This is a genomic window from Desulfonatronum sp. SC1 (assembly GCF_003046795.1).
Classification (GTDB): Bacteria; Desulfobacterota; Desulfovibrionia; order Desulfovibrionales; family Desulfonatronaceae; genus Desulfonatronum.
In genome coordinates, this window is the sequence record NZ_PZKN01000032.1 from 1 (window position 1) to 45,491 (window position 45,491).

Consider the following 45,491-nt stretch of genomic DNA (forward strand, 5'->3'; position numbering starts at 1 on the left):
GCCCAGAGCAGGCGGGGGCGGTGTTCGGTCAGACCGGGAAAGATTTCCAGGGGGGCGAATGTGAACTCGATATTCAGATGTTCGGAAAAGCCTAGTTCCCTCAAGTCCCGCCCCAAGCGTCCTCCGACGTCCGTGGCGGTACGTCGTCGATCCTCGTCCAGCGCGGCCAGGGTTTCGGCCAGATCGCTTCGCGCCTGCTCGATGTCCCGCTCCAGTTGCTTAAGGTCCAATCCCGAAGCTTCCAGATAGGACAGGTTGGCGTCCACTTCCTCCTTGAGTCGGACGATTTCCTCCAGCGGACGTTTCATTTTGCGTTTAAGTTGGGAAAGTTCCCAAAGCCTGGCCTCGATGGACTCCAGTTCTCCCTGGGCGGTCTGGGTCCTGGCCAAGCCGCGCAGGCGGCGTTCCAGATCGTGAAGATGCTCGCCGAACTGGAGCAGCGCTTCGGCGTCGGAAACCGGCTTTGGAGCCGTTTCGCTCGCCTCCACCTCCGCAACCTCTGAGACCGTCTCCGCAATTCGCGGGGAAACCGTGCTCTCCAGATTCAGTACGGCCTTGCGCAATTTGCCCAGGGCGTCGTGCAGGCCAGTATCTGGTGTGCAAAGCAGTTCTATGGCTGAATCGACGTGTTGCTGAGCCTGCGCCAGGTCGCGCAGGACTTGCTTGCGCACCTCCAGTTCCTCTTCCTCGCCGGGCTTTGGGTTGACTTTGGCAATCTCCGAGCGTTGGTATTCCAGAAGATCCTTGCGTTCCCGTAAGTCCCGCAATCGCTCTTCCAACTCACATTGGCGATCCACCAGGGCGGACAACTTGGTCAAACGGCGATCCTTTTCCCGGACTAGTTCCGGCTGTTCCAAGAACCGGTCCAGGAGACGGGCATGGAAGGACGGCAGACGGAGTTGCTGCTGGGAATGCTGGCTAGCGTGCAGGATCAACCTGGAACGCAGCCGCTTCAAACTGTCCTGAGAAGCCAGTTCATCGTTGACCCAGACCCGAGAGCGGCCAGACTGCGCTGACAGTTCGCGACGGATTACCGTTTCGGAGGAGGAGCCGTTCTCTCCGCCCACGAAGACCGCCTCCACCCGGGCCTTGTCATGGCCCGGACGCACGAGATTCACGGCCAGTTTTTCTCCCAGAAGAAAATCCAGGGCGCGGAGAATGAACGACTTCCCGGCCCCGGTTTCTCCGGTGATCACGTTCAGGCCGGGGCCGAATTCCAGTTCCAGATCGTCGATCAGGGCGAGGTTGCGGATGCGCAGCAGTTCAAGCATGGGACAAAGTTATGGATTAATCGCTATGCACCGGGCTGAATACCCAGAACCGTGCGGATCGAGTCATCCGGGTCGGCCGCGGCCAGGGCGTTGTTAAATTTTCGCGTTTCATCGTGCTGTTCGGCCTTCAATGCGGCCAAAAGCAGCTCTTCCAAGCCCTCTTCTAGCCTGAACCCCTGAAGGTTGACCAGACCCAGTTTCAACCCCGCCAGCCAGTTATCGGGTTGGTAAAGGGTTAGGTGTGACAGCAGGGCTAGGCGAGTCGGCTCAAATCCCGGCTCCTTATCCAGGAGAGCGTCCATGCCCTTGCAGATATCCATATCATGAGGATCGATTCGGTGGCCCAAAATCAGACACTCCAAGGCGGACTCCGGCAGCTGTCGCTCATGGTCGTACACAAAACCGCGACGCACACGGAGTCCTTCCCGTAGCATCTCCCGCGACCACAGCAGGTAGAGTTGTTGGGGCGTCAGCGGTGCATTGGCCGTTCGCCCGGAAATCTTTTGATGGCGCAGCCAGAAGGCCTTGGCCAGCGCCACCTCGCCAATGTGCAGGGCAGCCAGGGAGGCGGTTCGCGTGAGCGCCGGGTCATTCCCGAAGGGCAGCTCGGACTGGAGCAACGCCCTGAGGTCGTGGAGAACCAAGTCCTGGCGATTAGTCCCCAGCCAGAACCCCAACAAAGCCTCTCGCTTGCGTGGAGATTCGGGAAGCGCCAGGAGCAGATTTTGCAAATCCCCGACGTCTATGGGCGCTCTGCGGGCCTGCCATAGACGATACAGCGTCAAAGTCCATGACAGTGCTGAAAGCTCCGGTTGGCTCGACGATCGGCCCAGGGCTTGCGTCACTGCCTCAAGCAGTCTCTCAGCGCGATGGATCGCCAGATGCTCTTCCTGGACCCTGGCCCAGGCCGCCTTGCCCATTTGTTCGGCCAGGCGTTGATTGCGAGAGTAGTGGTTGATCTTGGACTTGAGTTCGAGGGCGTGACTGAATACACCGATCTCCCTGTCCGGAAGAAAGGTCTCTCCCAAGCCTGGAATCCCGGAAGGGTTGAGTACGAGGCAACCGCAGGACGCGGCCTCGAACAATCGGAAATTGATTTCCCCGAAAATTGCCTCGTTGGGCGCCAATCGTGTTTCCCGGTAGACATCCAGCATTTGCTGAAAAGAGACGTCCTCTACCAGTTCCATTTGGAACTCGCGACGTAAAAAATTGACGAACCGTTTTCGGGAAGGGCGATGTTCTGTCACCCGGCCCACGAAGCAAACCGTCCGAGGCCTCCGGTCCCATCCTTTCCAAGGCAGGCGACGTCCGAACCAAGGCAGCCAGAATGCCGGGACGTTGGTCAGTTTTTGCAGGGCATCGCTCCAGTTCCGCTGCGTGGAGCAGACCAAGTCGAACAGACGGACGTACTCCATCTGCCAGAAGGCGTTCAAATGGGTGTCGATGGACCAGAAGACCTTGAGCCCGGAAACCTTCTCCAGGTCCTTCAGAAGTACCCGCGGACCAAGGCTTTCCTGTTGAATCACCACGTCCGGCTGAAAGCTATGCTCTTCCAGCAGGCGAGGCAGATCGTGAATCCCAGGCTTAGGATGCAGCCCCAGAACCGTGTTCCCCAGTGATTGCAATTCATTTTGCAGTGCACAATTAATGACACAAAGACGCATGCCAAGACCTCGTCAACGCTGGATCATCCTCTGGGCGTTATTCCATTTCTGTTTCAGCTGATTCTCTATCGGCGTCGGTATCGGAATCGGTATCGGAGTCGTCAGGCTATGCGCTTTCAAACATCATTGATCCCGATTCAGATTCCGAGCCCGATAACTGCATTACTCTGTGCTGAGTAGTTACAGCGAGTAACGCATTATCGTTGGAATTGGTATTAGTTGAAACATCCGATCCCGCCGAGTATACAAACTGGAACGAGGCGCACCACCTCCGCGGCGCAGCATCAGTCACAATCACAAGGAGTACGCCATGCCAATTTTCGAATATGCCTGCCCCCAATGCAACCATGTCTTCGAGGATTTGGCCCGGCTTTCGGACCAGGATACCAAGCTCTGCCCGAAATGCGGCAAGGGCCGGGCTGAGAAGATCCTGTCCGTCTGCCGCGCATCGACGTCCGGACGCTCATCTGAAGCCTCGTCCAACAGTTTTGCCCCGAGCTCCGGATGCGCTCCGGGGAAGGGGTTTTCCTGAAGCGTGTAGTTCGGCTTCAGGTCTGAAGCCATTTTTGCAGTCCGCACCGGCGGCACTTCAGGCACCCTGCCTGAAGTCCGTCCGGGGCGAAATCCATGGGGCAGGGCGGGGAGGTGCGTCGCGTCCCGGCCTTTTCCCATTCTCGCCACAGATATTCCCGGTCCAGCCCCGGATCGATCACTTCCCAGGGAAAAATCTCGTCCCTCGACCGTTCCCGGTCCAGATACCAGGCCGGATCGCCTGGCCACTGCGCCAAGGCCGCGGTCCACACTTCCATTTCCCGACCTTTCAGGCCTGCGGCAAGCCGGATCAACTCGTGAACCCGCTCATCTCCTCGGGCCAACAGTCCTTGAATCCTTGCCAACCCCGGCGCGTCAGAGCGGACCTGAACCCCGGCCATGCTTTTGGTCGCCTTACGGATTTGGGAAATTCGATCCTTGAAGGCCTGTTCATCGGCCATGGCCGCCCATTGCAAGGGCGTCCAGGGTTTGGGCACCAGACAGCCCAGCCCCAGGGTGATTAGCTTCAGGTTGGTTTTGCCTTGACCGCCGCCACTGATTCGGGCCCGGTCCACTTCCCGCAAAAACAGGCCGAATTCCTCCCAGTCCGCGTCGATTTCTCCAGGCCAGCCTAGCAGCAAATAAATTTTCAGATGATTGAATCCTTTGCGGGAGAGGCGTTCCACGGTCCGCAGAAAGGCCTCTTCGCGAACATGCTTGTTCATCGAGTCCCGCAACGTCCGGCTGGCCCCCTCCAGGGCCAGGGTGATCGTTCGTGTGCCCAGTCCGCGGAGCGTATCCAGCAACTCTTCGGTCAGCCCTTCGGCCCGCAAGGAGGACAGGGAAACGTCCACCTTCCGCTCGCCAAGCCAAGCGAGAAAACGGCCCAGATCCGGCCAGTCCGTCAGGGCCGTGCCCACCAGACCCACTTTACGCGGCCGTTTGCGCAGCACGATTTCCTGGAGGTCGTCCAGGGAAGCCAGTCTGGGCGGACGATACACGTATCCCGCGGCGCAGAATCGACAACCGTGTGGGCAGCCCCGGTTGACCTCCAGCAGCAGGGTGTCCCGGAACACGGCGTCCGGGGTAATGAAGCAGGAGCTGACCGGGGCTTCCAGTCCACCCAGGTGTGAGGAATGCAGATGCACGGCTCGATGCACGGGTAACGTGCTTTTTCTGGGAACGTAGACCCCGGGGATAGCCCTGACCAAGTCCAGAGCGTCGTCACGGGAACCGTTTCGGACATACGCTTCAGCCAAGACCTCCAAACAACCGGCTAGCCCGGCCTCGGCCTCCCCCACCCAGAACAGATCCACGCTGGGGGCGATGGGGGCAGGGTTCATAAACGCGAGCGCCCCTCCGGCCATGACCAGTGGCCAGGAGGGGCGTCGCACGGCGTCGGGGGCGATCCCGGACGCCGTCAGGATACGGAACAGATGGAGGTAATCGAACTCGTAGGTCAGGCTGAAGGCCACGACGCCAAAGGCGTCCAGTCCACGTTTACCAAAGGGCCGGACCAACTCGTGCCGGTCCGGATCCCAGAACACCGGCTCCACGGCCAACGTCGGACGAGACCTCAGCAGCTCCAGCACCGCCTGCCATCCAAGGCTGGAATAGGCCAGTGCGGGCTTCTGGGGAAAGACCAAGGCGATGGGCAGGCGACCGCCCCATTCCTGCTCTGGGGTGGCCCGTGAGCCAGGGAGACGGCGACCGCGCTTCACCCGTTACTCCGGCGTTGTTGTAGCGGCACGTGCACCGGCAACGCGCCAGCCATGGTCCACTTGATTGCCGAGGTCAGGCTTCGAAACTCCGAGGCCTGAATCAATCCGCCTGCTTGCGCAGGAAGGACGGAATCTCGAACTCCTCCTCGTCAAAAACGAAATCCTCTCCCCCTCCGCCGGAGGCCACGCGGAGCATCCGGTTCGGCGCTTGCATCGGAGTTTGCACCTTGCTTTGGGAGTGGCCCTGGTTGAGTTGTCCGTGTTCGCTACGAGCCCCCTTGCGAAGATAGGCCGGGATGCTGCGATCCTCATTGCTGGAAGGAATGTGCGGACGCCGGACGATATTGCCGGAGTTGCCCGTGTTGTTGCGCACCCCGCCCAGATCGATCACACGGGACGATTCCTCGCCCCGTCCGGCAGTGGCCGCATTCGTGCCGATACCCGTGGCGATCACAGTGATCCGCATCTCATCGCCGGCGTCCTCGTCAAACACGGTGCCGAAGAAAATCTTGGCGTCGTCGTGGGCCGCCTCGTGGATGATACTGGCTGCCTCGCTGACTTCATCGATGGTCATGTCCGGGGCGCAGGTGATGTTCAGCAGCACACCCTTGGCTCCATCGATGCTCACGTCCTCCAGGAGCGGGCTATTGATGGCCTTCAGCGCGGCTTCTCGAGCCCGACCTTCGCCCTTGGCGATGCCCGTGCCCATCATGGCCAGCCCCATCTCGGACATCACCGCCTTGACGTCGGCGAAGTCCAGGTTGATCAACCCGGGGACCATGATCAGGTCAGAAATGCCCTTGACCGCGTAGAACAGGACCTCGTCGGCCTTCTTGAGCATATCCAGGAAGGCTGCCTTCTGGGCGGCCAGAGAGAGTAGCCGGTCGTTGGGAATGGTGATGATCGTGTCCACGGCGTCGGCCAGGGCGGCGGCCCCTTTCTCGGCCTGAAGCAACCGTTTCTTGCCTTCGAAATAGAACGGTTTGGACACTACGGCCACGGTCAACGCTCCCATTTCCCGGGCCACCTGGGCGATGACCGGTGCCGCTCCGGTGCCGGTGCCGCCGCCCATGCCCGCGGTGACGAAGACCATGTCCGCCGGCTCCAGTATCTTTCGAATTTCGTCCACGCTTTCCAGAGCCGCCTCGCGACCGATGTCCGGATTCGCCCCGGCCCCCAGCCCCTTGGTCAGCTTCTCGCCCAATTGAATCTTGAACTCGGCCCGAGATCTGTTCAAGGCCTGTAAGTCCGTGTTGGCCGCGATGAACGTGACGCCCTTCAAAGAAGAACAAATCATGTTGTTCACGGCGTTGCTGCCCCCGCCGCCGACCCCGACGACCTTGATCATTGCGTTGACGTCGTTTTCAAGTTCCATGAACTGCATACGCTTCTCCTCCCTGTTCGCTTACCTGATGGTCAAAAATGTTGTTCCGTATCCTTCGGTGATTTTTCCGTCCGCTCCGTTGTCGCCTCTCTCGCTCATCTCCGTCGCTCAGCATTCCGGCGACGCACCATCGCGCACTCCCGGTGAATTTCAAATCTCAAATTTTCTCACCCCGCGTTCCGCTCAGGAAACATCCGAAAACCACTTGCGCATCCGATTCAGGATGCGGTTAAAAATGTGGGTGTCCCGAATCCGGAACCGCTGATCCAGCCCTTCCTTGCGCGCTCCGTACATCAGCAGCCCAACGGCGGTGGAATACATCGGGTTCATCACCACGTCCTTCAGCCCGCCCACTTCCCGTGGATAGCCGATGCGGGTGGGCAGGTTGAAAATTTGCTCGCCTAGTTCGGCCATCCCGTCCAGCAAGGCTGATCCGCCGGTGAGAACGATTCCGGCCCCGATCAGATTCTTGCATCCGGACTGATTCAGGTCCTGTTCCACCAGGGCCAGGATCTCCTCCATCCGCGGTTCGCAAATTTCCGCCAGCACCCTCCGGGATACCCGCCGCGCTTCCCGACCGCCCACACTGGGAACGTCGATGATTTCGTCCTTCTGGACGATATCCGTCAGAGCGCAGCCGTACTTGATCTTGATCTTTTCCGCGGCCATCATCGGCGTACGCAGGCCGAAGGCGATGTCGTTGGTCAGGTTGCTGCCGCCAAGAGCCAGGACCGAAGTGTACTTGATGGAGTTGTTGGAAAAGATCGCCACGTCCGTGGTCCCGCCGCCGATATCCACCAGGGCAACGCCGATTTCGCGCTCCTCCGGAGTCAACACGGCCTCAGTGGAGGCCAGGGACTGCAGGACGATGTCCGCCACGTCCAGCCCGGCCCGATGGCAGGAGCGGATGATGTTCTGGGCGCTACTCACGGCTCCGGTCACGATATGCACCTTGACCTCCAGCCGCACACCAGCCATCCCGATAGGATCGGCGATGCCGTTTTGCTCGTCGACGATGAACTCCTGGGGCAGGATATGGATCACCTCGCGATCCAGGGGGATGGCCACGGCTTTGGCCGCGTCGATGACCCGCTCCACGTCCTTGGGCGTCACCTCTCCGCCTTTGACCGCGATTACGCCGTGGCTGTTGAAACCCTTGATGTGGCTGCCGGCAATGCCGGAGTACACGGAGCGGATTTCGCAGCCGGCCATCAGTTCCGCCTCTTCCAGGGCCTTTTTGATGCACTGCACGGTCTGCTCGATATTCACCACCACGCCCTTGCGCAGTCCCGAGGACGGGGCCGTGCCGATTCCCACCACGTCTACGCCGTTTGGCGTGGCCTCTCCCACCACGGTGCAGATTTTGGTGGTTCCGATGTCCAGCCCGACGATCAGATCGGATTTGGATGATGATTTTTTCGCCATTTTCCGCTCCTCGATTTCACTGTCAGGACTGTTTCGACTGGACCCAGGCCTTGCCCGACATGACGGTCAACCGTTCAATATTGTTTAGCTCTCCACGCGAGCGCAGATCTTCCCAAACCTGATTCATGATGGCGCGATGGCCGCGCCAGTCGCTCAGATCTAAGTGGACCACCATGCCTCGATCTTCCAGGTGGATGCGCAGAATGTTCGCGTCTTCCACTTTCAGCCAAGCGACTTCCGAAAACCCGAACGGGAATTCCAAACGCTCCATGGCCCGCACCCACTCTTCCATCAATCGCCAGTTCGGCTCCACGCCGTCCTCCAGGATCAGGACCGGCAAGGACACGAAGCGGCCCAATTCCAGCGCGGCGATGGGGCCTCCGTTGCGATCCGCGTAATACAGTGATCCGCCCTGCTGAACCCAAAAAAACGGCTCGCGCTCCACGATGTCGATGGCCACGCCGTCCGGGAGTACCCGCCGGACCGTGGCGCTCTCGATCCAAGGGTTGTGTTGCAGTTTGCGGCTGACCTCGCCCAGGCTGACTTCCAGGATGTTCATGCCCACGGCCACGCCGCTCAGATTCAGCACCTCCGGGGTGCTGAGCTGCCTGTTGCCGACGATCTCCACGTTTGAAACGGCGAAATGGGTGGACGTGGTCAACGCCCGGTAACCGTAGACAAGCCCGAGGCTGATGCTTCCCAGAAGCGTCGCCACCAGCAGCAACCCCAAGGTCCAGCCGAAAAACCGCAAAAAAAACAGAACCAGCGCTGCCAACAGGGCACTGATACGCAACGGCTTCCTGGCGACCTTGTTCCGGGTCGGCTTTGTCGATGGCTTTGCCGATGGTTTTGCCGTCCGCTTCGGCACGGACGCAGCGTTTTTTCCGCCCGTCCATTTGTTGCTTTTGCGCACCCCTGGGCTGAACCAGCCGCCGGGTCGGAGTCTCACCGTGGCCACGCTCATTCCAGCACCTTGACCTCGGTTTCCAGTTCCAGGCCGAAACGAAACGCGACCCTTTCCCGGGCCAGATCCAACAGGGCAAAGGCGTCGTCAGCCGAGCCGCCGCCGAAGTTGATCAAAAAATTCGCATGCCGTTCCGAAAAGCCCATGTCGCCTCGTCGAAAACCTCGAAGCCCCACTTGTTCCAGAAGCCTGCCCGCCGGGTTCTCTGGAGCGGGGTTCTTGAAAACGCAGCCGGCCGAGGCCATGGAAATCGGCTGGCTCTGCTTCTTGCGGCCATACCAGTCGCGCATCCTCGATCGCACCTCGTCCGGTTCGCATCGCTCAACCCGCAACTCCGCCGCCAGCACCAACTGGACGACATCGCCAAGCCCCGAGTCGAACCGCCGGTATCCGAATTGGAGAGCAGCGGCATCAAGCCACCGCCCCCCCCGGTCCGGAGTCCAGATCAAAACTCGCTCCAGAACCTGGGCCACCTCCAGCCCATACGAACCGGCGTTCATGGCCACAGCTCCGCCCACGGAGCCGGGAATTCCGGCCCAGGGCTCTAAACCGCTCAGGCCGCGAGCCGTGCACCAACCTAATAGCTTTGGAAGCCGCAAGGCCCCTGGGACGCGAATCCGGACAGCTTCTCGATCCGTCCTTGAAATACGGTTTCCATCGTCACCCCGTTCCATGATCTCGGGATCGCCGCCGCCTTCCAGCCGGACCAGCACCAAATCCATATCCCGTTCCGCGGCGAGGATGTTGCTCCCTTCCCCCAAGACCAGTGGCCGTCCGCCGTGCTTGGCCGTTTGCTCGACCAACACGCCAGCTAGATCGTCCAGGTCCGGCGTTTCACGGACCACGATCTCGGCAATGGCCTTGCCGCCGAGTTTCAAAGTCGTCCGGTCCGCTAGAAGCGGGCCTCTAACCACCTTCACGGGATCATCCTCACGCGGCCTCCAGGAACGCTTGTCCGGCTTGCCATACATTGCCGGCTCCCAAAGTCAACAGCACGTCGCCCGGTCGCAGGATGTCCGGCAGAGCCCCGCTAGCCGCGAGCATGTCCGGAAAAAAGGCCACCGGGGTCTGGCTGACTTGCCGCACGCCCTGAGCCAGGCTGCTTCCGCTGATGCCCGGCAAGGGCGCTTCGGAGGCAGGATATATTTCCAGCAACAACAGCCGGTCGGCTTGGTCGAAAGCCCGACAAAAATCACCGAACAACGCCTTGGTCCGGGAAAAGCGGTGAGGCTGGAACAACACCACCAGCCGCCTCCCAGGGAAAAACTCCCGCGCGGTGTGCAATGTCGCGACAATTTCCTTGGGGTGATGCCCATAGTCGTCCACCACGGTCACGCCGCCGCGTTCGCCCTTGATCTCGAAGCGCCGGCCCACGCCGCCAAAGTTGGTCAGACCGCGCAGCACGGCTTCCTTGGGTATGCCGATTTCAATGGCCACGCCGACCGCGCCCAAGGCGTTCAAAACATTATGGCGACCCGGCTGAGCCAAGTTCACTTCGGCCCAGTATTCTCCAAGCCAAGTGATCCGGAAAGGATTGCCCGGACGACCTTCCAGCAGTTCGCCGCGCACGTCGTTGTCCGCCCCAAACCCATATGTCACCACGGGACGACGAACCTGGGGCAAAACGGCCTGGACTCCTGGATCGTCGCCGCAGACCACGTTCAGGCCATAGAACGGCGCCTTGTTCATGAACTGGATAAAGGCTTCCTTGATGCTCGCCAAGTCAGGATAAAAATCCAGATGATCCGCGTCGATGTTGGTCACCACGCTGATGATCGGAAACAGGCACAAAAAGGAGCCGTCGGATTCGTCCGCCTCGGCGATCAGATATTCTCCCTGGCCGAGCAGGGCGTTGCTGCCATAGCTGCGTAGCCGTCCGCCGATGATCACCGTCGGGTCCAGTTCTGCTTCCTTGAAAATGGTCGCCAGGATCGAAGTGGTCGTGGTCTTGCCGTGGGTTCCGGCCACGGCAATCCCGGTCCGTAGGCGCATCAGTTCGGCCAGCATTTCCGCCCTGGGGATGATCGGAATTCCCAGGTCACGGGCTTCCTGAACCTCCGGGTTGTCGTCCCGCACCGCCGTGGACTTGACCAGCACCTGGGCCTGCTCCAAACGCCCTCTGCAATGCCCGACATACGTGATTGCGCCGAGGGTCCGCAGATGATCCAGCACTGGGCCAGGTGCCACGTCCGAACCGGAGACGCTGTAGCCCAAGTTGAGCAGCACTTCCGCGATTCCACTCATGCCGGAACCGCCCAAACCGACCATATGGATGGACGTGACTTTCGACTTCATCCGCGTTGCACCAATCCTTCAAGTTCTCGAACCACGTCAGCCCCGGCTTCCGGTCGCCCCAATTCCCAGGCTGCCTTGCGCATGTCCCGTAATTTGCCCGGAATATCCAACAAATCCTTGATCACGGTCCATAATTGGACCTGGGCCAAATAGCTTTCCACCAACACCATGGCCGCCCCAGCCTGCTCCAACTTCCGGGCATTGAGCATCTGGTGGTCATGGGTGGCATAGGGGAAGGGGACCAGGACGCTGGGCTTCCCCATGACCGTCAATTCTGCAAGCGTGGTCGCGCCGGCCCGGCATATCACCAGGTCCGCCCAGGCATAGGCCTCGGCCACGTCTTCGATGAACGGCTCCACGCGGACCTGGTCCCAGCCGGTCCGGGCATACTTCCCGGAAACCCTCTCCCAATCCGCCTGTCCAGTCTGGTGCCACAGGGAAATCCGCTCTTCGCGAAACCCGTCAATGGAATCCAGCACGGCCTGATTCAGGGCTTTGGCTCCCTGGCTTCCACCAAGGATCAACACGTTGCGTCGCGGGCTGTCCCCTTCGGGCTGGGCGGAGCGTAGCAGGCGAACCGCCTTGCGCAACGGATTCCCGGTGACCACCACCTTTTTGGCGTCGAACTGGTGATGATCGTCCGGCAAGGAAAGCAGCACCCGATGGACCAGTCTGCCCAGGAGCCTGTTGGTCATTCCAGGCAGACGGTTCTGCTCGTGAATCGCCGTAGGCACGCGTAACATCCAGGCCGCCAGAACCAGGGGAAAACCGGCGTAGCCGCCCAAACCCAGTACCACGTCGGGCTTGAACCCATGAACTATGGCCATGGCCCGCGACACGCTGAGCGGCAACCACCACAATATGCCCAGAGCCCGCCAACCCCGCCCCAGTACGCCGGAAACCGGAAGGGCCTGAAAGTCCAGACCTGCGCTTGCCGCCCATCTTCTTTCCGGCCCGCGCCCGCTGCCCACGAAGAGCAATCGGATGCCGGGATGCCGCTCGCGCAGCTCTTCGGCCACGGCCAGGGCTGGGAAAATATGGCCTCCGGTTCCCCCGGTGGTCAGGATCACCCGGTTCATGCCATTGCTCCGTTTCGTCCGCTTCCCAACGGGGTGGCGCTTCGAGAGAGATTCAGCAACACGCCCACGCAGAAGAGGGAGATGACCAGGCTGGAACCTCCGTAGCTCAGAAATGGCATGGGCACGCCTTTAGGGGGGACCACGCCCAGCACCACGGCTATGTTCAGCATGGCTCCCAGAGCCAGAATCAGCAGCATCCCGAAGGCGACGAACCGCTCCTGCAAGCCGTCCTGCAATTTGGCGATCCGGAGTCCTCGCCAGAGCAACACGCCCACCAGAACGAAAATCACGGAGACGCCGACAAAGCCCAACTCCTCGCCAATCACGGCCAGAATAAAGTCCGTATGCGCCGCGGGCAGAAAGAACAGTTTCTGCTTCCCGGCGCCCAATCCTTCACCAAGCCACCCTCCACCGCCCAGGGCGTACAGGGATTGAACTAGTTGATAGCCCACGTCCTGGGCGTCCTGGAACGGATCTAAGAACGCGAACCAGCGTCGGAAGCGGTAGGGCGAACTCATCACCAGAAAAATACCGCCCATCAAGGCCATGAACGAAGTCGCCCCCAAATAGACCAACCGGGTCCCCCCCACGAAACTCATACAAAAGAGGATCAGCATCAACGAGGCCGCTCCCCCGAAATCCGGCTGGGCCAGGAGTAAGACGCACAGCGCTCCGGTGATGCACACCGGAGGCAGAAAGCCCACTCCGAAGGTGCGGATCATTTCCTGCTTGCGGCTAAAAAACGAGGCCAGATAAAGGACCAAGGCCACTTTGGAGATTTCCAGGGGCTGGACCATGATGGGACCTACGGAAAGCCAACGTGTCGCCCCTCCGGCCTGCACTCCCAAGGGCGAAACCAGGGTCAGGAGCAACAGACCTCCGGCCAGGGCCAGCCAAGCATAGGCGAACCGAAGATACAACAGCCGGGGAAGAGCCGCGGCCGCGCTCATCACGCCCAGCCCGATGATCAGAAAGACCAGGTGCCGCTTGAAAAAATAGTATTTGTCCGCGTAAAAGCGCTCGGCCATGATTCCGGTGGAGCTGAGCACCATTACCAGGCCCAAACCGGAAAGCAGCAGAGCCACGGACAGCAACCAGAAATCAACTCCTTCGCCGCGCCCTGCTCCGGACCCGCGGGCTGACACAGCGGCAAGTCTACTCATGGCCCCGCTCCCCGAGAGTCTGTAGGTGCCCCTGAAAGGTCATGCCGCGATGCTTGTAGTCCCGGAAAAGATCGAAGCTGGCCGTGGCCGGCGAGAGCAGCATCACGTCGCCAGGTTGGGCTTGGTGCCAGAGCCGATCCATAGCCAGTTCCAGGGTCGGCTCCCAGAACAGCGATGTTCCGGCATCGGCCCATGCCGCTTCAAAAATTTCCCGACTGGCCCCGAACAGCCCCACTGCTTTGGTCTTGCTTCGCACGAGGGGATTGAGGCCAGCCAGATCGCCGCCTTTGAAAACTCCCCCGGCCAGTAGCAGCACCGGGCGATCGAAGGCCTCCAAGGCGGCCCGCAAGGCCTGGACCGTGGTGCCCTTGGAGTCGTCCACGAAAACCACGCCGTCCCGTTCGGCCACGATTTGCAGCCGATGGGGCAGGCCGATGAATCCGTCCAAGACCGTCTGGGCCGCGGCGTGGGTCAGTCCGAAGGGCAGGCAGGCCTGAAACGCGGCGGCGATGTTGGCCCGGTTGTGCCGTCCGGGCAACGCCGGACAGATCAAATCGGATTGGGTACCAAAATACACGGTCCGGGCACGGGTCACGCAACGCGTCCGGACCAGTTCCCGCATCTCCTCGGCGAATACGGCCGTATCCTCCGGTTCCTGCTGGGCGAACAATGAAAGCTTGGCCTGAAGATACTCTTCCATGTCCTGGTGATAATCCAGATGGTTCGGACTGACGTTGAGCAGCACGCCGACATTGGGACGCAGCGAACTCGTGTTCAGGAGCTGAAAACTGCTCACTTCCAAAACAAGGTTGTCGGCTTGCTTGAAATTCGAGGATGAACCGGCTTCCGCTGCCAGCATGCGTTCCAAAACATACCGGGACAACGGTGTCCCGATGTTTCCGCCCACGAACACCCGGCGGCCCGCGGCCTCCAGAAAGCGGCCGATCAGGGTGGCGGTCGTGGTTTTGCCGCTGGTTCCGGTCACCGCGGTAATCGGCGCGTCCACGAATCCTAAGGCCAGTTCAAGTTCCGCGATCACCTGAGCCGCCCTGAGGCCAGTCAGCCAGGGGGCCAGTTTGCGTCGGTTCACGCCCGGACTGAGAACCACCAGAGCGGCGCGCTCGAACTGCTCCGTGCAATGTTCGCCCTCCCGCACGTCCCAGCCCCGCTTTTCAGCCAGGTCACGGACCTCTTGACTCACCGTCCCGGAATCCACCAATCGAACCGCGCCGCCCAGATGGTCCAACAAGGCGGCCGCGGCCAGACCGGACCGGCCCGTGCCCACCACCACGGTCGTTGTTCCGGGGTGAATCCGAAGCGGCCTTGAGTCGGGCAATGGTCGATGCAGGCTGGACATGTACCGTACTCGTTTTTAGCGAAGCTTCAGGGCGCTCAGGGAAATCAAGGCCATGATGATGGAAAAAATCCAGCATCGGACAATGATCTTGGACTCCGGCACGCCTTGGAGTTCAAAATGGTGGTGCAGGGGGGCCATCCGAAAGATGCGCTTGCCCCCGGTCATTTTGAAATACCCCACCTGGAGGATCACGGAGAGGGTCTCCACCACGAACAGCCCGCCGACGATCAGCAACAATAGTTCCTGTTTGGCCAACACGGCGATGAACCCCAGAACCCCGCCCAGGCTCAGGCTGCCCACATCGCCCATGAACACCTGAGCCGGGTAGGCGTTGAACCACAAAAAGCCCAGCCCCGCGCCCACCAGAGCGGCGCAGAACACCGTCACCTCGCCGACTCCGGGCACGTAGGCCACCTGGAGGTACTTGGCGATCTGCACGTGACCGGCTACGTAAACGAAGATGCCGAAGCACGCCGCGGCCACGATCAACGGCACAATTGCCAGGCCATCCAGCCCGTCGGTCAGGTTGACCCCGTTGGACGAGCCGACCATCACCAGCACGGCGAAGGGGATGTACATCCAGAGCATGTCCGGCTGGAGCATTTTCAAAAACGGAAAATAAAGAATTGTGGAATAGGCCGGTTGCAGCAGCAACAAAGATATCGCCCCCAGGGCCACCACGATCTGTCCCAGCAGTTTGCCTCCGGCGCTCAAGCCATGGTTGCGTTTTTTGACCACCTTCAAGAAGTCGTCCCAAAAGCCCACCAGACCGAAACCCACGAAGACGAAAATGGTCAGCCAGAGGTAGACGTTGGTCAGATCCCCCCAGAGCAATACGCTGGTCAGCAGGGAAAAGGCGATCAGCAGGCCGCCCATGGTCGGGGTTCCGGCCTTGCCGTTGTGCTTGGGGACGTCCTCGCGAATGTGCTGCCCGCACTTCAACCGTTGCAGCCAGGCGATGAAAAGTGGCCCCAGCAGGATGGATATCAGCAACGCGGTGAGCAGGGCGTACACGGAGCGAAAGGTGATGTAGCGAAACACGTTGAAAACGATGTATTCGCTCCCTAGCGGGTAGAGTAAGTGATAGATCATGCGCTCGGCTCCGTTCGCAGGGCTTCAAGATAGGTTTCCATTTTTCCGGCCCGGGACCCCTTGAACAGGATCACGCCCCCACTTTCGCCCCGGTCGGCTTCGTCGATGCTTTTCCCGGCCAGAGCGGACTTGCGCCATGCTTCCAGAAAATGTTGCGGCGACTCACATTCCGTGAACCGGGTCGACGCCTGTTCCGCCGCCAATCCGGCCCGCACGTCCGCACCGTGCGCGCCGTGGTAGTACACCTCGGAGCAGACTCCGGCCAAGGTCCGGCCAAGGTCGTGGTGCTCGGCTTTGGCCGAGGCTCCCAGTTCCAACATGTCTCCCAGAACGCAGACAAGACGGTGTCCTTCGGTCAGGGCGCGGGCTCTGGACAGGGCCAAGCGCATGGATAGAGGATTGGCGTTATACGTGTCGTCCACCAGGAACCAGTCACCGCGGCGTTCAACATTGAAACGCCCCGGCAGGGCCAAATCAACGCTCAACCCTTCCTGAATCGCGGCCGGGTCGATGCCCAGCAAGGTGGCAGCGGCGGCCGTGGCCAGCACGTTCTGCGCCACGGGAGTCCGCTCCGTCGGCCAGGACAGGCTCAGCCCTCGGCCTTGCAGCCGCAACTCCAGCCCCATCCGGTCCGAATCGATCCGGAACGGATCTCCGCACCAAAACTCCGCGTCGGGGTCCCGTGTGGAAAATCCATGAATTCGGTCCGTGACGGCCTCGCTTTCCCGCCATAAATCCGGACAATCCCGGTTGACCAAGGCCCTGCCCTCCGGACTGAGATACGCGGCCAGCCGAGCCTTGGCCGCGGCCACTCCGGGCACGCCGCCTAGTTCGGCCAAGTGCGCGGGGCCGACATTGAGCAGGACCGCCAAGTCCGGCCGCAGGATCGCTCCCAGGTCGTCCATGTCCCCAGGCCGGCTGATTCCGGCCTCCATGATCCAAAAGTCCTCTTCTCCGGAGCAGGACAACAAGGACAGAGGCAATCCGATCTGGTTGTTCCAGTTCAACCGATTCCGGCACGTCGTACCACCCCGTGAACAAACCCGGGCCACCATCTCCTTGACCGTGGTCTTGCCGGCCGAGCCGGTCACGCCGACCACCCGCCCCGTGAACTCTTCGCGCCAGGCCGAGGCCACCTCGCCCAGGGCGGCCTGGGCGGTCATCCCTTCACGGAGCATCAACACCGGAACCCGTCCATTCAACTCGGGCACGTCCCTCGTGGCCATCACGGCCACGGCTCCGTTGTCCACGGCTTGGGCCGCGTGCTGGTGTCCGTCGCTACGCTCGCCTGGAAGACAGAAAAAAAGGTCGCCGGGCCGGATGTCCCGGCTGTCGATGCCAACACCGGTAATCGATAGGCCATCGGCACCGATCGACTCTGTAAGTCCCAGGACTCCGGCGATATGCCTCAGACTCATGCGCATGAGACCGCCTCCCCGCCACTTTGAGCAGACTCGGTATCAATCTCACCAATAATCCGACGAATGACCGTGGGATCGTGAAAAGGCTGTTTTTCGTCGCCGATCTGCTGCGTCGACTCGTGTCCCTTGCCCGCCACCAGCAACGCGTCGCCGGGACGCAGCATGTCCAGGGCGAGTTGAATGGCCAGCCTTCGGTCCACTTCCGTAACCACACGCGGGCAGGCCGCGAGTCCGGGCAGGACGTCGCCCAAGATTGCTTTCGGGTCTTCATGCCGGGGGTTGTCCGAAGTCAGGACAGCCACGTCTGCATGTCGGCCTACGGCTTGCCCCATCAAGGGACGCTTGGTTTTGTCCCGATTTCCGCCGCACCCAAACACGATGATCAAACGGCTGAATCCCGCTTTTCGTAACGCATCGGCAACGTTCTCCAAGGCGTCGGGGGTGTGGGCGTAATCCACGAAAATATTCAGGCCTTGTTGGTTGGTAACCCGCTCCAGTCGCCCGGGGACGCCGGAAAAGCTCTCCAGCGCCGCCATCCGCTCCGGCTCCACTCCCAGCCGCAATCCGGCCCCCTGGGCCGCCAGCAGGTTGAAGGCGTTATGCCGCCCAACCAGGGAGGAACGCAGCGACCACGCGGCCGATTTCCAGCTCATGCCCAGGTACAACCCGGACCGGTCGCAGGCCAGGATTTCGCCATGAAGATGCTCCGCGAGTTCGCCGTCCACGTCCGGTCGTGTTCTGTTCGGAACATGGTCCAAGCCCTGCACCAGGCCGTATCCCAAGCCGCCCCAGCGGCTGAACAGTCGGCGGCCATGGTCGTCGTCCATGTTCACCACGCGATGTTTGGACCCTAAGGCTCCTGGCGCTCCTGAAGCGAACAACAAAGCCTTGGTCTGAAAATAACTTTCCATGTCCTGGTGATAATCCAAGTGGTCCTGGGTGACGTTGGTCAATACCGCGACCTCGAAATGCAACCCGGCGGTTCGCTGTTGGTCCAAGGCATGGGAGGAGACTTCCATGCAGACATGAGTCACCCCGGCGCCCCGCATCCGGGCCAAAATTCCGTGCAGCCGCCAGCAGTCCGGCGTGGTCATCCCGAGATCGCATTCTCCGCCGGGCCACTGAGCTCCGATGGTCCCGATGGTTCCAACACGCAACCCAGCTGACCGCAACAGGTGAGCCGTCAGGTAAACCACTGTGGTCTTTCCGTTGGTCCCGGTCACCCCCACCAATACCGGACAGGCCCGGTCCGTGCCGTGATGGGCCGCGGCCAACTCGCCCAAGGCCCGCCGAGGGTCGGGGTGTTCCAGAATCGTCGTCCCTTTCAGCGTTTCACTGGCTGCCCCGTGAAGGTATCCCTCCGGGGCGATCACGTATCCGGCCTTGCGAGTCATCGCCTCCGCGATGAACGCCGTCCCGTCCGTTCGCGACCCAGGCAGCGCGATAAAAGCTTCGCCGGGTTGGATTGCTTTGGAGTAGGTCCGGATCATCAATCCGTCGCGGACCTTTTGGAGAAGGGTGTCCCAGAGTTCAACCCGCTGCATGACCATCTCCCTCATGACACCTCCAGCCACAGGGTCAGCCGTCGTTCATGAGCGGGCCAAGGCTGGCCCGGCTCTGGAACCTGCCGGGAAACGATCCCGCCGCCGCCTTCGACTTCGGGCAGCACCCCGTAGCCGCGCAGTCGCTCCACGGCCCGACGAACGCTTATTCCCGTCACGTTGGGAACCATGTCTTGGCCAACTATCAGCGTATCCGCTAAGACGAATTCGTTTGTTACGGCCTCTTCAAGGGAAAGGTCGGGATTCCGTTCCAGGCCGGCTCGGTCAATCCGTGTTCCCTGGACGCTCAGGCCTTGATTTTGATCACGGGTGTCTTCTTGAGCGCTGAAAACGTTTCCTTCCGGGAGTTTCCCGGCGTAGGCCAGGGACCGAAGACCAATGTCCCTTACCGCGGGCGCGGCCACCACTCCGCCATAGTGCTGGGGATGGGGTTCATCAACCACCACGTAGATGAAATACTCCGGCTGATCGCCGGGATAGAATCCCGCGAAGGAGGCCACGTATCGGTCGCCATAGCTACCGGAGGCAGTGGCTTTCTGAGCCGTGCCAGTCTTGCCGGCACCGATCACGCCGGAAATCCGGGCCTGCGTGCCCGTGCCGTCATCTTCCACCACTTCCTGGAGCATCCGCATCACGGTCCGAGCCACTTCTTCCCGAAAAACCACGGTAATGGGCGCGACGTCCTGTTCCGGATCGCGCACCAGGCGCAACGGATGCATCACGCCGCGGTTGGCCAAAATGAGATACGCCCTGGCCATCTGTAGGGCGTTGGCGGACATGCCTTGTCCGAAAGAGACGGCGGCCAAGTCCACCGGGTACCATGATTTGGGTGGTCTGAGCAGGCCGGGGTTCTCACCGAGCAACGGCAACCCCGATCGTTCAGCAAAACCCATCTTTCGCAGGTAGTCGTGGTATCGGACGGCTCCCAGGTCCAACCCGATTTTGGCCGAGCAGATGTTGCTGGAATACCGCAGGATCTTATTCGCCGGGAGCCATCCCCGGCCCTTCACGTCGCGGATGTTCACCCCGGTCAGCCGCCACCGTCCCTCTTCGCAGTAGTAGACCGTGTCGTTGGTGATCACTCGCTCTTCCAGGGCCGCGGCCATCAACATGGCCTTGAGCGTGGATCCCGGTTCCAAGGCGTCCGAAAGGATTCGGTTGCGCCACTGTTCCGCATTCTGACGCGGCATGTTCGGATTGAAGAACGGATAGTTGGCCATGGCCAGCATCTCTCCGGTGGGCACATGGACCACCAAAGCCATCCCGGTTTTGCCATTGAATTTTTTGACGGTCGCGGCCAGGGCCTCCTCGGCAAAAAACTGAATCTGCGCGTCCAGAGTCAGGGTGACGTTGCGCCCCCGCAGGTCCTCTTCACGGCCCTGGGCGTCCAGATACATCCTCCGTCCGGAGGCGTCCCGCTGCGCCACGAAGGTGGCCTTGCGCCCGACCAGAACCTCGTCGTAGGCCTTTTCAACGCCCTCCAGGCCCTCCCCGTCCAGGCCCACGAACCCGAGCACCTGTCCGGCCAAATGCCCATGAGGATAGAACCTGGCCGACTCCTCGGTCAGATACACCCCCCGTAGCCCCGCGTTGAGGATATTCCGAGCGTTGCGGTCGGTGATCTGGCGGGACAGCCAGATAAAGTTCTGAGGTCTTCCGAGCAAGGTCCGAACCTGACCGACGGGCATCTCCAGGGCGGCGGCCAAAACTGGAGCTGCCGCTTCCGGATCCTCTAACTCCAAGGGGCGGACATACACGGACTGGATCAACGTGCTTTTGGCCAGCAGTCGCCCTTGGCGGTCGAATATTTCGCCGCGCATTCCACGCTCGAATTCAGCGGCCTTGTGCTGTCTGGCGGCCATGGCCGTCAACTCCGGCCCGCGCACGACCTGAACCTGAAAGGCCCGATACCACAGCCCGCCCCAGATCAGGAGGATGCACGCTCCCAGCAGGGTCATGCGGATCCGGACCCAGTCTCGGGGCGAGGATTTATTCAGTCGGTCGGTTTTCATGCGTCTAACATCATGAACGGCCCGCCAAACTCAGGGACTCAGTATCCTGATCTGCCCGGGTTCGGCTTGGTGGAGTTCGTTTTCTTCAGCCAACGCCCGTAGTCGAGACGAAGACAACAGGTTCATTCGTTCCACTTCCAGCTTGGCCTGGAGATTGTTTTTTTGCTCCAGTTCGGTCTGGAGCTGCTTCAGTTCATAGGCCAAGTCCAGACGTTCAATATTGACCCAGACCACCGCCAACCCCAGAACCAACCCACAGACTCCCAACAACGCCGTGGCCCAATACCATCCGGTTGATCGATTCTTTCTGGAGGCGTTGGCGTTTGCATTCATGGCGCGACCCCGAAAGTTCGGAGCAATAAGGGAATCATGGCTCGACGATCCGTTCGGCCGCCCGCAACTTGGCGCTGCGACTGCGGGGATTGTCGGTCAGTTCGGCGCTGGATGCGATCAACGGTTTCTTGGTCAGTATTTTCAATGTTGGCCGATGGCCGCACAAGCAAAAGGGCTGCCTGGGGGGACACAGACAGAACTTGGCCTGTTCCACGAAATATCGTTTGACGATACGATCCTCGATGGAATGAAACGAGATGATCACGATTCGTGCATTGTCAGCGAGTCGCGGCACGATTTGGCTCAAAAACCTGCTGAGTTCGCCGGTTTCGTCGTTGACGAACATGCGCAGAGCCTGGAAGGTGCGAGTCGCCGGATGGTTGCGGGCCCGGGCCCTCCTTGCCGGAGGATAGGCCTGCTCCACGATGCGCGCCAGCTCCAGGGTGGTTTCGATGGGGCCGTCGCGGCGCGCTGTTTCGATGGCCCTGGCGATTCTTCCTCCTAAAGGCTCTTCGCCGAATTCGTAAATGATCTTCGCGAGTTGTCGCGCTGGATACGCGTTGACTACTTCCCGAGCCGTCACCCCCGCGCCTTGAGGATTCATCCGCATGTCCAAGGGACCGTTCGCGAGAAAACTGAACCCGCGCTCCGGAGTGTCCACCTGAAAGGAGGAGAAGCCAAGATCCAGCAATGCGCCGTCCAACTGTTCCCATCCGAGTTCGTCCATGACGTTCGAAAATCGGCTGAAACACTCGTGGCACAATGTCAATTCGGCCTTCGGCCATGCCTCGCGAAGCCTCTTCGCGGCCGCCTCCAGCGCCAATGGATCACGATCCAGCCCCAATATGCGGGCCTTGCCGTCGGTTGCCTCCAGCACGGCGCCGACGTGCCCGCCCAGCCCCAGGGTCCCGTCCAGGTAGCGCCCCCCCGGACGTGGAGCGAGATGTTTCAGGACCGCTTCGACCAGGACCGGTTGATGCGCGGGCGGAGCAGAAGATTCGGGCATGGACGTCACGGCGACCTCTCATGGGGATAAAGTCGAAATCGCGGGAGAGGACATCCGCTACTAGATGCGCAGGTCGCACTCCGTCTGAGCCAGGGCGTCCATGACCAGATCAAAGCTCTCTTCCATCTTGCGTCGCTGTTCTTCAAACCGCTCCAAGTCCCAGATCTCGAATTTTCGTCCCACGCCGGCCAGGGCGACTTCCCGCGTGAGGCCGGCGTAGGTTCGCAAATGAGGAGGAATGAGAATCCGGCCCTGTTTGTCCAGTTCAACCTCCATGGCCCCGGAGATGAAAAAGCGCTGAAAATCCCGCAACTGTCGATTCAGCATGTTGATGCGTTGAAAACTCTCTTCGATCCGTTCCCACTCCTGAAGCGAGTATCCCACCACGCATCCGTCGAAATTTGTCAGAATGACCCGGGCATGTGTTCCTGTGTTAAGGATAACATCCCGAAATTCCGTAGGAAGTACCAAGCGCCCTTTGGGGTCCAGGCTGCGATAGGCATGTCCGCGAAAGGTCATCGGCTTTCCACTCATCTCCACATTTTCCCACTTTTTCCCACCTTCTTCCGCACATCTTTCTAATTGTCAAGCTTTTTTCAATTTTACAGCAAATCCAAGTATTCACAAATAAATGCCACAAATGTTGACCACGAGGCTCATTAGGCGCCAAGAGTCGAAAACTGTGATGTGGCCGATTTCGATTTCGAAACCGATCCGATAGAGCGCGAGAATCGAAAACAAATTTGCCTATGGAGCAAGAAGGGAGCTGGTTGCTTTTGATGGGGATTGCCCTTAAGTGGAGCGGTGAGGAAAGAATGAAAAATGAGGCACCATTGTCTGACGAGGAACGCGTATGCGTAATAAAGCCATAGAACCGAACGAAGACCTGCATGAGGAATATTATCAGGTCAGTCCGGTGATCCTGGAAAGTTTTCCGAAATTTCGCCTGCCCTTGGACACGTTTGAATTCAGGGAGCAGGTCGCCCAACTGATTCCCTTGACCCAGGCCGGTCAGCGCATCTCGGCGGAACAACGTCAGATGATCCTGGACAAATGCGCCCAAGGATTGATTTTCGTCGCCCGCAAGGACCATCCGATCTACGCCGAGCATATCAGCAAGCAACTTGACCTGGTCCTCGTTGATTCAAGCCTGAAATCCTCGGAAATTGCCCTGATTATCAAACAAGGCCTGACCGACCGGTTTAAAGCCTTCTTGGACCAACCAGTGGCCCCCGTGCTGGTGCACCTGCAAACCGACCTGCTCGTCCTGACGGAGTATCTCTGGCACGATCCGTTTCGGATCAAGGCGTTCAAGAAACATCTCTGGGAAGACCACTCCCTGGCTAATCACGGCGTCAATTCTCTCTTCATCGGACTGGCCCTGTACATGCGCCTCAATGAAGGCGATCTGCGTCGCAAGCACCTGGACGAAGTCGCCATGGGGCTGTTGGCCCACGATCTGGGCATGTCCAAGATTCCGGCCTTCATCCGAGCCAAGACCATGCCGTTGACCCGGGACGAACTGGAAAAAATCCGGGAACATTGCTGGATCGGCGGAAAAATGCTGCACTCCTTGGAGGTCCGTTCGGACTTGATCCTCAAGCAGGCCTTGGAGCACCATGAACGGTTGGATGGCAAAGGCTATCCGCAAAAGCTGCCTGGCAAGGAGATTAGCATGGTCGGCCAGTTGTGCGCGGTGGTGGATTCCTATTGCGCCATGATCACCGATCGGCCGTACGCCGAGGCCCTGACATCGAGCAGCGCCCTTAGCGCGCTGAGTCAGAGCCCCGGCTACAACGACAAAATGGTCCGCGCCTTGATGGGTATGATGATGGGGTGAAGGTGGAAGACCGGAAGACGGATCAGTCAAAGTCGGCCAGCAACGCGCCGATATGCACCCCGTCGCCCAGGCTGGTCTGCTGGTATTCGGCCCGAATACGCCAGAGGGCCTGTTGGAGTTGGTCGCTGCTGATGCCGTTGCGCAGGGAGGTGTAGGCCTCCATGAAGGCGGCCAGATTGTCGCAGACCTTGAGCAGGTTGCCGTCCTTGGGGTCGAAGCGGTCCTGGTTGTAGGTGGTCTGGAGCTGGTCCCAGTTCACTTCCCGAATCAATCCGTCCAGGATGACCGTGCTCACGAACTCCGACCCCACGTCCAAGCCCAGAAAGTAAGACAACCGTTCCGACAGGTCGGAATATCCGCCCTTTTCCAAGGGAGCGAAGACCCGTCGCTCCAACTCCTTGAATTCATACTCCCGGATCAAATCGCCGATCCGGGCCACGGAACGCTTCACCGGTGAAATGATGTCCCTGGTCAGCAGTTCCGGCAAATCGTGGACCAGCCCGGCGAAGAAGTTGTTTTGCGCTCTGGCACGACACGCCCCCACCGCCATGCTGAAAAAGTAGCCGAAGCAGGCCACCACGAACATATGCCCCAGGACCGAGGTTTCCGGGACCCTCGGGGTCTGGGACCACCGCTTCTGGAATCGCAGCTGTCCGCTGAGGTGCGCCAGCCGACCCAGGTGGCTTCCCGTGCCCTGAAGCAGCTCCGGCATGCCCGCCAAGTCCCGATGGGTCTCCAGTTGCCCGCGAAAGCTCTCCTCGATCTCCTCCAATTCGTCGTCGTAGTTTTGGACGTGGGTGATCAGATGGAACTCCCACCGGCTGGCGTAGCTGTGGGCCGCGTCCAGAATCCGTCGGGCCAGATCCCCTTCCTCCGGATGGTCCAGCCACAACCGCAACCGGTCCCAGAATGGCATGCCGAGACACTCCACCCGGGGCTTGAGCCGGTCCAGAACCCAGTCCGTCAGTTGTCGGTAATGGGCCGGATTGGCCTTGATCTGGTAAAACACCGGCGGCTTGATGTCCGTGATCACCAGGCGGTACAGATACTCAAAAATCCCGCCTTCCACGATCCGCTCGCCGATCCCCAGCCGCTCTTGTGCGGACATCTCCCGGGTGTTCAGTTCAAAGAGCATCCAGGCCACGATCATCTTATGGGCCTGCTTGTCCACCTCCATCAACTCCATGGGCCGCAGCTTGTCGTTCCAGCGCTTCATGAACGATCCGGAGAAGATAAGCTGCAAAAGGCTTTTGCGGATTCCGGGCATGGATCAGACTCCTTGTTTACCTGTTATCATCAAGTCGCCGCGTTTCACCGTGGCGCAACAGAAAAAAATCGTCTTCATTCAGGCCGTGCCGTTCCCTGGCTTCGGCCAGGTCGGCGATGGGCTGATCCAGGGGCTCGTCCGTGATCCCGTGAAAGGTTCCCCAGTGGACACCGATGGAGCGCCGGGCCTGCACGTCCCGGTGTACCAGCACGGCTTCCTCCGGGTTGATGTGCTGGCTTTGCATGAACCAGCGCGGCTCGTACGCGCCCACGGGGATGGCCGCCAGGTCGAAGCCGCCGAAGCGCTCCCCGATGTCCCTGGTGTCCTGGGAATAGCCCATGTCTCCGGCGAAATAAAACACGAAATCCGGCTGCTCCACCACCCAACCGCCCCAAAGGGTCCGATTTCGATCCCGCAACGTGCGCTGGGACCAGTGCTGGGCCGGAACGAAAACCACCAAGGTTCGCCCTTCTTCGTCGCCCAACTCTAAGTCATCCCACCAGTCAAAATCCCGCACCTGGCCGCGGGAGGCGGGAACGTTGCGCTCAAACCACTCCTTGAGACCCAAGGGAACCAGGAACAGCGGAGAGCCGCCGGGTTGAGCCGCCAGCCCGCGCACGGAGCGGAGATCCAAGTGGTCGTAATGGCTGTGGGAGATCAGCACCAGGTCGATGCGCGGCAGTTCATCCAGGGCCATTCCGGGCGGCTGCCAGCGTTTGGGGCCGGCCCATTGCACCGGGGAGGCCCGCCGCGAAAAGACGGGGTCTGTAAGAATGTTCAGCCCACCCATGCGCATCAGCACCGTGGCGTGGCCGATCCAGGTCACGGACGGCTCGGAACTGTCTGCGTGCAGATATTCCAGATCCGGGGGCACCGGGGCCAGTTCCAGGGTTGGCTCCCTGGGCAGCCCGGCCAGCCGCCTCTGAAAAAACCAGCGCCAGAAGTCCAGGCCGCTGGGCCGGGAGTGAGGATAGTTGTTCTGAAAGCCCGTGGGGGTGTGATGCGGCTTGTCAGGGTCGTAGTGCGGATTTTTGCCGGAGCATCCGGCCAGGAGATGAGTCATTAAAATCAGGGCTAACAGAACAATCGGTTTCATGAATCAATCCGTGAAAAGCTCCGTCCTTCCCCGCACTGGCCGTCGGGAAGAGTGGCGCGGGGTTGGACAAGGACCATGACCGCGATCAATCGAATGCGGCCGGGCGGGTCGGGTCCGCAAGATGACGACGGACCTCCGAGAGGTGGATGTGGTTGGTGCGGTGCTCGGAAAGCGGCGGCAGGTCTTCGAAGGGGAAAAAGCCCACGTCCGAGGTTTCGTCGCTGGCAGAGGGTGCCCCGCCGGTCAGTTCGCACAGAAACAATACTTTGTAGGCGTGAAAAAACTCCATGGGCCGACCAGCGCGGTTGGCGTCGTACACGCCGACCAGCCGGATCGGCTTGGCCTCGTATCCGCTTTCCTCGAAAATCTCTCGGGCGATCATGGCCGACGGGTACTCACCCACGTCGGCCCAGCCGCCGGGCATGGCCCATTTGCCGTCGGTCCGCTCCCGGACCAGCAGGATACGGTCGTCCCGGACCACGGCCCCGCGCACGTCCACCTTGACCGTGGCGTATCCGGGCTGAACCAGGAACGTGCGCAGGATATCCTCCGTCTCCAGACAGGTCCGACTGGCGACCATTTCCGAAGCCAGCTCCAACAGGCGATGATAGCGGATACGTTCGTAGTGAGTCTGGGCAAAGGCGAGGCCGGTCTGGCTCAGGGCTTGAATCTCCCTGGCCCACTCCAGCCAAGGGGTGAGTGGGTCATGTTCCATGGCCTTGACGATACAAAAAAAACTCCCCGAGAACAATCGTTCCCAGGGAGTTTGAGCGGGGAAGCAAGAGGCTAGAAGCCACGGAAAGCCAGCATATTGAACGGCTTGTAACCGCCATCCACGTCTTCGGCATAGCGGCAACCCAGTGGAGAGTCGCCGGGCTTGTATTTTATGTTCTCATTGGATCCCTTGAAGACCGCGCACTCATTGTTTTCACAGACCAACAGCGCCCCCCAGCCGGAATCCGGCGGTCCAAGGGTCGCGGTCAACGCAACCCCGCAATGGGGGCAGTAACGATTTTCGGACATTTTTCAGAATCTCCTTACGGTTTGGTTGATAAAGGGATGTTCTAGACTTTGTAACGCAAAACGCGTCCTGTTCGCCGCAAGCCTTGCAACCACGAACAACAACGCTCGTCAAGCATGTTCGAAAAAATGAGATAAGACCGATCTCCCAAATGACAAGAACCGAATGTCCCACGGGCCACCGATGCAAGAGGGAAAAAGATCAGTCGTCGTCCCGCCGGGCCTAAGCGCCAGGCTTGGCGGGACGACGATCATTTTTTCAACGTAGCCGGAGAAGCTCACGAAGGCGGCTAGGTCGGGATCATGTCAAGTCGAACCGATCCAGATTCATGACCTTGGTCCAGGCCGCAACGAAGTCGCGAACGAACTTCTCCTGGGTGTCGTCCTGGGCATAGACTTCGACCAGGGCGCGCAATCGCGAGTTGGAACCAAAGATCAGGTCCACCCGAGTGGCGGTCCACTTCAGGTCTCCGGACTTGCGGTCCCGGCCTTCGAAGGCGTCCCGCGCCTCGGACGCGGGCTTCCACATTGTGCCCATGTCCAACAGGTTGGTGAAGAAATCGGTGCTCAAGGCTCCCGGCCGGTTCGTGAACACGCCGTGGGCCGATCCTCCGACGTTGGCTCCCAGCACCCGCAACCCACCAACGAGGACCGTCATTTCCGGCGCGCTCAGGGTCAGCAACTGGGCCTTGTCCACCAGCATCTCTTCGGCGGACACGGAATACGCCTTCTTCTGATAGTTGCGAAAGCCATCGGCTTCGGGTTCCAGCAGGGCGAAGGATTCCTGGTCGGTCTGGTCCTGAGAGGCGTCCGTACGGCCCGGGGAAAAGGGTACCTCCACGGCATGTCCCGCGGCCTTGGCCGCGGCCTCGACCCCGGCGCATCCGGCCAGGACGATCAGGTCCGCCAGGGAGATTTTCTTGCCGCCGGACTGGGCCGCGTTGAACTCCTTCTGGATGGATTCCAGCACGCCCAGTACCTTGGCCAATCGGTCCGGCTGGTTCACGGCCCAGTCTTTCTGGGGCGCCAGACGAATCCGCGCGCCGTTGGCTCCGCCGCGCTTGTCCGAGCCTCGGAAGGTGGAGGCCGAGGCCCAGGCCGTGGAGACCAATTCCGCCACGGACAGGCCGGAGGCCAGAACCTTCGCCTTGAGGTCGGCTACGTCCTTGGCCTCGATCAGGGGGTGATCAACAGCCGGAACCGGATCCTGCCAGATCAAGTCTTCGGACGGGACTTCCGGGCCGAGGTAGCGAGCCTTGGGGCCCATGTCCCGGTGGGTCAGCTTGAACCACGCCCTGGCGAACGCATCCGTAAAGCCTTCCGGATCGTTCAGGTAGCGCCGGGCAATGGGTTCATAGATCGGGTCGTAACGCAAGGACAGGTCCGCCGTGGTCATCATCGGTCGGCGCTTCTTCAAGGGATCGTGGGCGTCCACGATCATGTCCTCGTCTTCCACATCCTTGGCCAGCCACTGGTTCGCGCCAGCCGGGCTCTTGACCAGTTCCCACTCGTACTTGAAGAGCACCTTCAGATAGCCCATGTCCCATTTTGTCGGGTTGGGCTTCCAGGCTCCCTCGATACCGCTGCTGATGGTGTCGCCGCCTTTGCCGCTGCCAAAGCTGCTCTTCCAGCCGAAGCCCTGCTCTTCAATCGGGGCAGCTTCTGGTTCAGGGCCTACGTGGTCGGCAGATCCCGCGCCGTGGCACTTGCCAAAGGTGTGACCACCGGCGGTCAATGCCACGGTCTCTTCATCATTCATGCCCATGCGGGCAAAGGTTTCCCGCACGTCGCGGCCCGAGGCCACCGGGTCGGGGTTGCCGTTCGGACCTTCGGGGTTCACGTAGATCAGGCCCATCTGCACGGCGGCCAACGGATTTTCCAGGTCACGATCCCCGCTGTAGCGCTTGTCGCCCAGCCACTCGCCCTCGGAGCCCCAGTAGATATCCTCTTCCGGTTGCCAGATGTCCTCACGTCCGCCGCCGAAGCCAAAGGTCTTGAAACCCATGGACTCCAGCGCGCAGTTGCCCGCAAGGATCATCAGGTCGGCCCAGGAAATTCTGTTGCCGTATTTCTTCTTGATCGGCCAGAGCAAACGCCGGGACTTGTCCAGATTGACGTTGTCCGGCCAACTGTTGATGGGCGCGAAGCGCTGGTTCCCGGTGCCCCCGCCGCCGCGTCCGTCCGCCGTGCGGTAGGTGCCCGCGCTGTGCCAGGCCATGCGGATCATCAACCCGCCGTAATGACCCCAGTCCGCTGGCCACCACTCCTGGGAGTCGGTCATCAGAGCGACGAGATCCTTTTTCACCGCGGCCAGGTCGAGCTTCTTGAACTCCTCGGCGTAGTTGAAATCCGGCCCCAAGGGGTTGGAGGCCGGGGCGTGCTGGTGCAGAATGTCCAGGTCCAGTTGATTGGGCCACCATTCGCGATGCGACGTGCCTTTGGCGGCCGGATGGTCGTGCGTCTTGCCCGTGACGGGGCATTTTCCTGTTTCACTCATACTGGAAACTCCTTTTGTTCCATGAACGGTTGAGGTTCTGATAACGATTTGGTTGCCATCTCCTACGAACCGATTGTTTCCGTCTCTTTCCTGGATGCGGTTTCCTGACAGGCCCGACAGACCCCGAAAAAATCCACGCGGTGCATTGTGACCCGAAAACCGGTCTCCGCGCTGACTTCCCTGGTCAGGTCCGTCAGGCCGCTCAACTCCGGATCCAGAATGATCTTGCACTTGGTGCAGATGACATGAGGATGAGGATAGGGCTTGTGTCCGTCATACCGGTTGCTTCCGTCGGGAAAACCCAGTTCCAGCACTTCTCCCAGATCCCGAAGCAGGGCCACGGTCTTGTAAACCGTGGCAATGCTCGTGGTCGGGAAGTCCCGGTGGACCTGCGCGTAAATCCGCTCCACCGAGGGATGCCCGTTGCTGGAAGCCAATATCTTGAGCACGGCCAACCGCTGCGGGGTCAACCGAAAATCACGCTCTTTGAGCCGGGCGGTCATCTGCTCAAGGCGCACATTGGTCCTCGAAAGTGGTTTCTCCATGACACATCCCATTTTGCGAAAACATTTCTTTATGGATAATCGTTATCCGCAAAAGCGTCAAACTGTTTTTCGACAGGGTGGCTTGCTACCCAGGAACCCTGCCTTGATAATATCCCCAAAGCTGGGGGGATGGAGCGTTACGGCTGGACGGCCGTTACTCTCAGAGCGACGTCGCCCTGGGGGAGCTGCCAAGAATCGAGGGATGAGGACGTGACGGGCAAGGGCGTGCCGTTGAGGACAACGTTATGCAAGTGCTCAAAAAATTTCGGGGGTTGGGATTTTAAAAACTTCAAAAGATATTCCGAGGCGACAAATATCCCCTGGTGCAGAAACAACCCGGCAAGCTCACGGCCTACGGCATTGTAGAGGCGAACTTGCAGGCGAAAAGGCTGTTCTTCCGTAGGGTCGGTCGTGTTCTCCCTTGACTGGGAAATCCCCTCGCGCATTCTGCTGTAATAGCCGCCCCGGCGCATTGTCGCTCCCACCAGGCCAGGCATGGCCGCGGACAAGGCCAAACGCGAGGAGGGCACAATCATTGCCCGGTCCAGATCGTCAATGGCCTTCCCGTTGAGGAATATCGTCTGCAAGTACTTTTCCGTATACACCCCGCAAACGCCGACCAGTTCACACAAAAACTCCCTGAGCGTACAGGGTTTGGGCACGGGCATGTCAAAGCCCTGGAGAAGAATGCCGAACCATTCCGGGGCATCGTGCTCCATTACGATCAGAGGCAGATTGTCCAATGTTTTGTCATAGGGTTCAGGATAAGGAGCGGTGTACGGCATGGCTGATTTCTCCGAAGTCAGGCTTGGAAATTGACGTTAGATGCGGCAACCATGCCGCCCTGCCACGCAAATTAGCAAATGAAAAAAGCGGATACTGAACAGAACAGCAACACCCCGGGAGGCTGGCCGCTTCCCGGGGTGCCAAACGAAAGACCGTTCTTGCGTTTAGAAGTTGTAGACGCTGTCCAATTCTTCATTGGACACGTCGAACACGACATTGTGGGGGGCGAGGGGCTCGCGGGAGAAGTACCGGGGCAGACGGTCATGCTCGGGACCGAAACCAGCCTTCTTGTTGAATTCTCGCTCCATTTTCAGGATCTTCTGACCCAGGGCGACCACGTCGTCGCCGGTCATGTTCAAGCCGTACATCTGGTTGATGGAATCGACCATGGCGTTGAAGGTCTCGGGCTGATCCAGAATGGCGAAGGCGATGAACAGGCAGTAGCCCGTTGCGTCCAAGGCCGCCGTCGCCACCTGCAGGTTCCGGGACAGTTCGGCCTGGCCTTCAGGCTTGAGCGGATCGACATCGCCGCCGACCTTGAGAATGTTCGTGGCCACGGCATAACCTGCCGTATGGTCAGCTCCCTGTGTCGTGGTGGCGTAGGTCACCCCAATGCCCTTCACCGCGCGAGGATCGTAGGCGGGCATGGCCTGGCCTTTGACCACCGGAGCATGCTCAAGGCCGTAGCAGCGGGCCGTGGTGGCGGCGCCTGCCCCCAGGATGCGGCCCAGCGGAGTGCCCTTGCCCACTTCGTGGACCAGTTTGATGGCCCCTTCGGCGTCGCCGAACTCGATCACCCCGGCTTCCATGGCCACGCCGATGGTCACGCCCATTTCAATGGTGTCCAGGCCGTAGTTGTCGTCCAGGTAGTCCAGCTTGGCCACCACGTCCAAATCGTCGATGCCGCAGTTGCCGCCGTGGGACCAGACGGTCTCGTATTCCGGCTGCTTGGTCATGTAGTTGCCGTCCTTGTCCGTGTAGATCCCGGAGCACTGGATGGCGCAGCCGCGATGACAACCGTGGGTGGCCTGGCCGCCTTCGCGGTTCTTCATGTTCTCGGCCTGGAGTTCGCCGGACAGGTTCTGATGGTGCTTGTAGCGGCCTTCACGGAAGTTGTAGGTGGGGTAGCCGCCGGCTTCGTTGAGCACGTTGGTCAGGACGTTGGTGCCGTATGTCGGCAGGCCCTGGCCGGTGACCGCATGCTGCTTCAGCCCTTCCACGAACTTGCGGTTGGCTTCCTTGAAGCCTTCCGGGTTCACGGGCTGACGCATCTTGGTGTTGGAAGCGTCCACAACGATGCATTTGATGCCCTTGGAGCCCATGACCGCGCCGACACCTCCGCGTCCGCAGTGCCGGGTGGGCCGGAATTCCGGGTCCGTCACGGCAATGGAGGAGTTGGAAAAGCGCATTTCCCCGGCCGTGCCGATGGAGATCACGGAGACCTTTTCCCCGTAAACAGGCTTCAACTTGTCGATCAGATCGTAGTTGGGCAGCATCTTCAGTTCGTTGGCCTTTTCGATCTTCACGCCCTGATCGTCGATGAACACTTTGTACATGTCGTCGCCCTGGCGCTCACCTTCCAGGATCACCGCTGCGTAGCCAAGGCGTCCCAAAGCCTGAGCAGCGGTGCCGCCGGCATTGGATTCCTTGATGGTACCGGTCAGGGGGCTCTTGCAGCCCACGGAAAGCCGGCCGGATGAGGAAGCCGCCGAGCCGCTCATCAGACCAGGGGAGATAACCAGCTTGTTTTCCGGCCCCAAGGGGTGACAATCCGCCGGAACTTCCTTGTACACGACCATGCTGGTCATGGCCCGACCGCCCATGCCCGCGTAGTCGCCCACCGGCTCGACGGTGGCCTTGGGACCACCCTGCGCGCCAACATCAATGCGTAAAATCTTGTCCATCGAAGAACCTCCTTAGATATGTTATGCCTGCATGCAAAAACACCCAGCCAATCGCCAAATCGCCGATTATATCCGTCCAACCGTTCGAATTTACGTCCCGATCATAGGGATGTAAACCAGTGAAGCAGGTACCGTCCCGAGTCACCGTGCCCGGCTCAAACGCAAATCATTCCATCAGACCGTCCCAGCACCTAGCGAGTTCGTGTCCAGCCGCTTACGACGCCAGCATCTTCGAGAGCTGGCGCAGGTGCGAGCGTTCCTCGTCGATGCACTGCTGCACGAACGTCTTTTCCGAATCCGGTACCAGCTCCTTCATCTCCATGAAAAACAGAATCGTGTCCTTTTCAAAGCCCATGGCCAAGCGAATGGCCTCGTGCTCGCTCGAAGCTTCGGCCAACCGTTTTTGCAGTTCCGGAGAAAAGATCGAGTGGGAATCGATAAGGGCCTGCAAGTACATCCCGTACTCTTCCGTCGTGCTCCAGGCCGGCAGTTCGATCTTGCCCAGCCTGTCCTTGAGCTGCTGGAAAATTTGTTCGTGCCGGGCTTCTTCCTTGGCAAAAAACAGAAAGAAGTCCTTCACGTCTGGGTTCTTTGCCGCCTGAGCCGCGCTGACGTAAAAGGCCTGTCCTTCTTGTTCGATGGTGACGGCGGCTTCGGCAATCTCGACCGCCTGAAAAAATCCCGCCATAATTTTTCTCCTTGGTTCAAATCCGTCGCGAGCCGAAACCAAGCGCGCCCGGATCAAAGTTCATTGGGCAGTTCGCGCAATTGTTCGTAGGTAAACACCGGCCCGTCCACGCAGACGTATTTCGTGCCGATGTTGCAGCGTCCGCAGATGCCCACGCCGCATTTCATGCGCTTCTCCAGGGTAGTGACGATCTGATCATCCTTGAAACCCAGCTTCTTCAAAGCCTGAAGGGTGAACTTGATCATGATCGGCGGGCCGCAGGTCACGGCCACGGCTTTTTTGGGTTTGGGGGCCATGTCCAGCAGCACGTTGGGGATCAGCCCCACCTTGTGCTCCCAGCCCTCGGCCTCCCGGTCGATGGTCAACACGGTCTCCATGTCCTTGCGCTCCAGCCATTCGGGCAGTTCGTAGCTGAAAGCCATGTCCTGGGGGCTGCGTGCGCCGTACAGCACGCTGATCTTGCCGTAGTCCTCGCGGTTGTCGAGCATGAACAGCAGCAAGGTGCGCAGCGGGGCCATGCCGATTCCGCCGCCAATGAAGACGACGTCCTTGCCCTTCATGGACTCGTAAGGAAAGTGATTACCCAGCGGGGCGCGCACACCGATCCGGTCGCCCTTGGACAGGGAATGTAGCTTGGTGGTCACCTCGCCGGCGCGCATCACGCTGAACTGCAGGTACTCCTTGCGCGTGGGCGGGGAGTTAATCACGAAGGTGGCCTCGCCGATGCCGAACACGGACAACTGACCTACCTGTCCCGGCTCGTAGTGGAAGTTTTGCATCCGCTCTTCGCTGCCCAGGACGATCCGGAAGGTTTTGATGTTGTGCGTCTCCTGGATCGTCTCAATGATTGTGCCGATCTCCGGCAGATAGGGATTGGCCATCAGAGGCGAATGTTTCGGATTCTGGTTCATTTCGCGGCCTCCTCGACAGCCGGTGGTTGATGGGCCATGGCCTTGGCCACGATTTCCCGGATGTCCACGCTCACCGGACAGCTCTTGATGCACCGGCCGCAGCCGCAACAGGCAATGATCCCCTCATGCAGGGCCGGATAATAGCTGAACTTGTGCCCGACCCGATTCTTCAGGCGATGGGCCTTGGTCGGGCGGGGGTTGTGGCCGCTGGCTTCCATGGTGAACTGAAAGGACATGCAGTTGTCCCAGGAGCGCACCCGCCGACCGGTCAATCCGGAATTTTCGTCGGTGATGTTGAAGCAGTAACAGGTGGGGCAGAGATAGGTGCAGGCCCCGCAACTGATACACTTAGCCGAGACGTCTTCCCAGAAGCCCATGTCGTCGAACAACGCCAGCAGTTTATCCTTGGCCGGGCCGAAATCTTGGGGATCGCCCATGTCTTTCAGGGCCTGCTCCCGCAGCTTCTTGGCCTGGGCGGCCTTTTTCTTCCCGGCCGCAAGCAGGGAGCTGCCCAGCAAGGTTTCTCCCTTCTTGCTCACCGCCTCCACCACGTACCCGTCGTCCAAGGGCGTCAGGAGCAGGTCCGAACCCGCGGCGTCCCCGGGAGCGGAGCCCACGCTGTGACAGAAACAGGCGTTCTCGGCTTGAAGGCAGGCTATCGTGGCGAACACCGTGGCTTCTCTGCGAGCCAGATAGTAAGGGTCTTTATATTTCGCGCCGTCGTAGACCCGGTCAAAAACCAGGAACCCCCGAGCACCGCAGGGCCGGGAACCAAAAACCAGGGTCGGCTCCGGGGTGATGGTCGGCAGCAGTTCCACGTCCACCTGACCCAGATCTTCGGGGTTCTTGCGGTAGTCGTAGCGCAGCAGATCCTCGCTGGCCGGGAAGACGGCGCTTTTGGGCGGGGCCGTTGCCTCCTGGCCCATTTCCACATTTTGGCCCGGGACATACGGGGCAAAGACCATCGCGTCGCCTTGTCTGGTCGGAGCGAGCACCCGCATCGTCGCGGACAATTCGTCCAGCCAGGCCGTCAGCTTGTCGTTTGCTATGAATTTGGCCTCGGCCATCACCAACCTCGCTCGTTGATGTTCTCCTCTTCCACCTGGAAGGAGAGCAATGGCGGTATTGCGTTGGGATCAACACCGGCATCGTGGTTGAAGACTTCCTTGATTTCCTTGTTCAGCTTGCGCTTCAGCGCCAGAATCGGGATGTCCACCGGACAGGCCCGCTGGCACTCCCCGCACTCCACGCAGCGCCCGGCCAAGTGCATGGCGTGGATCACCTGGAACATCCATTTCTCCCGAACCGCGTCCTCCTGGGTCACCCAGTGCGGATCACGACTCTGGGCCACGCAATGGTCCCGGCAGACGCACATCGGGCAGGCGTTGCGGCAGGCGTAGCAGCGGATGCAGCGGCTCATTTCCTGCTTCCAGTGCTCGAACCGGGCTTCCAGGGGTTGGGATTCAAAGGCCAGGACGTCGGGGTAGTCGTCGGTCGCGGCATGGGCTTCCCGGGGCGTACCCGCGAAATGGTCGTGGACCAGGGCGTTGGGAAAGCGGCAGCGCGTACACTTGTCCGCCAAAACGTCGGCCAAGGCCATCTGCTGCTCCTGGCCGTCCAGGGTCAATTGCAATTCCGAGGATGATGCCTTGGCCTCCTTGACCCTGCCGATGTCGCCGATATGGCGGCGCAGCTTGGTCAGGTCCACCACTCCGTCGCAAGGAAAGCCGAAGACCACCACGTTTTCGCGGTTGATCAGTCCTTCCTGCTGCAACTGAATCACGGCCCGGCTGTCGCAGCCCTTGACCACCACGCCGACCTTCTTGTTCTTCAGGCCGGTGAGATAGGTCGCTGTGTTGTGTACGGCCAGGGGCCCGATTTGCAGCCGCTCCACGTCCTCAGCCGCGCGGATGAACAAGGGCGTGGCATGCAGCGCGTCGTAGCCCCGTTCCCAGCCGATGACCATGTCCAGCTTCGGCAGTTGCGCCGTTATCTGTTCCTTGAGTTGCGTGAGAATCGTCACTGTTGCGCTCCTTAGCACGCCGCCGCGGTTGCCGGGTTCTGTTCGTGGGCCAAGCCGAACCGGGGAGCCGGGCCGAGCTTGTGAATCTGCTCCGTGAAGGTGGTCACCACCTTCTGCCACCGCTGCCCTTCGGACGCGGAAACCCAGGTGTACTCGAACCGGTCCGGATCGATGCCCATGGTCGGCAAAAGCCGCTTGAAGACTTCCAGCCGACGGCGGGCGTAGAAATTGCCCTCGGCATAGTGGCAATCCCGGGGGTGACAGCCGGAGACCAGAACACCGTCCGCCCCGGAGAGCAGCGTCTTGGCCACGAACAAGGGGTTGATCCGACCCGAGCAGGGCACGCGGATGATCCGCAGGTCCGTGGGCTGGGTAAACCGCCCCACCCCGGCCGTGTCCGCCCCGCCGTAGGAGCACCAGTTGCACAAGAATCCAACGATACGAAGTTCTTTTCCGGCTAGAGCTGACATAAGGCGTTCACCTCGGCGAGAATCTGGTTGTCGGTAAAGTGGGAAAGCTGGATCGCGCCCTGAGGGCAAGTTGCGGTGCACAGCCCGCAGCCCTGACACACGGTTTCAATGACCTCGGCCTTGGGCTCGCCCCGGAAGTCCACCTCCTTGATCGCGCCGAAGGGGCAGACCTGGATGCACTTGCCGCAGCCCACGCAGCGCTTGATGTCCACGAAGGAGATCATCGGGTCGTTTTCCAGCTTGTCCTTGGCGAACAAGGCCAGAACCTTGGCCGCGGCGGCGCTGCCCTGGGCCACGGAGGCCGGAATGTCCTTGGGCCCCTGGCACGCGCCAGCCAGGTACACCCCGGCGGTGTTGGTCTCCACGGGCCGCAGCTTGGGGTGGCTCTCCATGAAAAAGCCGTATTTATCGTAGGAAATGCGAAGCTTCTCGGCCAACTGCGGCGCGCCGACGGCGGCCTCGGCTCCGGCGGCCAGGACCACCAGATCGGCCTCGACTTCCACCTGCGTGCCCATCAAGGTGTCCGCGCCCCGGACCAGCAGCTTGTCTCCCATTGGATAGATCATGGAAACCCGGCCCCGGACGTACTGGGTGCCGTATTCCTCCATGGCCCGACGGGTGAACTCGTCGTACATCTTCCCCGGCGCACGGATGTCCATGTAAAAGACGTAGGAGGTGGAATCCGGGATGTGGTCCTTGGTCAGGATGGCCTGCTTGGCCGTGTACATGCAGCAGAATCCCGAGCAGTAGGGCCGATCCACGCTCTTGTCCCGGGAGCCGACGCACTGCACGAAGACGATGGTTCTGGGCTCCTTGCCGTCGGAAGGCCGCTTGACGTGCCCGCCCGTGGGGCCGGAGGCCGAGAGCAGCCGTTCATACTGCATCCCGGTGATCACGTCCGGCAGACGGCCGCCGCCGTATTCGCCGTATTTGCTGATGTCGAACAGGTCATACCCCGTGGCCGCGACAATGGCCCCGACGCTTTCGCTGACGATCTCTTCCTGCTGATCGAAGACAATGGCCTGGGTCGGACAGACCTTGGCGCAGATTCCGCACTTGCCCTTGGTGAACTTGATGCAGAACTCCGGGTCGATCACGGCCTTTTTGGGAATGGCTTGGGGAAAGGGGATGTTGATGGCCGTGGTCGTGCCCACCTGTTCGTTAAAGCGATCCTTGGACTTCTTGCTTGGACACTTTTCCATGCACAGCCCGCAGCCGGTGCACAGATCCCAATTCACGTAGGGTGCCTTGCGCTTGATCTTGACCTCGAAGTTGCCCACGTACCCGCCGACCTCCTCCACCTCGGACATGGCGTAGAGCTGAATCTTGGGGTGCTGGGCCACGTCCACCATCTTCGGCCCGAGGATGCAGCTGCTGCAGTCAACGGTGGGAAAGGTCTTGTCCAGCTTGGCCATCTTGCCGCCGATGGTGGATTCGCGCTCCACCAGGATCACTTCCCGATCCCCGTCGGCACAGTCCAGGGCGGCCTGGATACCGGCCACGCCGCCGCCGATGACCAAAACGCGCTTGTTGATGTCGAACTGCTTGGCGAACAAGGGCTGATCCCGGCGCAGCTTTTCCACGGCGATGCCGGTCAGTTCGACGGCCTTGTTGGTGTTCGCTTCCTTGTCCTTGCCGATCCAGGAGACGTGCTCGCGGATGTTGGCCATCTCGAACATGAACCGGTTCAGCCCGGCCCGTTCCACGGTGCGCCGGAACGTAGGCTCGTGCATCCTGGGCGTGCAGGAGGACACCACAACGCCGTCGAGCTGGTGATCCTTGATGGCCTGGATGATGCCGTCCTGTCCCGGCTCGGAACAGGCGTACATGGTATCCGACGTGAAAACCACGTCGGGAAAGGCGCGAGCGGCCTCGGCGACCTTGGCCGCGTCCACCGTTCCACCGATATTGCTGCCGCAATGACAGATGAAAACTCCGATCTTCATGAACGTTCCTCCGGCTTCGCCTGTCGATGGAGCTAGGCGGCCTTGGCCTGGGGTGTTTGCTTGCCGGGCTCGCTTTTGGCTTCCCGCTCCCGTTTCTCGGCTTGTGCCGCGTGCATGGCGTCCAGAGCCAGTCTGGGGTTGACGCAAAGCTTGGACAATCCCAGTTCGCTCTGCGGAACACCCAGGGCCAGGCCGAGCAACTGCGTATAATAAAACACGGGCAGCCGGAATTCGCGGCCCACGGCGGCGGAGGCCTGTCCCTGACGCAGATCCAAATTCATCTGACACAGCGGGCAGGCCGTGACCACGGCATGGGCCCCGAGGTCCGCGGCCGCCTCCAGCAGCTTGCCGGAAAGCTTGGCCACGATGTCCTTGCGCGGAATGCCGAAAGAGGCGCCGCAGCATTCCACCTTCAACGGGAACGGCAGAACCTCCGCGCCCAGGGCGGCCATCAGCTTGTCCATGGCCGTGGGGTTTTCATGGTCGTCGAATTGCATCACCTCCGGAGGCCGGTTCATGATGCACCCGTAGTACGGGGCGAGCTTCAGCCCGGCCAGGGGCTTGTTCGGGAGCATCTCGGCCACGGCGTCGGGTCCCACGTCCTCGGCCAGGACCTGCAATACCGACTTCACCGGGGTGGAGCGGTCCACGGGCTTGTCCAGGAGCTTATTCACCTGGAGGCGAAACTCCCGGTCGCCCATCCGATGCACGGCGGCCTTCAGGTTGGTCAGACAACTCGGACAGGGCGTGATCACCGCGGCTGCGTCCAGATCCTCGGCCAGGGCCAGGTTGCGGGCCGCAAGAGCGGAGGAAAGCAGGTGGTCCACGGTGTGCGCCGGGGTGGAGCCGCAACAGCTCCAGTCCGGGATGTCCACGAGATTCACGCCCAGGGCGCGACAGACCGCCCGGGTGGAGGAGTCGTACTCCTGGGAGGTGCCCAGTCCGGAGCAACCGGGATAATAGGCGTATTTGGTCATTACCGGGTCTCCCTGAAGCGTTTGAAAATCTCGGCGACCTTGTCCTTGCCTTGAATTCCATGGGGTTTGAAGGAAAGCTTGCCCTTGGGCAGGATTTTCGGACCAAGATCCATGTCCGGCCAGAACCGACCGGTCTTGGCCACGTAGGCCGCCATCAGGCCCATTTCGAAGACGCGACCGTGCTTTTCCACGGAATTTAGGAAGGTGTCCCAAAAAATCTTGACGTTCTTTTCCGCGGCGTAGCCTTCCCGGCGGGCCATGTGCCGGAGCACGTCCATGATCCGGGCCACGTCGATTTCGTTGGGACAGCGGGTGGTGCAGGATTCGCAAGTGGCGCAGAGCCAGATGGACTTGCAGGACAGCAGGCGATCTTTCTGACCGGCTTGCAGCAGACGCATAACTTGGCTGACCGGTATGTCGTAGGCAAAGGTGTACGGACACCCGGCGGTACAGTTGCCGCACTGATAGCAGAGCCTGACCTTCTGTTCGCTCTCCGCTTCGACCTGGGAAATGAATTCGTGATCGCACGAAGCATGAATGTCGATGACTTCCATGTGTTCTCGGCTCCTTGGAGGGAGGGTTGGCGGGGGAATCAGATAGAGAGGAGATAGGACCCTTGAAAGCATCACAGGTAGCGCACCCGGACGAACTTCGTCAACGACCGGACCTCCTCGACATCTGAATCCGCGACTCCAAAACCAGGAAGGCCGGGCCAACAGCCCGACCTTCCTGGCCAAACCACAAAAGCGAGTCTTACAGCGCGGCCTCAAAAATGGCGGCCACGTCGGCGTCCTTGGGGCACCGGGGGTTGGTGAACCCGCAGGCGTCCTTCTGGGCGTTGCCGGTCATCACGGCGATGTCTTTCTTCTTCACGTCCTTGCCGTAGCGCTTGCCCAGCTCGATCAGGCCGGAGGGGATGCCCACGTCGGCGGAAAGCTGCCTAATGGCGTCCAGAGCTTTTTCGGCGGCGGCACGGGGGCTCAGGCCCTCGATGTTCTCGCCCATCAACTTGGCCATCTTGGCGAAGCGCTCAACCTTGGCGATCAGATTGAACTTCTCCACGTGGGGCAACAGGATGGCGTTGCACTCGCCGTGGGGCAGGTCGTAGAAGCCGCCCAACTGGTGAGCCATGGCGTGGACGTGGCCCAGGCTGGCGTTGTTGAAGGCCATGCCTGCCAGATACTGAGCGTAGCACATGCCTTCGCGGGCATTGATGTCCTGGCCGTTGGCCACGGCGGGACGCAGGTGCTCGAAGATCAGCTCAATGGCCTTTTCGGCGCAGGCGTCGGTCATCGGGGTGGCGATGGTGGAAACGTAGGCTTCCACGGCGTGGGTCAGGGCGTCCATGCCGGTGGCTGCGGTCAATGCCGGGGGCATGCCCATCATCAGTAGCGGATCATCAATGGCGATGCCGGGAGTAACGCGCCAGTCAACGATGGCCATCTTCACCTTGCGGGAGAGATCGGTGATGATGCAGAAACGGGTCATTTCCGAGGCTGTGCCGGCGGTGGTGTTCACGGCGACATAAGGAGGCATGGGCTTGGTGGACTTGTCCACGCCTTCAAAGTCGTGAATCTTGCCGCCATTGGCGATGACCAGACCGACGCCCTTACCGCAGTCGTGGGAGCTTCCGCCGCCCAGGGTGATCAGGCTGTCGCACTTGTTCTTCTTGTAGACTTCCACGCCGGCATGGACGTTGGCGTCAGTGGGGTTGGGGATGGTCTCGTCGTAGACCACGCAATCCATCTTGGCTTCCTTGAGCAGCTTCACGATCTGGTCGGTCATGCCGATGCCGGTGATGCCCTTGTCGGTGACCAGCAGGGGCTTGGTGCCGCCCAGGGCTCTGATCTTGGCGGGGATTTCCTTGTGAGCGCCGATGCCGATGAGGGTCACGCTGGGAATGAAAAAACCATAAACCTGTTCACGTACGGCCATAATGCTAACCATCCTTTTGGTTAAAGGGGAAAAGAAAAACAACATTCACTCTTGCTTTTCGCTGCAGCGACTGTTGGCGCATAGAAAGCAACTTCCAGGCCAACTTTTTTTTTCAATGATCATAATACGTTCAGGCCATTGCATGAAATGCCGCGTGCCTGTTGATGAGCGCATAAGCGGACATAAACGGAGTCATGACAAGGTCTTTGCGCCACACGACAAGATAAAGACAGCTATTTCAATATGTTGACGGAGCGTGTCAACTTGATACGGCTCAGCGTTTCGTGTGGGTCAATAAGACACGGCACTTGATTTCTTCCTTCTCAATATGCTTTCGCCGCGGAAATCGCCTTATCGCTACAGTGAAACTACCATGCCCAACCCCTGACGCAGTTAGGGCATATCGGAAATTTCTGACAAAACCAAAAGAATAGAAATCATTCATTTTCTCACTTTCTGGGAGATGAAGCGAACATGCCACAATGCCTTCCCCGTGAACCGGCCGGGCATCAAGGCCGAAAGAAATCCGCCCTCATGATCCCTGTACGCCTCGTGAATCAACTTCAATGGCCTTGGTTGCACCCGAAAATTTTGCTGTAGTGATAATTTTTGCGAATTTGTGCATTTTCCATGCAAACCGCATAATGGTATGATTTGTGCTTATAGAGCCCATTTACCCGCGATTTCTCACGCTTCTCCTTCAACACCTGCAACCCAAGGAGACCTGCAAATGGATACTTCGAAAATTGTCTTTCCGGCCATCCTGCTCGGCGGGATTGTTGTACTCGGTGGTGGAGGAGTCGCTTCATTGGTCGACGCATCGGGCCAGGCGGGAACCATCATGGCCACGGTTGCCGGATTCATCGCCCTGGTCTTGATAGGCGGGCCGCTGCTGCTCCAGAAGCAAGCCCTGGCTGAAGCCACGACCGAACTGGAAAAGCTTGCGCGGGGATCATTTCGAAAGAAAAAAATGGAGACCTGCCAGGGTGGCAAAACCCTTCCAGAATTGTTCGCCGCTCTAGAGGCCGCGGCTCACGCACTGAAACACGAAAAAGGAATGAACAAGGGCATCATCGAAGGCCTGCCCATGCCCTTCCTCCTGGTGGATACCAAGGAACGGGCTACGTTTTCCAACCAGGCCTGCATGGACATGCTCCAGATCGACGGCTCGCCGAAGAAACAGTACGGGAGGACCCTGGCCGAAATATTCTACAATGATCCAGGGCGTAAGACTTTGGTGGGCAAGGCCATGGAAACCGGCGAGGTGTTCAAGAACGTGGAAGTCACCATTCAAGGGCATAAGGGCGGTGTTCGGCATGTCCTGACAAATGTCTACCCCCTTTATGATCTGGACGGGGTTTGCATCGGCGGTTTCGGTCTGTACCTGGATATAACGGCCCTCAAAGCCAAGGAGGCTGAAATTTGCGAACAGAACGAAATCATCTCCCGGGCCGCTTCCCAGGCCACTCAAGTCTCTAACTCCATGGCTTCGGCCTCGGAAGAACTGGCCGCCCAGGTGGAGCAAGCCAGCCGGGGCGCCGAGCAACAGCGGGATCGGACCAGCGAGACGGCCACGGCCATGGAGGAAATGAACGCCACGGTCCTGGAAGTGGCCAGAAACGCCTCCCAGGCCGCGGAGGCGTCGGATCAGGCCCGGACCAAGGCACTGGAGGGCGCAAAGGTGGTGGGCGAGTCCGTAGCGGCCATCAACAAGGTCCAGCGCCAATCCGAGGAACTGAAAGCCAATCTTGGCCGCTTGGGACAGCAGGCCGACCAGATCGGCCGGATCATGACCGTGATCGAGGACATCGCGGACCAGACCAATCTGCTGGCCCTGAACGCGGCCATCGAGGCGGCCCGGGCCGGAGACGCCGGACGCGGGTTTGCCGTGGTGGCCGACGAAGTGCGCAAACTGGCCGAAAAAACCATGAACGCCACCAAGGAAGTCGGCCAAGCCATCACGGACATCCAGCACGGCACCAGGATCAACATCGAAGGCATGGACAAGGCCGCGGAGGCCGTAGCCGAGGCCACGGCCCGGGTCAACATCTCCGGAAAGGCCCTGAAAGAAATCCTGGCCCTGGCCGAGATGGCCGCGGACCAGGTCCGCTCCATCGCCACGGCCGCGGAACAGCAGTCCGCCACCAGCGAGGAGATCAACCGCGGGGTGGAAGACATCAACCGCATCTCCGCGGAAACCAGCGAGGTCATGAACCAATCCGCCCAAGCCGTTTCGGAAATGGCCCGGATGGCCGTCCAGTTGAACGTCATCATCGATGGAATGCGGGCCCAGACAAAAGGCGAATGTCCAGCGGATTGATGAATGCTCTTTCCTTCCAAATCAGAGAGGGCCGGTTGGCTCATCCCATCTCAATATTGCGGGCTGTCCGGGCGGATCAACCTAAGCTTCATCAGGATGCGCTCCATCAACGGCGCTGGAGGCCACGGAATTTCGTGCTCCACCATCGTGAACCGGAAGTCGGCGTCCAGCAGGCCATAACCCTGCCAAGCCCCGCACAGGCCGTAGTATTCAGTGGTCCCGTCGCGATGGACGAAAAACTTGTGGTGATGTCCGAACAGCCACAGCCTGGGACGAAAATGCGCCGCCAGCTCGTCGCTGCGGGGAAAGCCGGTGGCACCAAAAAAGTCCAACCCCTGCGTGTTCGGCACCCCTATGCCCACCGGGCAGTCATGGGTCAGGATGATTTGTACCTGGTCCGGGGAGATGGTCAGGCATTTGTCGATTTGAGCGTCGGTGATCACGGCCCCGCGCTGTGTGATCATGGCATCCATGTAGGCGGTGCCGCCAAGAGCCAAAAAGGCGTAGCCGTCGATTGCGTGGATGGTGCAGCGGGGCAGATAGATAAAGCAGTTCCGGTATTTGGCGACGATGGACTCCAGGATGCTGAAATATTCATGATTACCGTCGATGACGTACAGCTTCCTGGAGAAGGCGCATTTCCGCTTCCGGAAATACTCATGCAGATTGGTCTTGTAGATCCCAAAATCCCCAAGATGAATTACCGAGGAAATGGAATGGCCCAGGACGTTTTCCGCGTGCTCGATCTGCTTGTTGACGATGTCATACAGGAGTTTAACAGATTGAACGTCATTTTTTTTGAAAACGCAAGTGATTTCGGTGTGTTAAGTCGCCAATTCCTGTAAGACCCCACTGCTCACTCCGTAGCCCATGGCCTTCAGTATCTGGGCCTGGGCGTCGCTTGGTTCCTCAAGCTTGCGGGTCGCTTTTCGTGCCCCGGCATTCCAACAAAGACATGAATGGAGTGTGCGCATCTGCTGCATTGT

Annotated in this window: 39 protein-coding genes; 3 read left to right on the forward strand and 36 right to left on the reverse strand. The window is 60.2% G+C overall.

What is annotated here, in order from left to right; genetic code table 11:
- On the reverse strand, positions 1-1,271 hold a 1,271-nt coding region (locus C6366_RS15150; RefSeq protein WP_107739397.1), incomplete at its 3' end, for an AAA family ATPase.
- A gap of 23 nt (positions 1,272-1,294) precedes the next feature.
- Complete coding sequence (locus C6366_RS15155; RefSeq protein ID WP_107739399.1) at positions 1,295-2,935, reverse strand: glycosyltransferase; 1,641 nt, start codon at positions 2,933-2,935, stop codon at positions 1,295-1,297.
- A 310-nt stretch (positions 2,936-3,245) separates the two neighbouring features.
- Here C6366_RS15155 and C6366_RS15160 point away from each other — a divergent pair, with 310 nt between their 5' ends.
- On the forward strand, positions 3,246-3,467 hold the full coding sequence (locus C6366_RS15160) for a zinc ribbon domain-containing protein (RefSeq protein WP_107739401.1): 222 nt from the start codon (positions 3,246-3,248) through the stop codon (positions 3,465-3,467).
- A gap of 16 nt (positions 3,468-3,483) precedes the next feature.
- Here C6366_RS15160 and C6366_RS15165 read toward each other — a convergent pair whose 3' ends face one another.
- From C6366_RS15165 to mraZ, 16 genes are all read right to left on the reverse strand, one after another.
- Entirely contained in the window at positions 3,484-5,187 is a 1,704-nt protein-coding gene (locus tag C6366_RS15165) for a radical SAM protein (protein ID WP_107739403.1), read from the reverse strand.
- 100 nt (positions 5,188-5,287) lie between these two features.
- On the reverse strand, positions 5,288-6,571 hold the full coding sequence (ftsZ, locus tag C6366_RS15170; RefSeq protein ID WP_107739405.1) for a cell division protein FtsZ: 1,284 nt from the start codon (positions 6,569-6,571) through the stop codon (positions 5,288-5,290).
- A gap of 183 nt (positions 6,572-6,754) precedes the next feature.
- Positions 6,755-7,996: a cell division protein FtsA gene (ftsA, locus tag C6366_RS15175; protein WP_107739408.1), complete on the reverse strand. Its 1,242-nt coding sequence runs from the start codon at positions 7,994-7,996 to the stop codon at positions 6,755-6,757.
- A 22-nt stretch (positions 7,997-8,018) separates the two neighbouring features.
- Entirely contained in the window at positions 8,019-8,960 is a 942-nt protein-coding gene (locus C6366_RS15180) for a cell division protein FtsQ/DivIB (protein WP_107739410.1), read from the reverse strand.
- Entirely contained in the window at positions 8,957-9,931 is a 975-nt protein-coding gene (murB, locus tag C6366_RS15185) for a UDP-N-acetylmuramate dehydrogenase (protein ID WP_107739412.1), read from the reverse strand. The genes C6366_RS15180 and murB overlap by 4 nt, the downstream gene beginning before the upstream one ends.
- On the reverse strand, positions 9,891-11,255 hold the full coding sequence (gene murC / locus C6366_RS15190) for a UDP-N-acetylmuramate--L-alanine ligase (RefSeq protein ID WP_107739414.1): 1,365 nt from the start codon (positions 11,253-11,255) through the stop codon (positions 9,891-9,893). The genes murB and murC overlap by 41 nt, the downstream gene beginning before the upstream one ends.
- Positions 11,252-12,334 carry an undecaprenyldiphospho-muramoylpentapeptide beta-N-acetylglucosaminyltransferase gene (murG, locus tag C6366_RS15195; protein ID WP_107739416.1) on the reverse strand — a complete coding sequence of 361 codons (1,083 nt, stop codon included), beginning with the start codon at positions 12,332-12,334 and terminating at the stop codon, positions 11,252-11,254. The genes murC and murG overlap by 4 nt, the downstream gene beginning before the upstream one ends.
- On the reverse strand, positions 12,331-13,497 hold the full coding sequence (gene ftsW, locus C6366_RS15200; RefSeq protein WP_107739418.1) for a putative lipid II flippase FtsW: 1,167 nt from the start codon (positions 13,495-13,497) through the stop codon (positions 12,331-12,333). Before ftsW ends, murG begins: the two co-directional genes overlap by 4 nt.
- Positions 13,490-14,854: a UDP-N-acetylmuramoyl-L-alanine--D-glutamate ligase gene (murD, locus tag C6366_RS15205; protein ID WP_107739420.1), complete on the reverse strand. Its 1,365-nt coding sequence runs from the start codon at positions 14,852-14,854 to the stop codon at positions 13,490-13,492. The genes ftsW and murD overlap by 8 nt, the downstream gene beginning before the upstream one ends.
- Before the next feature lie 15 nt (positions 14,855-14,869).
- Positions 14,870-15,946: a phospho-N-acetylmuramoyl-pentapeptide-transferase gene (gene mraY / locus C6366_RS15210; protein WP_107739422.1), complete on the reverse strand. Its 1,077-nt coding sequence runs from the start codon at positions 15,944-15,946 to the stop codon at positions 14,870-14,872.
- Positions 15,943-17,370 carry a UDP-N-acetylmuramoyl-tripeptide--D-alanyl-D-alanine ligase gene (gene murF / locus C6366_RS15215; protein WP_107739424.1) on the reverse strand — a complete coding sequence of 476 codons (1,428 nt, stop codon included), beginning with the start codon at positions 17,368-17,370 and terminating at the stop codon, positions 15,943-15,945. The genes mraY and murF overlap by 4 nt, the downstream gene beginning before the upstream one ends.
- Positions 17,361-18,911, reverse strand: coding sequence for a UDP-N-acetylmuramoyl-L-alanyl-D-glutamate--2,6-diaminopimelate ligase (locus C6366_RS15220; protein ID WP_233248525.1), 1,551 nt, complete (start codon positions 18,909-18,911; stop codon positions 17,361-17,363). The genes murF and C6366_RS15220 overlap by 10 nt, the downstream gene beginning before the upstream one ends.
- Before the next feature lie 11 nt (positions 18,912-18,922).
- Positions 18,923-20,941: a penicillin-binding transpeptidase domain-containing protein gene (locus C6366_RS15225; RefSeq protein WP_107739426.1), complete on the reverse strand. Its 2,019-nt coding sequence runs from the start codon at positions 20,939-20,941 to the stop codon at positions 18,923-18,925.
- Positions 20,942-20,971: 30 nt separating this feature from the next.
- On the reverse strand, positions 20,972-21,274 hold the full coding sequence (locus C6366_RS15230; protein WP_233248526.1) for a hypothetical protein: 303 nt from the start codon (positions 21,272-21,274) through the stop codon (positions 20,972-20,974).
- Between the two features lie 34 nt (positions 21,275-21,308).
- Complete coding sequence (rsmH, locus tag C6366_RS15235) at positions 21,309-22,280, reverse strand: 16S rRNA (cytosine(1402)-N(4))-methyltransferase RsmH (RefSeq protein ID WP_107739467.1); 972 nt, start codon at positions 22,278-22,280, stop codon at positions 21,309-21,311.
- A gap of 60 nt (positions 22,281-22,340) precedes the next feature.
- Positions 22,341-22,814: a division/cell wall cluster transcriptional repressor MraZ gene (mraZ, locus tag C6366_RS15240; RefSeq protein WP_233248527.1), complete on the reverse strand. Its 474-nt coding sequence runs from the start codon at positions 22,812-22,814 to the stop codon at positions 22,341-22,343.
- Between the two features lie 319 nt (positions 22,815-23,133).
- Between mraZ and C6366_RS15245 the strand changes: the two genes are divergently transcribed.
- Complete coding sequence (locus tag C6366_RS15245; RefSeq protein WP_233248528.1) at positions 23,134-24,120, forward strand: HD-GYP domain-containing protein; 987 nt, start codon at positions 23,134-23,136, stop codon at positions 24,118-24,120.
- A 22-nt stretch (positions 24,121-24,142) separates the two neighbouring features.
- Here C6366_RS15245 and C6366_RS15250 read toward each other — a convergent pair whose 3' ends face one another.
- From C6366_RS15250 to C6366_RS15330, 17 genes are all read right to left on the reverse strand, one after another.
- Positions 24,143-25,387, reverse strand: a complete 1,245-nt coding sequence (locus C6366_RS15250) for an HD domain-containing protein (RefSeq protein WP_107739430.1) — start codon at positions 25,385-25,387, stop codon at positions 24,143-24,145.
- A gap of 16 nt (positions 25,388-25,403) precedes the next feature.
- Positions 25,404-26,483 carry an MBL fold metallo-hydrolase gene (locus C6366_RS15255; RefSeq protein ID WP_199221529.1) on the reverse strand — a complete coding sequence of 360 codons (1,080 nt, stop codon included), beginning with the start codon at positions 26,481-26,483 and terminating at the stop codon, positions 25,404-25,406.
- Positions 26,484-26,568: 85 nt separating this feature from the next.
- Positions 26,569-27,198: an NUDIX hydrolase gene (locus C6366_RS15260; RefSeq protein WP_107739473.1), complete on the reverse strand. Its 630-nt coding sequence runs from the start codon at positions 27,196-27,198 to the stop codon at positions 26,569-26,571.
- A gap of 71 nt (positions 27,199-27,269) precedes the next feature.
- Positions 27,270-27,506, reverse strand: a complete 237-nt coding sequence (locus tag C6366_RS15265) for a hypothetical protein (RefSeq protein WP_107739432.1) — start codon at positions 27,504-27,506, stop codon at positions 27,270-27,272.
- Between the two features lie 298 nt (positions 27,507-27,804).
- Positions 27,805-30,000 (reverse strand): catalase/peroxidase HPI, encoded by a 2,196-nt coding sequence (gene katG / locus C6366_RS15270; protein ID WP_107739434.1) that lies wholly within the window; start codon positions 29,998-30,000, stop codon positions 27,805-27,807.
- Between the two features lie 62 nt (positions 30,001-30,062).
- Complete coding sequence (locus C6366_RS15275) at positions 30,063-30,545, reverse strand: Fur family transcriptional regulator (RefSeq protein ID WP_107739436.1); 483 nt, start codon at positions 30,543-30,545, stop codon at positions 30,063-30,065.
- A gap of 137 nt (positions 30,546-30,682) precedes the next feature.
- Entirely contained in the window at positions 30,683-31,330 is a 648-nt protein-coding gene (locus C6366_RS15280) for a hypothetical protein (RefSeq protein ID WP_107739438.1), read from the reverse strand.
- A gap of 165 nt (positions 31,331-31,495) precedes the next feature.
- Complete coding sequence (locus tag C6366_RS15285; RefSeq protein WP_107739440.1) at positions 31,496-33,235, reverse strand: aldehyde ferredoxin oxidoreductase family protein; 1,740 nt, start codon at positions 33,233-33,235, stop codon at positions 31,496-31,498.
- Between the two features lie 214 nt (positions 33,236-33,449).
- The gene (locus C6366_RS15290) at positions 33,450-33,923 is read right to left on the reverse strand and encodes a ferritin family protein (RefSeq protein ID WP_107739442.1); all 474 of its coding nucleotides are present in this window, start codon (positions 33,921-33,923) and stop codon (positions 33,450-33,452) included.
- Between the two features lie 53 nt (positions 33,924-33,976).
- A complete protein-coding gene (locus C6366_RS15295) occupies positions 33,977-34,834 on the reverse strand; it encodes an FAD/NAD(P)-binding protein (protein WP_233248529.1) in 858 nt (285 codons plus the stop codon).
- The gene (locus C6366_RS15300) at positions 34,831-35,901 is read right to left on the reverse strand and encodes a 4Fe-4S dicluster domain-containing protein (RefSeq protein ID WP_107739444.1); all 1,071 of its coding nucleotides are present in this window, start codon (positions 35,899-35,901) and stop codon (positions 34,831-34,833) included. The genes C6366_RS15295 and C6366_RS15300 overlap by 4 nt, the downstream gene beginning before the upstream one ends.
- On the reverse strand, positions 35,901-36,857 hold the full coding sequence (locus C6366_RS15305) for a 4Fe-4S dicluster domain-containing protein (protein WP_107739446.1): 957 nt from the start codon (positions 36,855-36,857) through the stop codon (positions 35,901-35,903). Before C6366_RS15305 ends, C6366_RS15300 begins: the two co-directional genes overlap by 1 nt.
- Positions 36,858-36,868: 11 nt before the next feature.
- Positions 36,869-37,327 (reverse strand): hydrogenase iron-sulfur subunit, encoded by a 459-nt coding sequence (locus C6366_RS15310; protein WP_107739448.1) that lies wholly within the window; start codon positions 37,325-37,327, stop codon positions 36,869-36,871.
- A complete protein-coding gene (locus C6366_RS15315; RefSeq protein ID WP_107739450.1) occupies positions 37,315-39,273 on the reverse strand; it encodes a CoB--CoM heterodisulfide reductase iron-sulfur subunit A family protein in 1,959 nt (652 codons plus the stop codon). Before C6366_RS15315 ends, C6366_RS15310 begins: the two co-directional genes overlap by 13 nt.
- Before the next feature lie 32 nt (positions 39,274-39,305).
- Positions 39,306-40,250 (reverse strand): CoB--CoM heterodisulfide reductase iron-sulfur subunit B family protein, encoded by a 945-nt coding sequence (locus C6366_RS15320; protein WP_107739452.1) that lies wholly within the window; start codon positions 40,248-40,250, stop codon positions 39,306-39,308.
- Positions 40,250-40,804, reverse strand: a complete 555-nt coding sequence (locus tag C6366_RS15325; protein ID WP_107739454.1) for a 4Fe-4S dicluster domain-containing protein — start codon at positions 40,802-40,804, stop codon at positions 40,250-40,252. The genes C6366_RS15320 and C6366_RS15325 overlap by 1 nt, the downstream gene beginning before the upstream one ends.
- Positions 40,805-41,003: 199 nt before the next feature.
- Positions 41,004-42,185, reverse strand: a complete 1,182-nt coding sequence (locus tag C6366_RS15330; RefSeq protein WP_107739456.1) for an iron-containing alcohol dehydrogenase — start codon at positions 42,183-42,185, stop codon at positions 41,004-41,006.
- Between the two features lie 730 nt (positions 42,186-42,915).
- On the opposite strand from C6366_RS15330, the gene C6366_RS15335 reads away from it, so the two are divergent.
- Positions 42,916-44,505 carry a methyl-accepting chemotaxis protein gene (locus C6366_RS15335; protein WP_107739458.1) on the forward strand — a complete coding sequence of 530 codons (1,590 nt, stop codon included), beginning with the start codon at positions 42,916-42,918 and terminating at the stop codon, positions 44,503-44,505.
- 50 nt (positions 44,506-44,555) lie between these two features.
- On the opposite strand, the gene C6366_RS15340 is transcribed toward C6366_RS15335, so the two are convergent.
- Positions 44,556-45,320 carry a metallophosphoesterase gene (locus tag C6366_RS15340; RefSeq protein ID WP_107739461.1) on the reverse strand — a complete coding sequence of 255 codons (765 nt, stop codon included), beginning with the start codon at positions 45,318-45,320 and terminating at the stop codon, positions 44,556-44,558.
- Positions 45,321-45,491 lie beyond the last annotated feature (171 nt).

What these genes read in the sequence shown, in the direction of transcription:
- C6366_RS15155 (WP_107739399.1), bottom strand. Translation starts at nt 2,935, where the DNA reads ATGCGTCTTTGTGTCATTAATTGTGCACTGCAAAATGAATTGCAATCA.
- C6366_RS15160 (WP_107739401.1), top strand. Translation starts at nt 3,246, where the DNA reads ATGCCAATTTTCGAATATGCCTGCCCCCAATGCAACCATGTCTTCGAG.
- ftsZ (WP_107739405.1), bottom strand. Translation starts at nt 6,571, where the DNA reads ATGCAGTTCATGGAACTTGAAAACGACGTCAACGCAATGATCAAGGTC.
- ftsA (WP_107739408.1), bottom strand. Translation starts at nt 7,996, where the DNA reads ATGGCGAAAAAATCATCATCCAAATCCGATCTGATCGTCGGGCTGGAC.
- C6366_RS15180 (WP_107739410.1), bottom strand. Translation starts at nt 8,960, where the DNA reads ATGAGCGTGGCCACGGTGAGACTCCGACCCGGCGGCTGGTTCAGCCCA.
- murB (WP_107739412.1), bottom strand. Translation starts at nt 9,931, where the DNA reads ATGTATGGCAAGCCGGACAAGCGTTCCTGGAGGCCGCGTGAGGATGAT.
- murC (WP_107739414.1), bottom strand. Translation starts at nt 11,255, where the DNA reads ATGAAGTCGAAAGTCACGTCCATCCATATGGTCGGTTTGGGCGGTTCC.
- murG (WP_107739416.1), bottom strand. Translation starts at nt 12,334, where the DNA reads ATGAACCGGGTGATCCTGACCACCGGGGGAACCGGAGGCCATATTTTC.
- ftsW (WP_107739418.1), bottom strand. Translation starts at nt 13,497, where the DNA reads ATGAGTAGACTTGCCGCTGTGTCAGCCCGCGGGTCCGGAGCAGGGCGC.
- murD (WP_107739420.1), bottom strand. Translation starts at nt 14,854, where the DNA reads ATGTCCAGCCTGCATCGACCATTGCCCGACTCAAGGCCGCTTCGGATT.
- mraY (WP_107739422.1), bottom strand. Translation starts at nt 15,946, where the DNA reads ATGATCTATCACTTACTCTACCCGCTAGGGAGCGAATACATCGTTTTC.
- murF (WP_107739424.1), bottom strand. Translation starts at nt 17,370, where the DNA reads ATGCGCATGAGTCTGAGGCATATCGCCGGAGTCCTGGGACTTACAGAG.
- C6366_RS15220 (WP_233248525.1), bottom strand. Translation starts at nt 18,911, where the DNA reads ATGCAGCGGGTTGAACTCTGGGACACCCTTCTCCAAAAGGTCCGCGAC.
- C6366_RS15225 (WP_107739426.1), bottom strand. Translation starts at nt 20,941, where the DNA reads ATGAAAACCGACCGACTGAATAAATCCTCGCCCCGAGACTGGGTCCGG.
- C6366_RS15230 (WP_233248526.1), bottom strand. Translation starts at nt 21,274, where the DNA reads ATGAATGCAAACGCCAACGCCTCCAGAAAGAATCGATCAACCGGATGG.
- rsmH (WP_107739467.1), bottom strand. Translation starts at nt 22,280, where the DNA reads ATGCCCGAATCTTCTGCTCCGCCCGCGCATCAACCGGTCCTGGTCGAA.
- mraZ (WP_233248527.1), bottom strand. Translation starts at nt 22,814, where the DNA reads ATGAGTGGAAAGCCGATGACCTTTCGCGGACATGCCTATCGCAGCCTG.
- C6366_RS15245 (WP_233248528.1), top strand. Translation starts at nt 23,134, where the DNA reads ATGCGTAATAAAGCCATAGAACCGAACGAAGACCTGCATGAGGAATAT.
- C6366_RS15250 (WP_107739430.1), bottom strand. Translation starts at nt 25,387, where the DNA reads ATGCCCGGAATCCGCAAAAGCCTTTTGCAGCTTATCTTCTCCGGATCG.
- C6366_RS15255 (WP_199221529.1), bottom strand. Translation starts at nt 26,483, where the DNA reads ATGAAACCGATTGTTCTGTTAGCCCTGATTTTAATGACTCATCTCCTG.
- C6366_RS15260 (WP_107739473.1), bottom strand. Translation starts at nt 27,198, where the DNA reads ATGGAACATGACCCACTCACCCCTTGGCTGGAGTGGGCCAGGGAGATT.
- C6366_RS15265 (WP_107739432.1), bottom strand. Translation starts at nt 27,506, where the DNA reads ATGTCCGAAAATCGTTACTGCCCCCATTGCGGGGTTGCGTTGACCGCG.
- katG (WP_107739434.1), bottom strand. Translation starts at nt 30,000, where the DNA reads ATGAGTGAAACAGGAAAATGCCCCGTCACGGGCAAGACGCACGACCAT.
- C6366_RS15275 (WP_107739436.1), bottom strand. Translation starts at nt 30,545, where the DNA reads ATGGAGAAACCACTTTCGAGGACCAATGTGCGCCTTGAGCAGATGACC.
- C6366_RS15280 (WP_107739438.1), bottom strand. Translation starts at nt 31,330, where the DNA reads ATGCCGTACACCGCTCCTTATCCTGAACCCTATGACAAAACATTGGAC.
- C6366_RS15285 (WP_107739440.1), bottom strand. Translation starts at nt 33,235, where the DNA reads ATGGACAAGATTTTACGCATTGATGTTGGCGCGCAGGGTGGTCCCAAG.
- C6366_RS15290 (WP_107739442.1), bottom strand. Translation starts at nt 33,923, where the DNA reads ATGGCGGGATTTTTTCAGGCGGTCGAGATTGCCGAAGCCGCCGTCACC.
- C6366_RS15295 (WP_233248529.1), bottom strand. Translation starts at nt 34,834, where the DNA reads ATGAACCAGAATCCGAAACATTCGCCTCTGATGGCCAATCCCTATCTG.
- C6366_RS15300 (WP_107739444.1), bottom strand. Translation starts at nt 35,901, where the DNA reads ATGGCCGAGGCCAAATTCATAGCAAACGACAAGCTGACGGCCTGGCTG.
- C6366_RS15310 (WP_107739448.1), bottom strand. Translation starts at nt 37,327, where the DNA reads ATGTCAGCTCTAGCCGGAAAAGAACTTCGTATCGTTGGATTCTTGTGC.
- C6366_RS15315 (WP_107739450.1), bottom strand. Translation starts at nt 39,273, where the DNA reads ATGAAGATCGGAGTTTTCATCTGTCATTGCGGCAGCAATATCGGTGGA.
- C6366_RS15320 (WP_107739452.1), bottom strand. Translation starts at nt 40,250, where the DNA reads ATGACCAAATACGCCTATTATCCCGGTTGCTCCGGACTGGGCACCTCC.
- C6366_RS15325 (WP_107739454.1), bottom strand. Translation starts at nt 40,804, where the DNA reads ATGGAAGTCATCGACATTCATGCTTCGTGCGATCACGAATTCATTTCC.
- C6366_RS15330 (WP_107739456.1), bottom strand. Translation starts at nt 42,185, where the DNA reads ATGGCCGTACGTGAACAGGTTTATGGTTTTTTCATTCCCAGCGTGACC.
- C6366_RS15335 (WP_107739458.1), top strand. Translation starts at nt 42,916, where the DNA reads ATGGATACTTCGAAAATTGTCTTTCCGGCCATCCTGCTCGGCGGGATT.